This is a genomic window from Cohnella sp. SGD-V74 (genome assembly GCF_003001675.1).
Lineage (GTDB): Bacteria > Bacillota > Bacilli > Paenibacillales > Paenibacillaceae > Cohnella.
The window spans coordinates 288,358-346,028 of sequence record NZ_PVYW01000002.1 but is presented as its reverse complement, the minus strand read 5'-3'; the positions used below and the strand labels follow the sequence as shown (position 1 = coordinate 346,028).

Annotated in this window: 39 protein-coding genes (2 of these 39 only partly in view); 30 read left to right on the top strand and 9 right to left on the bottom strand. The window is 59.9% G+C overall.

Annotated features, from left to right (window positions below):
- Positions 1 to 747, top strand: partial view of an MFS transporter gene (locus B0G52_RS04045; protein WP_233162351.1) — the 3' portion only. The gene continues 513 nt to the left of window position 1, outside the view; 747 of the gene's 1,260 nt are visible here — the last part of the coding sequence; the start codon falls outside the window, past its left edge; its stop codon occupies positions 745 to 747.
- A 316-nt stretch (positions 748 to 1,063) separates the two neighbouring features.
- The gene (locus B0G52_RS04040) at positions 1,064 to 1,696 is read left to right on the top strand and encodes a BsuPI-related putative proteinase inhibitor (RefSeq protein WP_094042230.1); all 633 of its coding nucleotides are present in this window, start codon (positions 1,064 to 1,066) and stop codon (positions 1,694 to 1,696) included.
- Here B0G52_RS04040 and B0G52_RS04035 read toward each other — a convergent pair.
- From B0G52_RS04035 to B0G52_RS04025, 3 genes are read right to left on the bottom strand one after another with little or no spacing between them, the layout of a single operon-like run.
- Positions 1,693 to 2,094, bottom strand: a complete 402-nt coding sequence (locus B0G52_RS04035) for a hypothetical protein (protein WP_094042229.1) — start codon at positions 2,092 to 2,094, stop codon at positions 1,693 to 1,695. The two genes, B0G52_RS04040 and B0G52_RS04035, sit on opposite strands and share 4 nt — an antisense overlap.
- Before the next feature lie 9 nt (positions 2,095 to 2,103).
- Positions 2,104 to 3,438: an ABC transporter permease gene (locus B0G52_RS04030; protein ID WP_094042228.1), complete on the bottom strand. Its 1,335-nt coding sequence runs from the start codon at positions 3,436 to 3,438 to the stop codon at positions 2,104 to 2,106.
- On the bottom strand, positions 3,425 to 4,141 hold the full coding sequence (locus B0G52_RS04025; RefSeq protein ID WP_094042227.1) for an ABC transporter ATP-binding protein: 717 nt from the start codon (positions 4,139 to 4,141) through the stop codon (positions 3,425 to 3,427). Before B0G52_RS04025 ends, B0G52_RS04030 begins: the two co-directional genes overlap by 14 nt.
- 332 nt (positions 4,142 to 4,473) lie before the next feature.
- On the opposite strand from B0G52_RS04025, the gene B0G52_RS04020 reads away from it, so the two are divergent.
- Positions 4,474 to 5,247, top strand: a complete 774-nt coding sequence (locus tag B0G52_RS04020) for a hypothetical protein (RefSeq protein ID WP_094042226.1) — start codon at positions 4,474 to 4,476, stop codon at positions 5,245 to 5,247.
- A 73-nt stretch (positions 5,248 to 5,320) separates the two neighbouring features.
- Here the strand turns inward: B0G52_RS04020 and B0G52_RS04015 are convergent, their stop codons facing one another.
- The 3 genes from B0G52_RS04015 to B0G52_RS04005 all read right to left on the bottom strand — a co-directional run bounded on the left by B0G52_RS04015 (position 5,321) and on the right by B0G52_RS04005 (position 7,592).
- Positions 5,321 to 6,187: a VOC family protein gene (locus B0G52_RS04015; RefSeq protein ID WP_094042225.1), complete on the bottom strand. Its 867-nt coding sequence runs from the start codon at positions 6,185 to 6,187 to the stop codon at positions 5,321 to 5,323.
- A gap of 74 nt (positions 6,188 to 6,261) precedes the next feature.
- A complete protein-coding gene (locus B0G52_RS04010; protein ID WP_094042224.1) occupies positions 6,262 to 6,447 on the bottom strand; it encodes a hypothetical protein in 186 nt (61 codons plus the stop codon).
- Positions 6,444 to 7,592: a DUF4062 domain-containing protein gene (locus B0G52_RS04005; protein WP_094042223.1), complete on the bottom strand. Its 1,149-nt coding sequence runs from the start codon at positions 7,590 to 7,592 to the stop codon at positions 6,444 to 6,446. Before B0G52_RS04005 ends, B0G52_RS04010 begins: the two co-directional genes overlap by 4 nt.
- A 151-nt stretch (positions 7,593 to 7,743) precedes the next feature.
- On the opposite strand from B0G52_RS04005, the gene B0G52_RS04000 reads away from it, so the two are divergent.
- The 3 genes from B0G52_RS04000 to B0G52_RS03990 all read left to right on the top strand — a co-directional run bounded on the left by B0G52_RS04000 (position 7,744) and on the right by B0G52_RS03990 (position 9,797).
- Entirely contained in the window at positions 7,744 to 8,670 is a 927-nt protein-coding gene (locus B0G52_RS04000; RefSeq protein ID WP_094042222.1) for a S66 peptidase family protein, read from the top strand.
- A gap of 93 nt (positions 8,671 to 8,763) precedes the next feature.
- The gene (locus tag B0G52_RS03995; protein WP_094042221.1) at positions 8,764 to 9,339 is read left to right on the top strand and encodes a beta-class carbonic anhydrase; all 576 of its coding nucleotides are present in this window, start codon (positions 8,764 to 8,766) and stop codon (positions 9,337 to 9,339) included.
- A gap of 98 nt (positions 9,340 to 9,437) precedes the next feature.
- Positions 9,438 to 9,797: a response regulator gene (locus B0G52_RS03990; RefSeq protein ID WP_094042220.1), complete on the top strand. Its 360-nt coding sequence runs from the start codon at positions 9,438 to 9,440 to the stop codon at positions 9,795 to 9,797.
- Between the two features lie 40 nt (positions 9,798 to 9,837).
- On the opposite strand, the gene B0G52_RS03985 is transcribed toward B0G52_RS03990, so the two are convergent.
- Entirely contained in the window at positions 9,838 to 10,707 is an 870-nt protein-coding gene (locus B0G52_RS03985; protein ID WP_158223573.1) for an AraC family transcriptional regulator, read from the bottom strand.
- Positions 10,708 to 10,831: 124 nt separating this feature from the next.
- On the opposite strand from B0G52_RS03985, the gene B0G52_RS03980 reads away from it, so the two are divergent.
- The 8 genes from B0G52_RS03980 to B0G52_RS03945 all read left to right on the top strand — a co-directional run bounded on the left by B0G52_RS03980 (position 10,832) and on the right by B0G52_RS03945 (position 25,994).
- Positions 10,832 to 13,501, top strand: coding sequence for an alpha-L-rhamnosidase (locus tag B0G52_RS03980; RefSeq protein ID WP_094042218.1), 2,670 nt, complete (start codon positions 10,832 to 10,834; stop codon positions 13,499 to 13,501).
- Positions 13,502 to 13,703: 202 nt separating this feature from the next.
- Entirely contained in the window at positions 13,704 to 14,570 is an 867-nt protein-coding gene (locus tag B0G52_RS03975; protein WP_233162349.1) for an NAD-dependent epimerase/dehydratase family protein, read from the top strand.
- A gap of 85 nt (positions 14,571 to 14,655) precedes the next feature.
- On the top strand, positions 14,656 to 16,293 hold the full coding sequence (locus B0G52_RS03970; protein WP_094042216.1) for a response regulator transcription factor: 1,638 nt from the start codon (positions 14,656 to 14,658) through the stop codon (positions 16,291 to 16,293).
- Positions 16,286 to 18,094 carry a cache domain-containing sensor histidine kinase gene (locus tag B0G52_RS03965; RefSeq protein ID WP_094042215.1) on the top strand — a complete coding sequence of 603 codons (1,809 nt, stop codon included), beginning with the start codon at positions 16,286 to 16,288 and terminating at the stop codon, positions 18,092 to 18,094. The genes B0G52_RS03970 and B0G52_RS03965 overlap by 8 nt, the downstream gene beginning before the upstream one ends.
- Before the next feature lie 688 nt (positions 18,095 to 18,782).
- Positions 18,783 to 20,879: a carbohydrate-binding protein gene (locus B0G52_RS03960; protein WP_094042214.1), complete on the top strand. Its 2,097-nt coding sequence runs from the start codon at positions 18,783 to 18,785 to the stop codon at positions 20,877 to 20,879.
- Positions 20,880 to 21,232: 353 nt separating this feature from the next.
- Entirely contained in the window at positions 21,233 to 21,850 is a 618-nt protein-coding gene (locus B0G52_RS03955) for a carbohydrate-binding protein (protein WP_158223572.1), read from the top strand.
- Positions 21,851 to 21,940: 90 nt separating this feature from the next.
- Positions 21,941 to 22,789 carry a class B sortase gene (gene srtB, locus B0G52_RS03950; RefSeq protein WP_094042212.1) on the top strand — a complete coding sequence of 283 codons (849 nt, stop codon included), beginning with the start codon at positions 21,941 to 21,943 and terminating at the stop codon, positions 22,787 to 22,789.
- A 40-nt stretch (positions 22,790 to 22,829) separates the two neighbouring features.
- Entirely contained in the window at positions 22,830 to 25,994 is a 3,165-nt protein-coding gene (locus B0G52_RS03945; RefSeq protein ID WP_094042211.1) for a ThuA domain-containing protein, read from the top strand.
- 483 nt (positions 25,995 to 26,477) lie between these two features.
- On the opposite strand, the gene B0G52_RS03940 is transcribed toward B0G52_RS03945, so the two are convergent.
- Complete coding sequence (locus tag B0G52_RS03940) at positions 26,478 to 29,120, bottom strand: glycoside hydrolase family 3 N-terminal domain-containing protein (RefSeq protein WP_094042210.1); 2,643 nt, start codon at positions 29,118 to 29,120, stop codon at positions 26,478 to 26,480.
- Between the two features lie 282 nt (positions 29,121 to 29,402).
- Complete coding sequence (locus tag B0G52_RS03935; RefSeq protein ID WP_094042209.1) at positions 29,403 to 30,257, bottom strand: helix-turn-helix transcriptional regulator; 855 nt, start codon at positions 30,255 to 30,257, stop codon at positions 29,403 to 29,405.
- A 222-nt stretch (positions 30,258 to 30,479) separates the two neighbouring features.
- Between B0G52_RS03935 and B0G52_RS03930 the strand changes: the two genes are divergently transcribed.
- The 16 genes from B0G52_RS03930 to B0G52_RS03855 form a co-directional block, all read left to right on the top strand.
- Positions 30,480 to 31,604, top strand: coding sequence for an ABC transporter ATP-binding protein (locus B0G52_RS03930; RefSeq protein WP_094042208.1), 1,125 nt, complete (start codon positions 30,480 to 30,482; stop codon positions 31,602 to 31,604).
- On the top strand, positions 31,601 to 34,567 hold the full coding sequence (locus B0G52_RS03925) for an extracellular solute-binding protein (protein ID WP_094042207.1): 2,967 nt from the start codon (positions 31,601 to 31,603) through the stop codon (positions 34,565 to 34,567). Before B0G52_RS03930 ends, B0G52_RS03925 begins: the two co-directional genes overlap by 4 nt.
- Entirely contained in the window at positions 34,564 to 35,538 is a 975-nt protein-coding gene (locus tag B0G52_RS03920) for a carbohydrate ABC transporter permease (RefSeq protein ID WP_198960589.1), read from the top strand. The genes B0G52_RS03925 and B0G52_RS03920 overlap by 4 nt, the downstream gene beginning before the upstream one ends.
- 4 nt (positions 35,539 to 35,542) lie before the next feature.
- Complete coding sequence (locus B0G52_RS03915; protein WP_094042206.1) at positions 35,543 to 36,400, top strand: carbohydrate ABC transporter permease; 858 nt, start codon at positions 35,543 to 35,545, stop codon at positions 36,398 to 36,400.
- Positions 36,401 to 36,426: 26 nt separating this feature from the next.
- On the top strand, positions 36,427 to 38,442 hold the full coding sequence (locus B0G52_RS03910) for a YIP1 family protein (RefSeq protein WP_094042205.1): 2,016 nt from the start codon (positions 36,427 to 36,429) through the stop codon (positions 38,440 to 38,442).
- Between the two features lie 109 nt (positions 38,443 to 38,551).
- Positions 38,552 to 40,663 (top strand): DUF5696 domain-containing protein, encoded by a 2,112-nt coding sequence (locus B0G52_RS03905; RefSeq protein WP_094042204.1) that lies wholly within the window; start codon positions 38,552 to 38,554, stop codon positions 40,661 to 40,663.
- A complete protein-coding gene (locus B0G52_RS03900; RefSeq protein WP_233162347.1) occupies positions 40,660 to 41,556 on the top strand; it encodes a carbohydrate ABC transporter permease in 897 nt (298 codons plus the stop codon). Before B0G52_RS03905 ends, B0G52_RS03900 begins: the two co-directional genes overlap by 4 nt.
- Positions 41,553 to 42,533, top strand: coding sequence for a carbohydrate ABC transporter permease (locus B0G52_RS03895; RefSeq protein WP_094042203.1), 981 nt, complete (start codon positions 41,553 to 41,555; stop codon positions 42,531 to 42,533). The genes B0G52_RS03900 and B0G52_RS03895 overlap by 4 nt, the downstream gene beginning before the upstream one ends.
- A gap of 140 nt (positions 42,534 to 42,673) precedes the next feature.
- The gene (locus tag B0G52_RS03890; RefSeq protein ID WP_094042202.1) at positions 42,674 to 44,071 is read left to right on the top strand and encodes an ABC transporter substrate-binding protein; all 1,398 of its coding nucleotides are present in this window, start codon (positions 42,674 to 42,676) and stop codon (positions 44,069 to 44,071) included.
- Between the two features lie 427 nt (positions 44,072 to 44,498).
- Positions 44,499 to 47,645, top strand: coding sequence for an alpha-mannosidase (locus B0G52_RS03885; RefSeq protein WP_158223571.1), 3,147 nt, complete (start codon positions 44,499 to 44,501; stop codon positions 47,643 to 47,645).
- Positions 47,642 to 50,518, top strand: coding sequence for a glycosyl hydrolase family 28-related protein (locus B0G52_RS03880; protein ID WP_094042200.1), 2,877 nt, complete (start codon positions 47,642 to 47,644; stop codon positions 50,516 to 50,518). Before B0G52_RS03885 ends, B0G52_RS03880 begins: the two co-directional genes overlap by 4 nt.
- A 15-nt stretch (positions 50,519 to 50,533) precedes the next feature.
- The gene (locus tag B0G52_RS03875; protein ID WP_094042199.1) at positions 50,534 to 52,864 is read left to right on the top strand and encodes a glycoside hydrolase family 95 protein; all 2,331 of its coding nucleotides are present in this window, start codon (positions 50,534 to 50,536) and stop codon (positions 52,862 to 52,864) included.
- 68 nt (positions 52,865 to 52,932) lie between these two features.
- Positions 52,933 to 54,450, top strand: a complete 1,518-nt coding sequence (locus B0G52_RS03870; RefSeq protein ID WP_233162345.1) for an extracellular solute-binding protein — start codon at positions 52,933 to 52,935, stop codon at positions 54,448 to 54,450.
- 267 nt (positions 54,451 to 54,717) lie between these two features.
- A complete protein-coding gene (locus B0G52_RS03865) occupies positions 54,718 to 55,689 on the top strand; it encodes an ABC transporter permease (protein WP_094042197.1) in 972 nt (323 codons plus the stop codon).
- 89 nt (positions 55,690 to 55,778) lie between these two features.
- Entirely contained in the window at positions 55,779 to 56,663 is an 885-nt protein-coding gene (locus B0G52_RS03860; RefSeq protein ID WP_233162343.1) for a carbohydrate ABC transporter permease, read from the top strand.
- Positions 56,664 to 56,715: 52 nt separating this feature from the next.
- Positions 56,716 to 57,671 carry the 5' portion of an extracellular solute-binding protein gene (locus B0G52_RS03855; RefSeq protein WP_094042196.1) on the top strand. Its footprint extends 607 nt past the window's final position, so 956 of the gene's 1,563 nt are visible here — the first part of the coding sequence; its start codon is at positions 56,716 to 56,718; its stop codon lies off the right edge, out of view.

Sequence of the window (57,671 nt, the reverse complement as noted above, 5' to 3'; positions counted from 1 at the left end):
CAGATTGGCGCGATGTGGGGGACGCTGTTTGCCGGCTTCGGGATCGCGGTGCTGCTCGGCCTGCTTCCCTGGTACAAGCGTAAGCTCGGCGAATGGGAGCGACAGCGGGCGGCCACGGCGGCGGCCCGCGCATCCGGATCGACCGTGACCGAGAAGGCGAGCCATCCGCGGGTCAAGTTCGCGATGGGCATGCTCGTCTTCCTCGTGTTCGCGCGCTCCTGGTATCATTCCGGCATCGGCAGCTTTTATCAATTTTACTTGAAGTTTGACTACGGGCTGACGACGCAGCAGGCGCAAATTCCCGTGTTCCTGTTCCTGGCCGCGGGCGTGCTCGGTACATTCTTCGGCGGCGTGCTGGCGGACAAGTTCGGCCTGAAGAACATGATCGTATTCTCGATCGCCGGCGCCTCTCCCCTTGCGCTGCTGCTGCCGCATCTGCCGTTGTTCTGGGTATACCCGCTCATCGCGCTGCTCGGCTTCGTCATCCTGTCGGGCTTCTCCGTCAGCGTCGTCTACGCGCAGTTCCTCATGCCGGCGAACGTAGGCATGGCTTCGGGTCTGACGACGGGCCTGGCCTTCGGTATGGGAGCGATCGGCGGAGTCGCTCTCGGCCAGGCGATCGACACGTTCGGCATCAACGATGTCATGTTCGCGATCAGCTTTTTCCCGCTTGTCGGCCTGTTCGCCCTGCTGCTGCCTTCGGATCGCCCGAAGAGAAGCGCGGGAGCAGCGTCCGGACAAAAATAAACCGTTACTCCTGGAAGAGAAGCCGTCTCCGCATCGCGGGGGCGGTTTTTGTAATCTAATGCCCCACAGGCTCGCCCAATATGCTCGTACCACGGGCTACCTCAAGAACTGGGTCCGGCGTTATACATAATCAGGATTTATGACACTATGAGATGGACTTGTCCGGGAGCCGTAGACGGCCGATCGGCGTTGGCATAGAATATGTCGAAAACGGATCAGGGGGATTGTGGGAGCGGCTAATGTGCAACATAGAGAGCACTGCTAACGTCACTACAATACAGGAAAGTTTTTCCGTACAGAATAGAGGTGATCCGAGATGAAAACAAGAATGGCTTGGCTGGCGGTCTCCTTCGCCGCGCTGCTGCTTATCGGAAGCTGCGTCGTGAAGAAGGCCGACGAACCGGTCGTCGGCGGGGAAGCCGCTCCGGCGATTGAGGCGGAAGCTTCCCTAAGCCGCGCCGTGGAGGCCTCCGAGGGGGAGCGGATCGGCAAGCAGGGAGAGAGGGCGCTGCCGCCGACCGCCAAGAAGCGTCCGACGTACGTCAAGGATCTGTTGCATACGAAGCTGGAAGCGAAGGCGGGGACAGAGAGCGTCAAGCTCGCTTTCTCGGTGAAGAACGTATCCGGGCGCGAGCTTGAGCTGACGTTCGGCTCCGGCATGCAATACGACTTCGCCGTGTACGACGGGCGGCATGACGAGGTGTACAGATGGTCGCTCGATAAAAGCTTTACGCAAGCGCTGATCGAGAAGAAGCTGAAGCGGGACGAAGCGCTCGAGTTCGAGGAAGAGTGGAGCCTTGCGGACAACTCCGGAGCGCCGGTTCCGGACGGAGACTACACGGTGCGGCTGATCATTCACGCTGCAGCAGATCTGCCGGGAGGACAGCTTCTCGCTCCCGGACAGTTGGAGGCCGAGGCGGACGTGACGATCAAGAAGGAGCAGAGCTAACTGCAGCTCTGCTCCACTTCTATCCGGCCGTCCGCCCGAAGCGTAACCTTGGCCGTGCCGGATAGGCTCTCCGTATACCCGCAGACGGTGGCTTCCTTCGGTTCGCCGCCGTCGAAGACGAACTTCTGGTAGACGCCGCCTTCCCCGGTCAGGCTGAGCTCGGGCCTGATCCTGGCGCTCTGCCCGGCTTCGATGCGCTGCCGGTAGAAGTGCTTCGAGCTGCCGGAGCTGGAGACGGCGCGGGTTTCGACTGCGACAAGATCGGCGCTTGTCTCGTTCACGACCGTGATTCTCAGCGGTCCGAAAGGTTCCATCCATTTGATTCCCCATAGAATGAACAGGACGAGCAGGGCTCCGATCGACAGATAGACGAGCATCAGGCGTCTAAGCAGTTTCATGGCGGTTCGTCACAGATCCCTTCTGAGCGCCCGCAGCACGTCGATCCGCGTAGCTCTGCGAGCCGGACGGGAGCCGGACAGCAGGGCGACGGCAAGCGAGATCAGGCTCGACAGCGCGGCTAGATAACCCGGAATGAAGGAGAAGCGGAAATCTTGCGGCACCTTCTCGTCCATGAAGCCTTCGATAATGAGCGGAAGACCGGCGTTCACGGCCATCGAGACGACGTACGCGACGGCCGTGCCGATGATCGCCCCGAGCAAGCCGATCAGGGCGCTCTCCAGCAGGAAGATTCGCCGGATGGCCGATGGATGGGCGCCGATCGCCTTCATAATGCCGATATCCTGCGCGCGTTCGGTGACGGCCATCGTCATCGTGTTGTAGATGCCGATGGAGGCGATCAGCACGGCGATCGTGCCGACAAATACGAGACCGATCTTCATGATGAGGAACACGAGATTGATCTGATCGAGCTCGTCCGCGACGGAGTGGACGAAGTAGCCTTGCTCGCGAATTTGCTCCGCGATTGCCTTCACATGTCGGGCGCCGTCCGCAATGACCTGGATCTCGCTATACTGGCGCGGATCTTGCAGCCCCGGCGGCTCGTAGCCTTCGGGGTTTTCCTTGTCCGGTGCGATGCGCTGCTCACCCCATTGCGTGCCGGTGAAGCTCTCGATATTCCCCATCGCCGCGTTGCCGATGTAAACCGAATTATCGATCTGCCATTCCCTCGAAGGCTTGGCGGCAATGCCGACGATCTTGACGGAGAACGACTTCTTCCGCTCGGTTCCGTCCGTCTCGAACTGGGAAGCTTCCATGCTCATCGTCTTGCCGAGCCACTCCCCGGCGGAGGGAGGCTCGTCGCCCGGCTTGAAGCCTTCAGCGGGAATTCGCGAATAATACCCGATGACGACTTCGTCATCCGCTTGCGGAAGCCGTCCCGCGCTGAGTCCGAAGCCCGCCGCGGTCTCGGCTTCGAAATCGACGTTGATGACTTTCCCGGGCATTACGGCAGCTCCGTCGACAGTAGAACGAATCGTCTGCCGGACGTTATTCCGGTACGTGACCGCCTTGACGCGATCGACGGAGCGCAAGTACGCGATGCCCTTCTCGTCGATCTGGCGGTCCACGCCGTCTTCCGAAGCGATGCCGTAGACGTCGATGGCGGTGACGAGCCGGTCTCCGACGACCTTGTCGACGATGCTCTTCTGCAAGCCGAATCCGACCGAAGCGAGCACGATCAGGAAGGCGCAGCCCATCGCCGTCGCGAGCACGGTCATGAACAGGCGCGTTTTGTTTTTCTTCATATTTTGCCGGACGAACCGGACTTGATCATTGAATTTCATAAGAATGGGCTTCTCCCTTCCGCGGAGCGTTCAACAAGTAGCCGTCCTTCAGCGCGATGGTGCGATGGGCCGTGGCGGCGACCTGTTCGTCGTGAGTGATGAGAACGAAGGTAATGCCGAGCTCCCGGTTAAGCTCCCGGATGAGAGCGAGCAGCTGCCGCTCGTTGTCGCTGTCGAGGCTTCCGGTAGGCTCGTCCGCGAGCACGATCGGCGGATTAAGCATGAGCGCTCTGGCGACGGACACACGCTGCTGCTGGCCGCCCGACAGCTCTCCGGGATAATGGCCGGCATATTCGGCGACGCCGACCTGATGAAGCAGCGCCATGACTCGTTTTTTGCGTTCCGCGACGTCGATTCCCTTAAGCACGAGCGGCAGCTCGGCGTTTTCGAACGCGGTCATGCTCGGGATGAGTTGGAAGCTCTGGAACATGAAGCCCAGATGGGCAAGCCGGAAGTCGGCCCAGTCCCCTTCGCTCAGTCCGGTCACGGCCTGCCCCGCCACGCGGATCGTCCCCGACGTCGGGTGAATGTAGCCGGACATTAAGTTCAGCAGCGTGGATTTACCGGAGCCGCTTCGTCCGACGATCGCGACGATTTCTCCTTTTTCGACGTGCAAGTCGATATCGTGCAGCACGGGCACGACCCGTTCCCGGCCCTTCTTGCCGATGACGAACCGGTGGCTGACTTGGATCATTTCTATCATGCGTTGTTCCTCCGCTCCTATCTCTGTCTATATAGGCTGGACCCGTGAACAGGAAGCTATTGCATTCCCTTTCTCCGTTTCAGCGGGTCCGTTCTTCGACGTATCTGTGATTTCGCTTATATAGTCGTTGCAACCTATATACATGATTGTATAGACGTAATCTTAATGATTCGGTAACAACACCTAAAGAAAATCTTAAGATTGGCTGACGGCCGTTCAACGAACTTTCAGCCCCTGCTAAGGTTCCCCTAAGGTTGGTTTCAGCCCTCGCTCAGGATTGGCGGCAATACTGGACGTGGCAAGACCAAATTTCCTGTCAAGGAGGACCACAGATGAGAAAATCGGTAAAGACGTTTGGCATCACGGCCGCTCTGGCGGTCATGATCCCGTTCTCCGCTTATGCGGCGACGGTATCGGGCGATACGTCCGCGTCTGGAGGGGCAAAGGCAGCGCCTATAGAAGAGAGCCACAGAGGCTTCGGAGCGGAGTTGTTCGGGAAAGGCGAGGTTGGCGAGGAAGTGCTGGAGCTGCTCAAGCTGGACAAGGAGACTTACCGGGAGAAATTAAAAGCAGGTTCGACGCTGGCGCAGATCGCGGAAGAGCAAGGAGTGAGCAGGGAGAGCTTGAAAGCCGCATTGACCGAGGCGCACGACAAGAAGCTGGAGGAGCGGAAGCAGAAGTTCGCGGACGGGCTGGACGCCTTGATCGACGCTCAGCCGCGGACTGGCGGGCACCATTCGGGCAAAGGCGCCGATCGGATCGCATCGGCGGATTTGACCGCAATCGCGGGAGCATTGGGGCTGACCGCGGACGAATTGAAGGCGCAGCTTAAGGAGGGCAAGACGATCGCGGACGTTGCCGCAGACAAGGGCGTGGACGTCCAGAAGCTCGTCGACGCGCAGAAGGCGGCGATTGAGAAGAGCGTTGCCGAAGCGCTGCAAGCCGGCGAGATCACGCAGGAGCAGGCGGACAAGAAGCTGGCGGAAGCGGGCGAGAGAGCGGAGCGGATCGTTGAAGGCGGCTTCCGGCACGGCGGCGGCGAGCGGGGACACGGCGCCGGGAAACCGGCCAAGCCGAACGCGGCTGCCGACAGCTCGGCGGAATAAGACGGGAGGACGGATATTCCGGCAATTCCGGATGTCCGTCTTCTTTTATGTCGCCAGCCTCCATCGATCATCGTCAACCGCCTACAGTCAAGCGAACCTCGATGCCGGAAGGGTCCTGTGTACGCACGAAGCCGTCTTTCCGCTCCGCTTGGAAGCCGGCGCGTTCCAGGTCGGCGGCGATGCGCTCCAGCTCGGCCGCGTCGGGAACGACAATCGTGTAGTAGGACAGGCCGGTTGCGTGGGCGGCAGCCAGGGGCGCGCCGACGCCGGCCCATACGTTGATGCCGATATGGTGGTGATAGCCGCCGGCAGAGATAAAGCAGGCGCGCATCGTCCGGGCGAGATCGGCGACGACGTCGAAGCCGATGACGTCGCAATAGAAAGCGCGCGATGCGGCGAGATCGCTCACGTGCAGATGGATGTGGCCCAGCGTTGTGCCCTCCGGAAGCCCGTTCCACGGCTTGTCGCCCGCGAGCTCCAGCAACCCGCGGATGTCGACCGGATCGGTAGCTATCACGTAGTTGCCGTCGGCGTCCTTCCGCCACTCGGAGCGGGGACGGTCGCAGTAGATTTCGATGCCGTTGTTGTCGGGATCGGAGATGTACAGCGCTTCGCTGACCAGATGATCGCCCTGTCCGATCGGGATGCCGGATTCGACCAACCGGCGGAGCGACAGTCCGAGCTGTTCACGGGTCGGCACGAGAATCGCGAAGTGGTACAGGCCGGCCGCCGACCTCTCCGGCGTGACGACGGCGTTCGGAATCTGTTCCAGAACGAGAAATTCGGCGCGGCCGTCGACTGTCAGCGAAGCGATGTTCCCGGCGCGGCCGAGCAGACGAAAGCCGACGACCTCCGTGTAGAAGCGGATGGAGCGATCGAGATCGCTGACTCTAAGCTGCAGCCGGCCAAGCGCGGTATCGGGGTGAATAGAACGGGTCATGGTCGTCATACCTCCGTTAAAAAACTGCCCGACAGGCATGCGAGGCCTGCGGGCAGTCGTTCAGAATGGTTTAATTATTGTCTCTGCGTCGCCTGGGCGAACCGCTCCTGAATCAAGGAGTTGCTTATTTTCCACGCGGACAGGTCCTCTTGCACGAGCTGCGTCGACGATTTCTTCGCAGGGGCGAACAGGAGCGCGTCTTTCGGCTGTTCTCCGACGGCCAGGCTGACTTTGCCGTTTTTGGATACGTAGACGTTCATGCCAGCAAACCTCCCAAAACCATTTTGACCAAGAAGACGAGATACGGGTTTTTATTCATTATAGCATCATTGACGCTTTCCTGATAAGTGACGTATTTGCGGTTGTCCCAATCCGGGCCGGCGGGGCAATGCAGCGTCAGAACGTGCTCGCCGTGCTTGAAGCAGCCGTAAAACATTGATTTACTCTGCGTGTAGTGGACGGTGTCCTTGTTCATCTGGTAAGTCAGCGCCACGTAGGAGCCTTTGTCGTCCAGCCGGAACGAGCGGTTCCACGCGACGTCTCCCCATTTTGCGACGAATCGCATTTTTTCGCCTTCCCGCGCGTACAGCGTCGCCCCGATGCAGGACTCGTACGTTCCGACCGTCTCCGATACGTACGGGCCGTACCGGTGCTCGATTCGCCCGCCCGTCATTCGGCTTGCGACCGCGCCCAGAACCGCCTCGTAATCGGGTCCGTCCGCCTTGGGCTGCAGCGAGGCCAGCTCGGGCAGCAGGCGGAAGGCTTCGTCCGATTGCGCGAGTCTGCGGCCGTTCTCGATGATCGAGTTCCTGAGCGGCAGCAGCATGGACCCGCGCCGCAGCAGATCGCTGAAGTAGGTTGGCCAATCGATCCGGACGCCGAGCGAGAGGTCGTCCATATAGACGTTGCGGACGGACAGATCGTGAAGCAGAAACCAGACGTAAGGGTCGACGTGCGACGGAACGCCCGGGTGGTGCCGAAGCGCGGCCAGCACTTCGTCGGTCGAAGGAGGCCTTCCGGATTCGGTCATGTATTGCTCCAGAAAGTCGTCGATCCATTTCCGCACCGTGCCGAAGAACGCGGCTTTGACGCTCGTGTCCGCGAACACGAGAATCGTCTTGCCCTTGTCGTACGCCTGGATGAACTCCATATGAGTCACCGTGCGCTGCGCTTCCTTGTAGTAAGTGCCGCCGCGGCTGCCGACGAACAGCAGGAAGATGTCGGCCTCCCCGACCGCGTCAAGACACTTGGAGACCGGGTCCGCGTAGGCCGGCCACGGGCCGAGATTTTCCTCCCACATGACCGGTTCGTGCCCGAGCTGCCGCAGTTCGTCGAACGCCTCCTTGCGCAGCCGCTTCAGCCCGTCCTCGTTGACCGAGCTGATGAAAATTTTCGCTTTGGCCAATTCGTTATCCCGCCCCCTGTCGCAACCGACTTTCTTCCATTATAACCCATAGGACGAGCCGCGGCATCGCGAATTTCGCTAGGCTATCCCGGCCCCGGAGCACATACATATAGCATTAGCGAAAACAAACGGGAGGGAGCGATCGTACGGGATGGCGATCAAACCATTGGCTTTGCGGCGGGGGGACACGGTCGGAATCGTCACGCTGGGCAGTCCGCTCGCGCCGGCGACGATCGACGCCCGGATCGCCTACCTGCGGACGCTCGGCCTGAACGTCGTCGTCGGACGGCACGTCTACGACGAGAACGGCTTTCTGGCGGGAACCGCCCGCGATAGAGCGGAGGATCTGATGAGCATGTTCGCCGATCCGGACGTGCGGCTCATTTTGCCGTCCCGCGGAGGCGTGGGAGTAGAAGGGATACTGCCCTATCTGGATTTCGGATTCATCCGGCGGCATCCGAAAATCGTCAGCGGCTACAGCGACATTACCGTTCTGCTCAACGCGCTGGCGCAGCTGTCCGGCATCGTGACGCTGCACAGCTTGCTGCTGATCGATTTCAGACCGGATACTCCGCCTTACAATATCGAACAGTTTTTCACGGCGACGTCCTCGACCGGGGTGCCGCGGCCGCTGAACAATCCTCCGGGCGCGCCGCTTGTTCCCAGAGTGCCGGGCAACGTCAGCGGGCCGATCGTCGGAGGCAACTTGACTTCTCTGACGGGGACGCTCGGAACGCCTTACGAGATCGATACCCGGGGCAAAATCCTGCTGCTGGAGGAGGTTCACGAGCCGGTGAACACGGTGTTTCGATACTTGGAGCAGCTGCGGCTCGCAGGTAAATTCCGGGATTGCCGGGGCATCGTCATGGGAGAGTGCACCGGCTGCCAGGACGCATACGGCAAAACTTACGAAGACGTCATAGAAGAGTTTATCGTTCCGCTGGGCAAGCCGCTCGTCACGAATTTGGCATCCGGCCACGGCACGTACAAGGCGGCCGTCCCGATCGGCGCGTTCGTTAATCTGAACGCGAGCGAAGGGACGCTGACATGGCTGGAGCCGGCGGTGACGTATTCATAATCCTTTGCATTTTTGCGCGAATCGAAATAAACTTAAGAGACAACATTGGTCTTGTCTCTTTTTTTTGTGCATCTAGGAAAGGGGAAATAACACATGTCATTTGTCAGCGATATTTTGGATTTTAATCAAGAATTCGTCGATCAGCGCAAGTACGAGAAATATTTGACGGACAAGTTCCCGGAGAAGAAGGTCGCCATTCTGACCTGTATGGATACGCGGCTCGTCGAGCTGCTGCCCAAGGCGCTTAATCTGCGCAACGGAGACGCCAAGTTCATCAAGAACGCCGGCGCGGTGCTGACGCAGCCGTTCGGGAGCGCCATGCGGAGCATTCTGATCGCCATCCACGAGATGGGTGCCAAGGAAGTGCTCGTCATCGGGCATCACGGCTGCGGCATGACCCAGCTCGACTCGGGAGCGCTCGTGAAGAAGTTTAAGCAGAATGGCATATCCGAAGTCGTGCTGGACACGCTCGAAAATTCGGGCATCCGGATGGAGCGTTTCCTCAAGGGCTTCGACAAGCCTGAGGACGGCGTCAAGCACAGCGTCCAAATGATCCGCAAGCATCCGCTCGTGCCCGATTTCGTACCGGTCCACGGCTTCCTGATCCATCCGGATACGGGCAAGCTGGAGTGGCTGATCGACGGTTACGCGGAAGCCAAACCTCGCTAAAACGGCGCGAAAATCCCGATAAGCCGCTTGTTCAGAATTTGTTGAGAGCCGTCGAGTATGATAGAGATATAGGCTCTACGCTCGGGAGGTTGAACAAGATGGCGAAAATTATGGTCGTCGACGATGCCGCGTTTTTGCGGGCTATGCTGAAGGACATTTTGGTGAAGGCCGGCCACGAGGTCGTATCCGAGGCGGCGAACGGCCTCGAGGCGGTCGATAAATACAGGTCGCTGCGGCCCGATCTCGTGACGATGGACATAACGATGCCCGTCATGGAAGGCGTCGAAGCGGTGAAGGAAATCCGCAAGATCGATCCGTCCGCCAATATCGTCATGTGCTCCGCGATGGGTCAGAAAAATTTGATCATCGAAGCGATTCAAAGCGGGGCCAAAGATTTCATCGTCAAGCCGTTCCAGTCGAACCGGGTTCTCGAAGCGGTCTCGAAAGCGATCGGATAAAGCAGGACCGCTCTGCCTCAGGCAATGGAGCGGTCTTTTTTTATGCCTTGACGGCCCCTCTCCTGTATTCGCTGGGTGTCGCGCCGACGATTCGCTTGAAGACCGAGAGGAAGGAAGCGGTATCCCTGTAGCCGACCGTCTCGGCGATTGAGCCGATCTTCAGCGCCGTGCTGCGGAGCAGCTCGCAGCTTTTCTGAATGCGCAAAGCCTGCAAATAGCTGTTGAACGATTGCTCCGTATGCTGCCGGAACAGGCGCTGCAGATGCCGTTCGCTCCAGCGGCTGATCTCGGCCAGGCTCCGCAGCGACAACGGCTCGGCAAGATGCTGCTCCATGTAGGACAGCAGATGGTCGAATTGCGTGAATTTGCGGACGGAAGCGGACGGCGCGTCATGCTTCAATCTCTGCACGACGATGAACAATTGGATGAGAAGGGTGTCCAGATAATCGGAAGAAGCGCCCCGAGGCATGGAGAACTCCCGGTGCATCGCCAGCATCAGCCGCTCGATCGTATCGTCCGTGTCGGAGAGGTAGAAATAAGGCGAGGCTCCGTCTCTCAATTCGCCGATGAACCGCGCCAGCCTCGGGTCTGTGACGAAGGCGGCGAGCCTACCCAGCAGCGCGGGCGAAAATACGCAGTTATAGACGGTCAGAGGGTGCTTGGCGACATCCGCGGAAGCGGGGCGGAAGACGTGAGGAGTGCCGATCGGGATGCAGAAGAGCTGTCCCCTGTGAATCGGGTGGACCTGCCCGCCGACATGGTGAAATCCGGTGCCTTCCGCTATGAAGGCGAACTCGATGAAGTCGTGGTCGTGCACCGGCACTTCGAAATCTTCAGAGGCGCGGTTGACGTAGACGAGCCGATTGTGATGGAAGAAGTAATCGCCCTTTAAGGTATGGATCGGGTTCACCAAAGCACCTCCTTAAAATGTCCGTATTCCCCTATTTAAATGTCCGTAATACCCGGATACTTTTTGTAGAAACCATTATATCATAGAGGCAATTCGGCAGTAAGAGAGGGGAGCCTGGTTATTTATGCTGCAGGTTATCGAATTGCGTTGCGAGTATAAGCGAAATCCGCTCGGTCTGGACGTCAAGAGGCCGCGCATCAGTTGGAAGCTGTCTTCGGAGGAGAGAGCGGTCGTACAGAGCGCTTACGAGATCGAGATTGCGGCCGATCCGGATTTCTCGGCGGCGGAATGGAGCTCGGGCAAGGTGCAGTCGGACCAGTCGCTGCACGTCGAGCTCACCGGTTTGGAAGTCGTTTCGCGCAAGCGCTATCATTACCGCGTCCGGGTATGGGCAGCCTCGGGAGAAGCTTCGGAATGGTCGGAGCCGGCCTGGTTCGAGACGGGCGTCCTGGACAAGAGCGAATGGAGCGCGCAATGGATCGGCGTGGATAAGCCGGAAGAGCAGTGGAAGAACCGTCCCGACACGTACGTGGAGAGAAGTCCGCTGCTTCGCAGAAGCTTCGAGGTCGGCCAAGGCGTGAAGAGGGCGCGGATCTACGCCACCGCCCTCGGCCTGTACGAGTTGGAGCTGAACGGCGCTCGGGTCGGCGAAGATTATTTCACGCCCGGCTGGACGAGCTACAAGCACCGGATTCAAGTGCAAGCGTACGACGTGACGACGATGCTCGGCGAAGGCGAGAACGCGATCGGCGCGATGCTGGGCAACGGCTGGTACAAGGGGCCGCTGGCGTGGAACGACCACTATTGCCTATACGGCAACCGGCAGGCGCTGTTTCTGCAAATGCACATCGAGTATGAAGACGGTACGGAGCAGACGGTCGTCTCCGACGAAAGCTGGCGTACGACGGCCAGCCAGATTCTGATGTCCGAGATCTACCACGGGGAGACGTACGACGCGAGATTGGAAATTCCGGGATGGAGCAAGCCCGGCTACGACGACGGGAAGTGGGAAGCGGTCGCGATCGTCGAGCAGTCGAACGACCCGCTGCTCATGCAGGAGAACGACCCGGTGCGCAAGTTCGAGGAGATCAAGCCGATCGAGCTGATCAAGACGCCGCTCGGCGAGACCGTTCTTGACCTTGGGCAGAACATGGTCGGCTGGCTGAAGTTTACGGTGAGAGGCGAAGCAGGCGCCGAGGTTGTCGTACACCATGCGGAGGTGCTGGACAAGGACGGCAATTTCTACACGGACAATCTGCGGGCGGCCAAGCAGGAAATCCGCTATACGCTGAAAGGCGGGGAAGCGGAGACGTACGAGCCGAGATTCTCGTTCCAAGGATTCCGCTACGTTCGGCTGACCGGTTTTCCCGAGCCGATCCAACTGGAGGACTTCACCGGAGTCGTGCTGCACACCGACATGGCCCCGACGGGAAGCTTCTCCTGCTCGGACCCGCTCGTCAATCAGCTGCAGCACAATATCGAGTGGGGACTGAAGGGCAATTTCCTCGACGTGCCCACCGATTGTCCTCAGCGCGACGAACGGCTCGGCTGGACGGGCGACGCCCAGATGTTCATCCGTACGGCCGCGCACTTGCGCAACATCGCTCCGTTCTTCACGAAGTGGAGCCGGGATTTGGCCGCGGACCAGCGCGAGGACGGAGGCGTTCCGTTCGTTATTCCGAACGTCCTGGACGAGAACTCCCATTCTTCCTCCGCATGGGGAGACGCGGCGGTCATTTGTCCTTGGACGATCTATCTTTGCTATGGAGATAAAAGAATTTTGGAGGAGCAGTACGAGAGCATGGCGGGGTGGGTCGAGTACATCCGCAAGCAGGGAGACGACGAGCATCTGTGGAATACGGGCTTCCACTTCGGCGATTGGCTCGGACTCGATTCCAAGCCGGACACCTATATCGGCGCGACCGACCGCGACTATATCGCTACGGCTTTCTATGCCTATTCGACCTCCTTGCTGCAGAAGATCGCCGAGACGCTCGGCAAGCGCGAGGACGCGGATAAGTACGCCGGGCTGTACGAGCGGATCGTCTCCGCATTCCATCGGGAGTTCGTCAGCCCGAACGGCCGGCTGACCGTGCCGACCCAGACGGCGCAAGTGCTTGGGCTCATGTTCGGCATTCTCGATGAGCAGGCCAAGAAGCGGGCGGAGAAGAAGTTGCTCGAGCTGCTGGAGGAGAGCAAGCACCATCTGACGACAGGCTTCGTCGGCACGCCGTACCTCAACCACGTGCTGACCGACAGCGGTCACAACGACGCGGCCTACAAGCTGTTGTTCCAGCAGGACTACCCATCCTGGCTGTATCAGGTGACGAAGGGCGCGACGACGATCTGGGAGCACTGGGACGGCATCAAGGAGGACGGCTCGTTCTGGAGCAAGGACATGAACTCGTTTAACCATTACGCCTATGGGGCGATCGGCGACTGGCTGTACCGCCGGGTCGCGGGCATCGACACCGACGAGCAGGCCGCGGGCTACAAGAAGATTCATGTCCGTCCGCAGCCGGGCGAGGGACTGGACTGGGCGGAAGCCCGTCTGGAAACGATGTACGGAGAAGTGCGCAGCTGCTGGAAGCGTACGGATAACGGGGGCATGGAGCTCGAGGCGACGATTCCGGCGAATACGACGGCGGAAATCAAGCTGCCGAACGCCAAGCTGGAGACGGCGAAAGAGAACGGCTCCAAGCTCGACGCCGCGGCGGGCATCGCATCCGTGCGGCAGGAGGAGGACGGAGTGACGCTGACGGTCGGCTCCGGACAGTACAGCTTCAGCTGGTAAGCGGAATGAATAGGGAAGAGACATGCAGCTGCCCAAAGCCGCCCTGCGGCAGGGGAGGAGGCATGTCTCTTTCTCGTTCCGGACGAGGTATTCCCGTCCCCCTCCGTCCGTCCGGGCAAGCCGCCAAGATCGCACCGCAAATGTATAATATCGCCTCCTTGCCCGCCCGAACGGGCGGGCGTTATGATTAGAGCACTTAAACATGAGTTGGGGAAGGCGGGAGCATATGCGGACGATCGCGGTGACGGGCGGGAGCGGGAAGCTTGGGACGCATGTCGTGGAATTGCTGAAGAAGGAAGGGTACAAGATCAGATCGTTGGACGCCAAACGTGCGGACCGGTTGGGAGGCGAACAGCTTGCCGTCGATTTGTCCGACTTCGGACAAGTGGCGGGGGCGCTCGGCGGGGTCGACGCGATCGTTCACCTGGCCGCGATCCCTGCGCCTCTGGGACACACGAACAGCTATATTTTCTCCAACAACGTTCTTTCAACCTACAATGTGCTGGAAGCCGCTTCGCTGCTCGGCATTCGGAAAGTCGTCACCGGATCGAGCGAGTCGGCTTACGGCTTCGCCTGGGCGCCGCAGCCGTTCCCGCCGGAATATTTTCCGGTCGACGAGAACCATCCGCTGCTGCCGCAGGAGTGCTACGGGCTGTCCAAAGCCGTCGGCGAGCAGACGGCGGCGATGTTCGCGCGGCGCGGGGGGATGAGCGTGTTCGCTCTGCGCTATTCGATGATCGTGGCGGAGAAGGAATATGCCGGATTAAAGACGGGCGAACCGGAAAGGTACTACCGCTCTCTGTGGAGCTACATCGATATTCGGGATGCGGCGCGGGCGACTCTGGCGGCGCTCGTCTCCGAGCGCACGGGATTTTACGCGCTGAACATCACGAGCGACGATACGCTGAGCGATCGGCCTACCGACCGGCTGCTCTCCGAATTTTATCCCGAAGCGGAGAGAAGAGTCGAATTCCGAGGCAGGGAGGCCGCCGCAAGCAACGCGCTGGCGAAGCAGGCGCTGGACTGGAAGCCTGAACATTCGTGGACGGAGTTTAAGGATTCCCTGTAAAGTTTGCGATTGCCCCCGTGCAAGTTTAAACGGCGTTCGGTTATGATGGGAGATAACGACATTCGCTGGCGGAAGGGTGAACGATATGTTGCGGGCGCTGATCGTGGACGACGAATTCGAAATCCGGGAAGGATTGCGCAAGCGCATTCCTTGGCACATCTACGGAGTGGAGGAAGTATATGCGGCCGACGACGGGGATTCGGCGCTTGAGCTTGCTCTGAGCCTCAGGCCCGATCTGATCGTCACGGATATCAAGATGAGCCGGATGTCCGGGCTGGAATTTCTCGACTCGCTCGGCCGGGCGGCGGATCATTGCTGGAAAGCCGTCGTTATCAGCGGATACGACGACTTCGAGCTGGTCAAGCAGGCGATGCAGCTCGGGGCGATCGATTATATTTTGAAGCCGATCAATACGGACGAACTGGGCCGCATCGTGTACAAGGCGGCCGAGCTGATCGCGCGCGACAAGCGCGAGCGGCACAACCAGTCGCAACTGCTCAGCCAGATGCAGCTGGCCGAGCCCAAGCTGAGGGAGGAGCTGCTGAGGGAACTCGTCGAGCGCGAATACGATCCTTATCGCGAATCGAGAATTTTTCACCGGCTGCAGACGCTGAAGCTGGATTGGATGACGCAGCAGCCTCTTCTGCTGATGATCGTCGAAGCCGACGATCTCAAGGCGATCGAGAATCGCCGGACGTTCGTGAACGAGAAGGAACTGGTGCTGTTCGGCATCGGCAACGTCGTCAACCATACGATCGCCGAGGAGTTCCCCCATCCCTACGCCGTTTTCAGCGATTCCGGCTCGCGCTGCGTCGCGGTGTTTTCCTGTCGGCAGCAGGGGCATGACCAGGCGGTCCGGACGCTCGCGCAAACTTGCTTAAGAAGAATAAACGAGTACGTGAAGGTTCAGGCCAGCATCGGCGTCAATCCGGCGCCCAGGGAGCTGGCGCACGTTCACGAGTTGTTCCTGGAAGCGGGAGAGCTGCTGGAGATGAAGGCGGTATACGGCGGAAACCGGATATTCGCCGAGCACGGCTACGATTTCGGAGGAGACCGGATGGAGCTGTCCCTCGCGGAGGCCGGAGAGGTGCTCGATCTCGTCCGATACGGCTCGGACGAAGAGATCTCCGCGGCGCTGGGCGGCTTCGTCGACATGGTTCAGAGCTGGGGAATCTCGCAGCTTAAAGATATTCAGCAGCACATCTTCAAATGGCTGATGGACTTGTTCAGGAAAGCGGCGGCGGCCGGATGGGCGGAGCGGAGCTGGGAGAGAAACCCGATCTTCGTCTGGGAGCATCTGGAGCAGTTCGACCATCTGGAGTCGCTGCAAGGGGCCGTTGAGCGGTATTTGCTGGACATGGCCGCGGACTTCCGCCGCCAGGCGGCTTCCCCCAGCCAGATTGTGCTGCAGGCGGAGAAAATGATCGGCAAGCGTTATTCGGACAATCTGAGCCTGCAGGTGGTGGCCGACGAGGTGCACGTGACGCCGGTCTGGCTGAGCAAGCTGTTCAAGAAGGAAAAGAAGATGACGTTCCTGGAATATTTGACCGAAGTCAGAGTGCAGAAAGCCAAGGAGATGCTGGGCGACGTCAGGTTCAAAATCTATCAAATCTCCTACGAGGTAGGCTACAAGGACCCGGTCCATTTCACGAAGCTGTTCAAAAAGCACGTCGGATGCACGCCGAAGGAATTCCGCAGGCAGAGGGGAATCGCGGATGATTAAGGCTTCCTTGAAGCTGGCCTCTTCTTTTCGCAACAAAATGATTCTGATCTTCTTCGCGATCACGATCGTTCCTTTTATCGTGTTCGCTTATTACGCGTATCTGAAATCGATCGAAGGCATCCAGAACGCGAACGCAACGTTCTCCATGAGTTATCTGCAGCAGGCGAAGGCGAATTTCGAAACGTATCTCACGCAGGTCAACGACCGGATCAACGATTTGATCGGCAACAGGTCGCTGCAGACCTGGCTGGAGCACGAGCCCCGCAGCCAGGAAGAGGAGGAGGCGTTCGCGGTCAACATGCTGGCGCTCGTCTACCAGCACAAGCCCCAGATCGACGCCCTCAGGGTGAGGGTATACCCGTTGAAGCCGTCGCTGTACCCGAACTATATGAATACGATGGGCGTGTCCACGCAAGTCGAGCAGGAGAGCTGGTTCAAGGCGTCGAGCGGCAGCGTCGTGCCGACGTGGCATCTTTTCATGCCGGAGAAGGGGTTGTACGGAAGGCCGCTGCTGACCTACGTGAAGAGATTTACCGGGCTGTACGACACGACGCCGAGAGGCTTGATCGCGACTGATCTGGCGGAGGACCATCTGCGGCGCTTCTTCTCCCCGTCCAAGCGGATGGAGGGGCAGAAGTTTCTGATCGTCGGCCGGGATGGAACCGTTCTGTTCGACTCGAACGACAACGAATGGACGGGCCAGCCCGTCCCTTCCAAGCGGTTCATGGAAATCCGGGAGAACGCTTCCGAAGGCGCGGAAACGCTCGACATGGACGGAGAGAGAAAGCTCATTACATACGCGAAAATGAACAGCGAGCCTTGGACGGTCGTCAGCCTGACGCCCCTGCACGCCCTGACGCATCCGATCAAAACGATGAACAAGCTGCTTATCGTCTTTCTGGCGATCTATTTGATCTGCTCGGTGGGCGTCGTCATCTATATTACGATGAACTTCACGCAGCCGGTCGTGAAGCTGGTCAGGTTGATGCGGAAGCTGGAAAAAGGCGAATTCGACCACAAGGGGCCGACGTCCTCCCGCGAGGACGAGATCGGCTGGCTGTACCGGGGCTTCGAGAGCATGACGCGTAAGATCGAAGCTCTGATCGAGCAGACGACCTTGTCGGAGAGAAAGAAGAAGGAACTGGAGCTCCAGGTGCTGAGCCATCAGATCAATCCTCATTTTCTGTACAATACGCTGGAATCGATCCGCTGGAAGGCGGAAAATCACGGCAGAAGCGACATCGGAGAGATGGTGTCGGCGCTCGGGAACCTGCTTCGGTTGAGCCTGAATCAGGGCAAGGATATTACGACGGTCGGCCGCGAGGTCGATCAGGTGAAAGCCTACGTCCAGATCGAGCAGGCCCGCATGGGAATGCCGCTGCGGGTGCTGTATTTCTTCGATGAGGAGATGCTTTCCCTTCCGTTCACGAGACTGCTTCTGCAGCCTCTCGTCGAGAACGCGATCCATCACAGCATTCGCGACAACTTCGAGAAGGGCAAGGTTATTCTGTCGGGATACGTGGAGGAGAACGACATCGTCATTCAGATTACCGACAACGGACGGGGAATTCCGGAGTCGGTGCTGCGGCAGTTGGACTCGGAGGAAGCGGACGGCAAGGGCGGGCGTCGCCAGGGAGTCGGGCTGCGCAACGTCAACGAGAGGCTTAAGCTCTACTTCGGCAACGGCTATAAGCTGACGATCGACACCGGAGCGGGCATGGGCACGAAAATCACGCTCCGCCACCCCGTTCTGGAGAACGAAGGGCCGGAGGAGGCGGGCGGCATTCAGAACTCGAACTGAGCGAAGAGAGGGGGACAGGCGCTGCGGCAGCTTGTCCCCTTCTTCGGCCGGGGATACTCGACAAAATCGGTTATCTCCCTCGCCAAAAGCTCCAATCGGCTCACGATACTCGACAAAATCGGTTATCTCCCTCGCCAAAAGCTCCAATCGGCTCACGATACTCGACAAAATCGGTTATCTCCCTCGCGAAAAGCTCCAATCGGCTCACGATACTCGACAAAATCGGTTATCTCCCTCGCCAAAAGCTCCAATCGGCTCACGATACTCGACAAAATCGGTTATCTCCCTCGCGAAAAGTCCCAATTGGCCCACGATACTCGACAAAATCGGTTATCTCTCTCCCCCGTCAGAAACTCCCCGTTTGCCCCCTTTAGAGAGCCAATAATCGAAAATGGGATAGAAATCCCTATGCAAATGCCAAGATTGCCTTATTTTGGAGTAGGGAAGTCTGGTTTACGCTGGAGGCAAGATCGCGCAAGGAAAAAATGAAAGCCCTTACAATCGGCGGTCGGGAAGGAGGATTCGCATTTGGCATCGGATTCGGATTGGCTTGACCTGGCTTAGGATTCACATTGGCATTTAGCTTCGCATTCGTGTTCGCATTCGGGCGAGAGGAGGTGCATTCGTACCGCGCAGCAGCAGGAGAAGAGAGAACGACGATTCATTCCAATAAGGAGGGTATTTATTCATGCGAGCACAACGATTCCCGTTCGGTTTCAAGCCTTTGGCGCTATTCGCGCTGATCGCCGCTTTGTTGGTCGGACCGCTCTCGCTCGCGCCTTCGACGGCGTCCGCCGCGTCGGCTTTCGCGCAGACGTCCGCTTCGGGCTTCAGCAGTCAATCGGGCATTCAGCTCGAGAATTCGAGCGAAGGCGGCCAGAACGTCGCGTTCATCGACAACGGCGATTACATCGCTTTCGCAGGCATGGATTTCGGAGCGGGGGCGACGTCTTTCCAGGCGCGGGTAGCCAGCAACGCGTCGGGCGGCAGCATCGAACTGCGACTGGGCAGCCAGAACGGAACGCTGATCGGCACGTGCGCGGTTCCGGGAACGGGAGGCTGGCAAAATTGGACGACGGTTACCTGCCCGGTTAACGGCAATCCGAGCGGCACGCATACGCTGTACTTGAAGTTCACGGGAGGCGCCGGCAATCTTTTCAACGTGCTGTGGTTCAAATTCGGAGGAGGGCTGTCCGCGTTCACCCGCATCGAAGCGGAAAGCTTCAGCAGTCAGTCGGGTATCCAGGTCGAGGCATCGAGCGAGGGAGGTCAGAATGTCGGGTTCATCGACAACGGAGATTACCTTTCGTTCGCGGGAGTCGATTTCGGCAGCGGTGCGGCCTCCTTCCGGGCACGGGTGGCCAGCAATGCGTCGGGCGGCAGCATCGAACTGCGACTGGGCAGCCAGAACGGAACGTTGATCGGCACGTGCGCGGTTCCGGGAACGGGAGGCTGGCAGAACTGGACGACGGTTACCTGCCCGGTTAACGGAAACCCAAGCGGCACTCATACGCTGTTCCTGAAATTTACCGGAGGGGCAGGCAACTTGTTTAACCTCAACTGGTTCCAATTCGACGTTGCCGGGCCGCAGACGGGCGGAGACGTGGAAGGAAAGCTGTTCGCGGGTTATCAGGGCTGGTTTAACGCCGCGGGGGACGGCTCTCCGAACGGTGGCTGGATCCATTGGTCGAAAAACAGCAGCGCCCCGACGGCCAACGTTAACGTCAACTTCGAGCTGTATCCGGACATCCGCGAGTACTCGAAGTTGTATCAGACGAACTTGGCCAATTTCGGCAACGGCACGCAGGCCAAGCTGTTTTCGTCCTATGACCAGGAGACCGTCGACAAGCATTTCGAATGGATGCAATCCTACAATATCGACGGAGCCGCGCTGCAGCGCTTCGGCGCCGACGAGAGCGACGTTCCGAACAATTGGAAGACGAATCGCGACAGCGTCGCGGTCAAGGTGAAGAACGCCGCGGAGACGTATAACCGCAAGTTCTACGTCATGTACGACATCACGGACATGAATCCGTCGAACTGGGCGAATGCGGTTAAGCACGACTGGACGACCAATATCGTCGGAGGCATGCAGCTGACCAACTCTTCGGCATACGCCAGACAGGACGGCAAAATCGTCGTCTGCATCTGGGGCATCGGCTTCACCGATCGACCGGGCACGGCGTCCGAGCACGCGAATTTGATCGCCTGGTTCAAAGACCGGGGCGTCTACGTCATCGGAGGCGTGCCGACCTATTGGCGTACAGGGAACAACGACTCCAAATCCGGCTTCATGAGCGTATACGAATCTCTCGACATGCTGTCGCCATGGTTCGTCGGCCGGTTCGGCCGCAACGGTCTCGCCGACGCCGACCATTTTATGAACAACCAATGGGGGCCCGACTTCCAATACACGCAGCAGCGGGGCATCGCCTACCAGCCGGTCCTCTGGCCGGGATCCGCATGGTCGAACATGACGGGCGGTCCTCGCAACGAGAACCCGCGGCTGCACGGAGATTTCATGTGGAGGCAGGCGTATAACATGAAGTCGCTCGGCATCGATACCGGCTACGTGGCCATGTTCGACGAATACGACGAAGGAACGGCCATTGCCAAAATCGCCGAAAACAGCTCGATGATTCCGACCAACCAATACTTCCTGACGCTGGATGCGGACGGAGTCGCCGTATCGTCGGATTTCTACCTTCGCCTTGCCGGGGACATCAACCGGATGTTCAAAGGCCAGATTCCGGCAACGGTTAATCATCCGACCAGCCATCAGTAACCGCTCAAGATCCAGGGGCGACTTCCCGAAGCCGGGGAGGTCGCTCCTTTTTTGGCGGGCTTTATCGCCATTCGGCCGCAACAAGCCATCCCGATACAGGAAAGTTTAATTTTGCCTCATATGACAATCGTCACAGAAATTATAAGATAGCCTGGAAAATCAAATCTGTCGGCGCTTGCCGGTTCGAAACGATGTAAGCACTTACAGGGCGCGTCGGGCGAAGGGGGCTGAACCGGGGAGGGAGCGGCGGAACTCCCGGGATCGGAAAGCGGGGCATGAGGGAAGCTTCGCAGGAAGGCAAAGGCAAGGTGCAAGGCAAGGAGGAAAAACATTATCCAAGGGAGAGTTCGTCCATGAAGAAAAGTTTTGCGGTTCTGACTCTGACTGTCGCGCTGTTCGTCACCAGCGCAAGCCTCGCATTCGCTGCCATCGATCCGTACGGCGTCATCGCGCCGAGCGCCAACTCCGAGCTTAACAGCGATTCCGGCAAATTTTCGGACGGCAACGGTCCCCGGATCGAAGACAACGAGAACAAGAACATCGGATACATCGTTCCCGGCAATTACGCCAAGTACGCCGAAGTCAACTTCGGAACGGGAGGCGCCGCCAAGGTGAAAGTCGAGGTCGCGACTCCCAACGCGGGAGGCTCTGTCGTTTTCGCGATCGACGATCCGAAGGGAGCCCCGTTTGCGACCGTCCAGTACGAGCCGACGGGAGACTGGCAGAAGTACCAGTGGTTCGAAGCTCCGGTGTCCGGACTGACGGGCACGCATGACCTGTACGTTATCTTCACCGACGGCGATCTTAACGTCCGCGGCATTCAATTCGAGGCCGCTGCCGGAGGCTCCGGAGCCGCTGCGGAAGCGAATCCGCAGACGGGAGACGCCGGTGTCCTGCCGTACGCGCTGCTGGCGGCGGCATCGGCGGCGGTGCTGCTGCTGACCGGGAAGAAGCTCGTTAGACGGACGTAAAACGAAGATTCGAATTCGCTTGAAGAAGGAGTCCCGAAGCGCTCGCTCGCCCGAGGCGGAGGGGCTCCTTTTTCGGAACGAGAGGGAGTCATGGCGATTGTGCGCAAGCCTTCTTTGCGGGAAACGGCGGCGGCTGTCGCCGCGCTGGCGTTCCTGTTCTCCGTCTGGAAGATCGGAGCTTACGCGCTGGACGGGTACGAGAACAAGAAAACTTACGGAGAGATTCGGAGCGTGTACTATGGCCCTTCGGCGGGGGCGTCTCCCTTTTCGCCGCCGCTCCCGGACGATCCGGTTTTGCATTCCGCTCCCGCGGAGCAGCGTCTCGTCAATCCGAAATTCGAGCCGCTGCTCGAACGGAACGGGGACGTCGTCGGATGGGTGCGGATAGAAGGGACGAGGATCGACTACCCCGTCGTGCAAGCGGCGGACAACGAGTATTATTTGCATCGCGGCGTCGACGGAGAGCGCAACGCGGCGGGCAGCATTTTCATGGATTACCGTAATGACGCCGGAGGGAAGGACAGACATCTCATTCTGTACGGACACGATATGAAAAACAAGACGATGTTCGCCAACCTGCTCGAATACGAGAGCAGATGGAACTTCGAGAACAAGGCGACCATCGAGTTCGATACGCTGTACGCCGACGGGAGATGGGCGATTTTCTCCGCGTACACGACGACGTCCTCGTTCGACTATATCCGCACGGAGTTCGCCTCGGACGAGGACTTCGAGCAATTTCTCGCTGCGATTCAAGCCAATTCGCTGCACGCTTCGGACATCGAAGTGTCCGCGGAGGACACGATCCTGACGCTGTCGACCTGCTCTTCCGCCTTCGAGGACGCCAGGTTTGTCGTGCACGCCAAGCTTTTGCCGCCGGAGGAGGGCAGTACCTTCGAGCCGCCGGCCGAAGCAATCCAGGGGGAAGGACGAAAGTAGCCGTGGACCTGATATAAAACGGAAAGTAAGGGGGAGAGGGATGAGGAAAATCGGAAATAAAGCGACCGGAGACGGCTGGCGCCAGGGGCTTAAAGGCAGAATCGCTTTCCTCGTTTGCACGCTCGCGATCGCCGCGATCGCCCTGATCGTATATGGCCTATCGTCCGGCGGCGAGCAGACATCGACAAAGCCGGGCGGGGGCGATTCGTCCGCCGAACCGGAAGCTCCATACAAGGTGCTCGTGTTCAGCAAGACCGGAGGCTTTCGCCACGACTCCATTCCGGCCGGGATCGAAGCGCTTCGCAAGCTGGGTGCGGCCAACGGCTTCGAGGCGGACGCGACGGAGGACTCGTCGCGCTTCAGCCCGGAAGGGCTGAAGCCTTATTCGGCTGTTGTGTTCCTGAACACGACGGGGGAGATATTAAGCGAAAGCGAGCAGGCCGCTTTCCAGGCGTACATCCAAGCCGGGGGAGGATACGTCGGCATCCATTCCGCTTCGGATACGCTGCACGCGTGGCCGTGGTACATGAATCTCGTGGGCGGCATGTTCACGGATCATCCGGCGATCGCGAAGGGTGCCGTTAGGGTGGCGGACAAGGCGCATCCTTCGACCGCGGAGCTTCCGACAATCTGGACGAAGACCGAGGAGTGGTACAACTTCCTCGCCAATCCCCGGGGCGAGGTACACGTGCTGGCTACCGTGGACGAGGAGTCGTACGAGGGCGGTACGATGGGCGCCGATCATCCTGTATCCTGGTGCCGCGAATTTGACGGAGGACGCTCCTGGTATACGGGCCTGGGCCATGCGGCGGAAAGCTATACGCAAGATGAACATTTTCTCCGGCATGTGCTGGGGGGCATTCAATGGGCGGCGGGGAAAAAGGACGGCGACTGTTCCGCGACCTTGTACGACGACCGAAATTATCAGAAACAGGAACTGGCAAGCGCTCTGGACGCTCCGCTCGCGCTCGACTTTGCGCCTGACGGCCGTCTGATCTTCATCGAGATCGGCGGCGCGGTCAAAATCTACGATCCGTCCACGGGCGCGACGTCAGCGGCAGGCAAGCTCGGCGTCGTGAGCGGCAACGAGCAGGGACTGTTGGGACTCGCGCTGGATCCGGAGTTTGCCTCCAACGGCTGGATCTATTTGTTCTATTCTCCGGTCGGCGAGACGAGCGAAGATCGCCTGTCCCGATTTACGATGAAGGGCGGCGTTCTGGATTTGGCTTCGGAGAAGGCCATGCTGTCCGTACCGACGCAACGCGTCGAGTGCTGCCACCACGGCGGCAATCTGGAGTTCGGCGGCGACGGCTACCTGTATGTCGCTACCGGGGACAATGTGAACCCGTTTGCCTCGGACGGCTTCAGTCCGACGGACGAAGGCAGGCATCGGACCGCCTGGGACGCGCAGGGAACGTCCGGCAATACGAACGATCTGCGGGGGAAAATCCTGCGGATCAAGCCCGAGAAGGACGGGACGTATTCGATTCCCGAAGGGAATCTGTTCCCGGAGGGCGGGGGAGAGGGACGACCGGAGATTTACGTCATGGGGGTCCGCAATCCTTACCGGATGACGATCAGCCCATTCGACAACGCATTGTATTGGGGCGACGTCGGTCCGGATGCCGGAGCGGATAAGCCGCTTCGCGGTCCGAAAGGGTACGACGAATTTAATAAGGCGACGACAGCGGGAAATTTCGGCTGGCCGTATTGCATCGCCGACAATAAACCTTATCGGGACTACGACTTTCTGTTCGGGGGCTTCGGCCCGGCGTTCGACTGCGCCGGCTCGATCAACGACTCGCCGAACAACACGGGAGCGCGGAAACTGCCTCCGGCGCAAGGAGCGTTCATCTACTATCCTTACGGGCCGAGCGAGGAGTTCCCGCAGATGACCGACGGAACGGGTCGAACGGCCGCCGTCGGCTCGATGTACAAGTACGATCCCGGCAACCCGAACGAATTCAAGCTGCCGGCGTACTTGAACGGGTCGCTCATCCTGTTCGACTTCTCGCGCCAATGGTTCAAGGAAGCCAAGTTCGACGATTCCGGCAGTCTGATGACGATCAATCCGTTCCTGACCCATCTCGTCTTCGATCATCCGATCTACGCCAAAGTCGGCCCCGATGGCGAACTGTACGTCATCGAATTCGGCACCGGCGGTCCCGATGGGAAAATCTCGAAGATCTCCTACAGCGGAGCGGCAGGCAATCAGGCGCCTCTCGCTTCGGCGAAGGCCAGCGCGACGAACGGGCTAGCGCCGCTGGCGGTAACGTTCAGCTCGGAGGGGACGAAGGATACCGAAGGCGACGCGATCACGTACGCGTGGGATTTTGACGGGGACGGCAAGACGGATTCGGTGGAAGCGACCGCCGGCTTCACGTACGAGACGAACGGCAATTACAACGCGAAGTTCACGGCGACGGACAGCGAGGGCAACGCCTCGTCGGTCGTCATTCCGGTGACGGTCGGCAACCGCGCTCCCGTCGTGACGATCCGTGCGCCGGCGGCGAGAGGGTTTTTCTCCTGGGGCGACGAGATCCGCTACGAGGTAACGGTGACCGACGCAGAAGACGGGGAGATCGACTGCTCCAAGGTGCAGGTCACTCCCGCTCTCGGCCACGACGAGCACAACCACCCGAGTCCGACGCTGAACGGCTGCTCGGGAACGTTCCGAACGATGGAGAGCGATACGAACGTTGAGAACACGTTCCTTTATTTGACGGCGAGCTATACGGACGCCGGAACGGAAGAAGCGAACGCGCTGACAGGCACGTCGACGATTACGCTGCTGTCCTCGGACAGACAGGCCGAATATTTCGACGAGTCTAGCGGAGGCAAGCTGCAGACCGAGAACACCGAGGATACGGGAGGCGGCCGCAACCTCGGGTTTATCGAGAACGGTAGCTGGATCGCTTACAAGGCAATAAATCTCGTCAACATGACCGGAATCCGCGCTCGCGTCTCCTCCGCAGGAGCGGGAGGCACGATCGAGATGCGCGCAGACTCGGAGACGGGGCCGCTGCTCGCGACGTTGGGCGTTCCAAAGACCGGGGACTGGCAGAAGTGGGTCGACGTGGAGAGTGGGCTGACGTCTGTTCCGGCCGGCGAGCGCGATATTTACTTCGTATTCAGGGGCGGCGACGGCTATCTGTTCAACGTCAACAAGTTCGATTTTCTCGGCTCGGGAATCGCGGTGCCCTGAGCGTCGCGGCTCCTTCGTGGGCCCGCCTCACGAGGGCCAAGAAAGTGCCTTGAGCGTCACCGGCTTTTCTCGGACCCGCGTCGTGAGGGCCAAAAAAGTGCCCTGAGCGTCACTGGCTCTTCTCGGACCCGCGTCGTGAGGGCCAAAAAAGTGCCTTGAGCGTCGCGGCCTCTACGGGTGCCCGCGTCGCGAGGGCCAAGAAAGTGCCCTGAGCGTCACTGGCTCTTCTCGGACCCGCGTCGTGAGGGCCAAAAAAGTGCCTTGAGCGTCGCGGCCTCTACGGGTGCCCGCCTCACGAGGGCCAAGAAAGTGCCTTGAGCGTCACCGGCTCTTCGCGAGCCCGCGACACGAGGGCGAAGAAAGTGCCTTGAACGTCGCCGCTCTTTCGCGGAGCCGCCCTCCCTGCTGGCCAAAGGGTCATAGCGGCGAGAGTCGGCAACAAACAAGCCTGCAGCGGCGATTCGCTGCAGGCTTGTTCTTGCATCAGACGACCACGAAGTCGGCGGTCAGAGCGATCCGGTCCGAGCCGGGGCCGACGAGAACCGTGAACACGCCCGGCTCGACGACCCACACCATATCCTTGTTCAGCAGGCGAAGCTCCCTCGGTCCGAGCGTGAACGACACTTCGCGCTTCTCGCCCGGCTCCAGGCGGATTCTGCGGAATGCCTTCAGCTCCCGATCCGGCGTGGCGACCGAACTGACGACGTCGCGCAAGTACAGCTGCACGACTTCGTCTCCGGCCCGGTCGCCCGTATTCGCCACCTCGACCGTGACGGTCAGCTCGCCGTCCGGAGAGAGGCGTTCCCGGTCAAGGCGGATGCCGGCGTACTCGAACGTCGTATAGCTAAGCCCGTGACCGAACGCGTAGAGCGGACGGTTGTCGCCTTCCACGTAGTGGATCTGACCGCCGCGCTTGCGGCAGTAGTAGACGGGAATCTGCCCCAGCGAACGGGGGAAGGAGATCGGCAGCCGGCCCGACGGGTTGCAGTCGCCGAACAATATTTCCGCGATCGCTTCTCCTCCGGCTTCTCCCGGGTACCAGGCTTCGAGAATTGCCGGGATGTTCGCGTCCTCCCACGCCATCGTAATCGGCCGCCCGTTCTGCAGGACGAGCACGACCGGGGTGCCGGTGGCGTGAACCGCCTTCAGCAGCTCGAGCTGCCGGCCGGGCAAGTCGAGGGAGGAACGGTCGACGCCTTCCCCGCACGTTCTCCGCGAATCGCCGAGCGCCACGACGGCGACGTCGGCTTGTCGGGCCGCTTCGCAAGCTTCCTCGATGCCTTCGGCTCCGTTGCTCCAGCCGAGCATCACGGACACTCCGCTCGCGTCCTTGCGATATTCCACGATCACGTCGTATTCCCGCCCGGCTTTCAGCTCCGCGGGCACGCTCCGGCTCGCGTTCTTGCCCTCGCCCCAGCCGTCGACGAGCAGCTTGCCGTCCAGCCACAGCCGCATGCTGTCCTGGCTGTCCGTGCCGATGTAGCCGGAGAAGTCCTGGGCCGGCGCGAGCTTGCCTGTCCACCGAACGGAGAAGCGGTGCGAATCGATGCTCTGGTCCGGCTTGGTGATGACCCAGTTGAAATTGATGTACGGATCGATTCGCGCAAGGACGGGCTCTCCAGCGAGATCGGGGTTGTTGAAGTATTCGCCGAGCAGCCCCGGGCGGCCGCGGCCGTCGGAGAAGCTTCCGATCGGGATCGGCTCCAGTTCGTCTTCCAGCACGCCCGCTCCTCTGACATAATCGACGACCGTGCCCGGCGAGACGAGCTTGCGGATGCCGGCGAGCACCGTCGTCGGCTCGAAGCCTTCGATGTGCGGCGTGTAGTCGCCCAAGCGGGCCGTATCGGCGCTCGGCCCGATAACGGCGATCCGCGCGACGTCTTTGCGCAGCGGCAGCAGTCCGCCTTCGTTCTTCAACAGCACCGTGCTTTCCCTTGCCGTCTGGAGAGCGATTGCGGCGTGCCGCGGATGACGAACCGCGCTCTTGTACAGATTCGGGTCGATGTACGGATTCTCGAACAGGCCGAGCATGAATTTGACTTTCAGCACGCGGGAGACGGCAAGATCGACAACGGATGGCGCGAGCTCTCCGCTCTCTGCCATGTCTACGATCTCGTCCTGGTACAGCTCATGCGGGAAGTCGTAATACTGCATGTCCGTTCCCGCCTCGATCGCCTGACGAATCGCCTCGCGATCGGAACCGGCCGTATAGTGGGCGCTCTTCAGCCGGGAGATGGCGCCGAGGTCCGAGCGGACAAAGCCCGGCATGTTCCACCGCTCCCGAAGAACGTCCGTCAGCAGACTGCGGTCGGAAGCGCACGGCACGCCGTCGATCGTATTGTAGGAGCACATGGCGTTGACGGCGCCGCCTTCGACGTATGCGGCCTCGAAGACGGGAAGATGCACCGTCTCAAGCTCGCGTATGCCGATCGTGACGGGGGACTGGTTCAGCCCGCTCTCCGGGATGCCGTGTACGGCGAAATGCTTCGGTTCGGCGACGATGCTGTCGTTCGCGGCCAGGCTGTCGCCCTGCAAGCCCTGCACCATGGCGACGGCCATTCGGCTCGCGAGCAGCGTGTCCTCGCCGAACGTCTCCTCGACGCGCCCCCAGCGGGGTTCGCGGGCCAAGTCGAGCACGGGGCCGAAGCTCTCGTGTATGCCGAAGCTGCGCGTCTCCGCGGCGATGCCCCGGCCGATCTCGCGCACGAGCTCCGGATTCCACGTGGACGCCATCGCGATGGCGTGCGGAAAGACGGTGCAGCCGGGCCGAAGCAGCCCGTGCAGCGCCTCCTCGCTGAACAGGATCGGAATGCCGAGGCGGGTTTGCTCGACGGCGTAACGCTGCAACTGGTTGTTGATTTTGGCCGTTCCGTACAGGTCGTGAATGCAGCCGATCCCGTCTTCCCCGATAATCTCCATCACTTTGTCCCACTGGATTTTCGCGTCGGCGGCCATGACGGTATCCATCGCCGGGTGCGCCGCGGTCATGAACGAGACGCCGAAATACTGGTCGAGCTGGCGTACTTTCTCCCTAAGCGTCATGCGGCCGAGCAGGTCGGCGACGCGTTCCTCTAACGGGGCTCCGGCATCGCGGTACACGGGCGCGGTTACGGTGTTATCGCTCATTGCAGCTCCTCCTGTAAACGTTTTATTTTCGACGATACAGAATGGACAAGTTTCACCCTATTATTACCTGTATCGTCCCCGCAAAGCTTCCCCAGCGTCAAATGACCCCGAAGGCGTTTTTGCTTGACGAGTCAGAAAGTATAAAATTCGCTATCCTTATCTGAATCGTCTCCGACAAAACGCATTCATCGTCCAAATGACGCTGGAGGCGTTTTTGCTTGGATTGATTCCAATATAGAAAAAACCCCCCGACATTTCCCGTCAGGGGTTGCGATAAGGTCGTCATTTTTTGTGGCGGAAGGAAGATGGGGCGCGTCCGTGGATTTTTTTGAACACTCGGTTAAACGTCTCGATGCTGTTGAAGCCGGCCCGGTACGCGACGCCGGTGACGGAGTCGTCCCCGTCCGCCAGCAGCCGCTTGGCGACGTTGGCGCGGAACGCGTTGACGTAATCGACGAAGGTGGAGCCGGTCGCCTCTTTGAAGAAGCGGGAGAAATAAGTCGGACTGAACCCGGCGATGTCCGCCGCGCTGCCGAGCGAGAGATCCCCCGCATACTCGGTTTCGATATATTTCAGCACCTTGTTCAGCCTGTCGAGCTGTTCGAGCCGCTTCGTTCTCTCCTGGGCGGAATAGGGCTCCATCGGAAGCCGCCGGACGACGAGCGCGGCGATCTCGCTGATTCTCGCCTTGAGGACAAGCTCGTGGCCGATCTTCCGACTCCGCCATTCCTCGTGAATCGTTGAGAAGTGCCGTTTGAACGCTTCCCTGAGCGCCGCATCCTCCCCGTCAAGATCTCTGCCTGCGTTCGCGCGAAGGTGCGGCGTCAAGATGCGCTGGCCGAAAATCAGGTCCGAGAACGCGTCGAACGCCGTTATGCCGAGCTGAAGAATAATTTTGTGACAGCCCTGGGGATTGGCTTCGTAATGATGAAGCTCGCAGGAGCCTACGAACAGCACGTCCCCCGCCTCCAGGGCGTAGAGCTCGTCGTTGATGCCAATGCGCATTCGCCCTTCGAGCACGTATACGATCTCCAGCTCCTGATGCCAATGGACGGGAAAGCCGTTTTCCATCGAACTGACGATGATTCTGTGGGGCTGGCTCGTGTTCAAGGAAATTTTCTCGTGCCAAGGATGCATGGGCGATCCCCCGGATAAAAGAAGTAGAATCGTTTCTTCTATTCTAGCTTTCCGTCCCCCGCGCTACAAGGGAAGAGACGTTTTTGCGCCCGGGCGGACGGGTTGGGCAGGAGGACAATTCTAGACTGTAAAAGCCAAGTTTCACTCCTGTTTTGCCCGAGTGGGGTTACGTTACCATGAACTAAAGCAAAGCAGAATCCGTACACGCGAGGGGTGAAATGGGTGGGAAGCATCAAGTTTAATCACGTTTACAAGAATTACAGGGGAGAATCGCGCCCGGCCGTCAACGACTTCCACCTGACGATCGAAGAGGGAGAATTCCTGGTGCTCGTAGGCCCGTCCGGCTGCGGCAAATCCACGACTCTGCGCATGCTCGCGGGGTTGGAGGAGATCAGCAGCGGGGAACTGTATATCGACGATAAATTCGTGAACTACGTGTCTCCGAAAGACCGGGACATCGCCATGGTATTCCAGAATTACGCCCTGTACCCCAACCTGTCGGTCTATGAAAACATCGCGCTCGGCCTGAAGCTGCGCAAGACGGCCAAGTTCGATATCGAGCTGAGGGTGAACCGGGTGGCGAAGGTGCTGGAAATCTCCCATCTGCTCGATCGCAAGCCGAGTCAGCTCTCCGGCGGGCAGAAGCAGCGCGTCGCCCTCGGACGCGCCATCGCCCGCGAGCCGCAAGTGTTCCTGATGGACGAACCGCTGTCGAATCTGGACGCCAAGCTGCGGGCGCAGACGCGAGCGGAACTGATCAAGCTGCAGGCCGACTTGAAAAGAACGACCGTGTACGTGACGCACGACCAGGTCGAAGCGATGACGATGGGCACGCGGATCGTCGTCATGAAGGACGGCGTCATCCAGCAGGTCGCGGCGCCCAGAGAGCTGTACGACAAGCCGGCCAACCTGTTCGTGGCGGGATTTATCGGCTCTCCGCAGATGAACTTCATCGAAGGCGTCGTCACTCTGGAAGAGGGACGTTACTATTTTACGAACAAAAGATTAAAGCTGCTGCTTCCGCGCGAATACGACGTCCAATTCGAACGGCTGACGAGATCGGTGCGCAACGTCATTATGGGCGTGCGGCCCGAGCACGTGCTGCTTAAGCCGGGGGAAGCGGACGGGGAAGAATATGTCGCCGGCGTCGTACAGATGACCGAGGTGACGGGCGCGGACAGCTACGTCTACGCGGCGATCGGCGATTACAAAGTGATCGCCCGCACGGAGCCCGAAATCTCGTACCGCAAGGACGACGTTCCTGCAATCGGTTTCAACAAGGGCAAGCTGCATTTCTTCGACGTGACGACGGGAGAGTCGCTGGCAGCCGGAGGAACGGAAGCATGAGGATGAAGAACATTAAGCTTCCCCGCGCCGCCCTGCGCATCGCCATCCGCCTCGTGCTCACCGCGGCCGTGCTGTTCGGCGGTTACCGCTGGATCGAAGGCGGGGAGACAGAAATACGCGCCTCCGACGTCGGCGTCGCCGATTTGCTGGCTTACGAGGAACAAGGCGAGAAGCCGCCTTACGCTTTGCTGATGCAGGAAGCCGGGACTTCGGCCGGCCAGGAAAGCGAAGGGCCGCCGATCGTGATCGATCCCGCGGACTACGGGGCCTCGGGTCCCGAAGCCCGACTGGAGACGGTCGCGGGCGCGGAAGGGACGGAGCTGCACTGGCTGAACGAGGAGGGCTGGGCGGAGTGGACGTTCGATGCGCCCGCCGCGGGCTGGTACGAGTTGCTGTTCGAATACAAGCCGCTGGAAGGCGGCAAAGGGTCGATCGTTCGAGGCGTGCAGATCGACGGCGCCTACCCGTTCGCGGAGTCGGAGAGGATCGAGCTGCAGCGGAACTGGAAGGACGCCAAATATCCGTACGACCGCAACGAGATCGGCATGCAGATTCGTCCGCAGCAGGACGAACTCGTCGGCTGGTCGGTCAAGGCGGCTTCCGACTTCTCGGTTTCTTCTGAACCGCTGCTGTATCGTCTGGAGCAAGGCAAGCATACGATTCGCCTCGTCGGCCACAAGGAGCCGATTGCCTTGAAATCGCTGACGCTCCGGCCGAAGAAGCCGCTGCCGACCTACGCGGAATACGCGGCGGGCAAGCCCGCCCCGACCGAAGAGGCGGCCTGGTACGGAGTGAAGGAAGCGGAAAACTTCGAACGGAAGTCCGCGCTGTCGATCCAGACCGACCATTGGAACGAGCCGTACGTCTCCCCTCTGCCGAAAGGACATATCACCTATAACGTTCTCGGAGGGCAAAGGTGGAGGCTGCCGGGAGAATGGGTGGAATGGGAGCTGCAAGTGCCCAAGGACGGCTGGTACGAGATCGATCTGAAAGTCTACCAAAACTATCGCAACGGCTTTAAGGCGTACCGGACGATCGAGATCGACGGCGAAGTTCCGTTTCGGGAGCTGCTCCGGTATCCGCTCGAATTCAACCGCGAGTTCACGATCGAGACGATCGTCGATCCGGAAGGCAAGCCTTACCAGTTTTATCTCACCGAGGGTTCCCACAAGCTGCGAATGACGGCCGACTCGTCGCCGCTGCTGCCGGTCCGGCTCGCCTTGACGAGCGTGCTGCAGGATTTGTCGGCGTTCGACCGCGATGTGCGGCGCATTACAGGCAACTACAGCGTCAAGGCGTACGACGCGAACATGGACGAGAAGCGCACGTGGGACATGAAGAAGTTCGATCCGGACGTCGAGCCGAAGCTGGACGCCTTCATCCGGCGGTTGGCGGATATCCGCGATTACTTGAACGGCTTGAACGGCAAAAACTCGGATATTTCCGAGGCGCTGCTCAACTCGATCGATTTGCTGGAAGCGATGCGGGCGGACGTGGACATCGTTCCGAACAAGATCAACGATTTCTCCACGATCCAGAGCAATATCGGCACATGGATGACGACGCTCACGCAGCAGCCCCTTCTGCTCGATTTTATCGTCGTTCGCACGCCGGAGGCGGATCCCGGGTTCAAGGAGCCGACGGAGCTGTCCCGCATTCCGTACTCGATCGTCGATTTCAGCAGATCCTTCGTGATGGACTACGACATGCGCAAGCATAACCGGGAGGAAGCGTTGACGATCTGGGTGCAGCGCGGACGCGATTACGCGGACCTGCTGCGCGAGATGATCGCCCAGGACTTCACGCCGAAGACGGGCATCGAGGTGAACGTCAACCTGATGCCGAACCCGAACATGCTCATTCTCGGCAACGCGGCGGGAGAGGTGCCGGACGTCGCGCTCGGCGTCGGCGAAGCGACGCCCGCGGATTACGCGATGCGGGACGCGGTGGAGGATCTGTCCGGCTATCCCGGATTCGAGGAAGTGTTCGACCGGTTCATTCCCGGCGTGCGCCGCGCGATGAACTACGACGGCGGAGTGTACGGCCTGCCGGAGGTTCAGAACTTCCAGGTGCTGTTCTATCGCACGGATATTTTCGACAGCTTGAATCTGAAGGCGCCGCAGACGTGGGACGACGTCTTCGACATTCTGCCGACGCTTCAGGAGAACGGCATGACGATGAACTACCCGAAGGCGGATTTCGCAACGATGTTTTTCCAGCAAGGCGCGGAGCTTTATTCCGAAGACGGCCTTACGGGCGTTCTGACGAGCGACGAAGGGATCAAGGCGTTCAAGCGGTGGACGGAGCTGTACGACAAGTACAATCTTCCGATCGATATCCCGGCGTTCTTCCAGCACTTCCGCGACGGGGACATTCCGATCGGCATCGCCGATTTCAATACGTACGTGCAATTGCTCGTCGCCGCTCCGGAAATTACCGGGCATTGGAAGATCGCGCCTCTGCCGGGCGTCAGACAGCCGGACGGAGAGATCGCCAGATGGTCGCCGCAAGGCTTGTCGGCCGGCATGATCATGAAGAAGAGCAGCAAGAAGGACGAAGCGTGGGAGTTCCTGAAGTGGTGGACCTCCGCGGAAGTGCAGGCCAAGTACGCCAGCGATATGGAGTCGTTCTACGGCATCGAATTCCGCTGGAACACGGCGAATGTCGAAGCGATGAAATCGTTGTCCTGGCCGAGCGACGACTTGAAGGCGCTCCGCGAGCAGGCGAAATGGGCGAAAAACATGCCTTATGTCCCCGGTTATTACTTCTTGAACCGGGAGCTGGAATTCGCCTGGAACGCCACCGTGATGGACCGCATCCCGGCGCAGGAATCGCTGGAGAAGGCGCAGCTGAGCTTGCAGCGGGAGATGAACCGGAGGCAGAAGGATTTCGGAATCGCCCCGGGCTCTAATCTGCATGTGCCTCAGGTCACGCAACCTTACGAATGGGAGGAACCCCAATGAACAATACGGAGCTGACTCCCGGAATAACGAAGCTTAGGAGGCCGCCTTCCGTGGGCGCCAAGCTTCGGCAGTTTTTCGCCGAGATCAAGCGGGACGCGTTCGTCTATGTTTTCCTGGCGCCGTTCCTCATTTGTTTCCTTATTTTCATCGTCATTCCCGTCTGCATGGCCGCTCTGCTCGGCTTCACGTCGTACGACGGCTTCGGCTCGCTTCGTTTCATCGGCTTTAGCAACTACATCACGCTGTTCACTCAGGACGTTATTTTCTTGACCAAAGCGCTGCCGAACACGTTCCTGTTCGCCTTGATCGTCGGTCCGGGCGGATACTTGCTGAGTTTTCTGTTCGCATGGCTGATCCAGCAGCTGCCGCTCAAGATCCGCGACTATTACACGCTCGCGTTCTACGCGCCGTCGATGGCCGGGGCGGTCGCCCTGTCCGTCGTCTGGATCGCGCTCTTCAGCGGCGACCGCACCGGTTACTTGAACCAGTTTCTGCTCAGCTTCGGCTTCATTGAAAACCCGATCATCTGGCTGCAGAAGCCGGAGTACCTGATGAAGGTCATGATCATCGTATCGCTGTGGATGAGCTTCAGCGTCGGCTTCCTGGCGATGCTTGCCGGGCTGCAGACCGTTAACCGCGAGCTGTACGAAGCCGGCCGGATCGACGGCATTTCCAACCGGCTGCAGGAAGTGTTCTACATTACGCTCCCGTCCATGAAGCCGCAGATGCTGTTCAGCGCGGTCATGACGATCGTAGGCACGCTGAAAGCGGGGAGCATCTCGACCCAACTGACGGGGGTGGCCGTGACGCCGCAATACGCGGGGCATCTGGTTATCAACCATATCGACGACTACGCGTTTATCCGCTTCGAGCTGGGCTACGCGTCGGCGATCTCGGTCATGCTGCTTCTCGTCAGCTACTTCGCGATGAGATTCGCCTACCGGCTGTTCGGTTCGAAGGAGGAGCTGTAAAACGATGATTCGCAAACTTCGCCGAGTAACGCCGTTCCAGGTCGTGCTGGTGACCGCCTTCACGGCGCTGGCCGCATTCATGTCGATTCCGATCATCTTTATCCTGAACCATGCGTTTAAGCCGCAGAGCGAGCTGTTCCTGTTTCCTCCCCGGATCTTCGTGCAGGATCCGTCTTTCCGGAACTTCGAAATTCTGCTGCTACACGCATCCAACGCGGCGGTTCCGTTTACCCGGTACCTGTTCAACAGCATCGTCGTCGTCGGCTTAACGCTGGTCGGAGTCATCGTTGTCAGCACGATGGCCGCCTACGTCATCGCCAAGTACCGGTTTCACTTCAAGGGGCTGATCATGGGGATGATCACGCTGAGCCTGATGTTCGCGCCGGAGACGGTCAGCATCCCGCGATATTTGATCATCAGCGGCCTTCATATCAACGACACGTATTTCGGACATATTTTGCCCGCTCTCGCGTCGCCGGTCGCCGTGTTCATGCTCATCGGGTTCATCTCGCAAATTCCGAACGAGCTGCTCGAAGCCGCGAAGATCGACGGGGCCAGCCAGCTTGGCATCTTTACGAAAATGGTGCTCCCGCTGTCGATACCGGCCATAGCGACGATCTCGATCCTGACGTTCCAAGGCGCATGGGGAGACGTCGAACCGTCCACGCTCTTCATGCAGAGCGAAACGATGAGAACGCTGGCGTTCTACGTTAATAGTTTGATCAGCGGCCTCCAGAACAGCGTTGCCGGCCAGAACATGGCCGCCGCCGCCGGGTTGTTGATGTTCATCCCGAACTTGATCATCTTCCTGCTCTTCCAGAAGAGAGTCATGGAAACGATGGTCCATTCCGGAATCAAGTGACACTTCAGCAAAGGAAGTCGGAACCGATGAAAAGATGGCTTGTTTTCCTGCTCCTGGCGGCGATCGCGGTACTGGCGCTGCCGCCCGAAGCGAATGCTCGGCTCCCGTATCAGACGACTTATTACGATAGCAATCAATCCTATTGGTATGGGATTCAGGCGATCTACAAGCCTGAGGGCGCCTACGGAGGACAATTCGACGAGCCCGTCGACCTGTTCGTCGCGAGCGACGACAAGATTTACGTCGCGGACAAGGGCAACGACAGAATTTACGTGCTCGGCAACGACGGGGGAGCGCTCGCCGAGATCGGGGACGAGGAGGGGCCGGGAGCCCTCAGTTCCCCGGAAGGCGTGTTCGTCACGGCGGATGGCGAAGTCTACGTCGCCGATTCAGGCAACGAGAGAATCGCCGTGTTCGGAGCGGACGGCAAGTTCAGCCGCGAATTCAAGAAGCCGGATTCCCCGGTTATGTCGAAGGAGCACTTCGTTCCGACGAAAGTCGTTGTCGATCGTCGCGGAGTGATGTACGTCAACACGAACGCGTCGTATCAAGGCTTGGTTCGGCTTAGTCCGAACGGAGAGTTCATGGGCTACTTCGGCGCGAACAAGGCGCAGCAGACGCTGCTGAACTGGGTGAAGAAGCTCATCTTGAACAAAGAGCAATTGAAAAAAGAAGTTCCGGGGCTGCCCAAGCCGATCCAGAATATCACGATCGATCCGGACGGCTTCGTCTACACCGCGACCGGGGGGAGCTTCGGCGCCTCGGCGATCCGCAAGCTGAACGCCGGCGGCGTGGACGCGTTCAAAGGCAAGACGTTCCAGCATAGTCACGGCATCCAGGACGTCGCGATCGACTTGAACGGCTTCCTGTACAACATCGATCTCGACTTCGGCCGGGTCACGATCTTCGACCGGACCGGAGACCCATTGTTTGCGTTCGGCTTCACCGACGTCAACACGCAGCAATACGGGGTATTCGGCTTCCCGACCAGCATCGGCGTCGATACGAAGATGAACGTCTGGGTAACGGATAGCCGCACGAAGACGATCCACAAGTTCAGGCGCACGGAATTCGGCGACGACGTTCTGAAAGCGCTCGTCCTGTACGACGAAGGCCGTTACGAAGAGAGCAAGCCTTACTGGGAACGGGTATACGCCCGCAACGAGATGTACAACAACCTGTACATCGGCCTCGGCAAAGTGTACCTGGAAGAGAAGAAAAACGAGCTGGCGCTTGACTTCATGAAGGAAGCCTACGATACGAAAGGCTATTCCAAGGCATTCTGGGAGCTTCGTCTCGATTGGCTGCAGAAGCATTTCCTCGGCCTGATTCTCGGACTGATAGCCGTCTACCTGCTGTTCAGGGCGATTCCGATCGCATACCGGAAAATTCTGGCCTGGAAACCGCCGAGCGAAGCTTACAAGAAGACGCTCGACGACATCCGCAATCTCGGCCGGGTCATGATCCATCCGTACGACGCCTTCTACCGGATGAAGGAAGCGAAGGTCTCGCCTTGGCTCATTATCTCGATTCTGGCCGCCGTCGTTCTCGTGAAGATCGCCTCCATCTATTGGAGCGGCTTCCTGATCAATCCGATCAATCTGGCTTATGTCGATCTGTGGGCTTCGCTTCGCCTGTTCGTTCTGCCGTGGATCACCTGGATTATCGCGAACTATCTCGTATGCAGCGTCAAGGACGGGGAAGGCAAATTCCGGGAGGTCATTCAGGGCAGCACATACGCGCTCGCGCCCTATCTGATCTGCTCGATTCCGCTGATCATTCTTTCGAACGTGATCACGCTTGAGGAAAGCGCCATTTTTAATGCGATCTCCGCCGTGATGTACATCTGGATGGCCGTTCTGTTCTTCGTAATGACGCAGGTCATCCACAATTTCGAGTTTCTCGAGTCGCTCAAGAACATCGCAATCACGGTCTTCGCGATCGGCACGATCTGGCTGTTCGGCTTTATCGTCTTCGGCCTCTCGTACAACCTGTACGACTTTTTCAATCAGCTTTACAACGAGGTGATCTTCTATCGTTAACTTCATCCAAAACCTGTCCCTTCGGGTAAAGCTTATCGTCGTCGCCGGGCTGGTGGTCGTCGCCGCGTTCCTCTTCTTCTTCCTGAGGGAAGGAGAGACGCCTCTCGACGTGGCGCTGGCTCGGGCAGGCATCCCCGAACCGGTTAACGAGCGCGCCTCGTTGTACTCAGACGAAGAATGGAAGCCGACCGCGGGAGCGGACGGCTACGCCCTGGCGGTCGAGAACGACGCGTACGCGCTGTACGTTCGGCCGGACAATACGCAGATCGCCTTGGCCGACAAGAAAACCGGCTATCGCTGGACCAGCAATCCGACGCAGGAGCAAATCGCCGAGGAGACGGTCAAAGGACAGCTGCTGACGAACCTGCAGTCGCCGTTCGTACTTACGTACGTTACGACCGAAGGCAAGGACCAGACGAACCGCAAGGCGGTAGACGCCCTGGACAAGAACCTGAAGGCGAAGCTGTCTCGCTCCGCGAACGGTTTGCAGGTTACTTATGCGCACGCGGAACTGGGCTTGACGTTCTCGCTGGAATACGAGTTGACCGAAGAGGGATTCAAGGCGCGAATACCGACAAACGGCATCAAGGAAGAAGGCAAATTCGTCATCTTCTCCCTCGACGTGCTCCCTTTCTTCGGGGCGGCCAAGATCGGAGAAGACGGATATTTATTCGTTCCCGACGGACCGGGAGGCTTGATCCGTTTCAAGGGAGATCGCGCGAACATTTCCAAAGGCTACATCCACCAAGTGTACGGACTCGAACCGACGAACATGATCAACTTCCAGCGTTCCGGCGAGCGCCGCGAAAATATTTCATATCCGGTCTTCGGCGTGAAGCGCGGGGATCAGGCGTTCGTGGCCATGATCAGCAAAGGCGGGGACTCGTCGAACATCGCAGCGATGCCTCCGGGCATCAAATCTTCGTTCTACAACGTGTTCGCCAATCAAATCTACCGCGAGGATTACTTGTTCATGAGAAGCCGAGAATCGACGCCGGTCAAGGCCGTACAGAAGAAGCGGCTCGAGACAGACAGAGAGATCGAATACCGCTTCCTGAACGGAGACAAGGCCGATTATGTCGGAATGGCCGACGCCTACCGCGATTACTTGTCGGACAACGGCAAGCTGGGGGAGCCGCTTGAACCGGTCAAGAACATTCCGCTCTATCTGAAAGTGATGGGAGGAACGTTCAATGAAGCTTTCGGAAGGGTGCAGTATTTCCCGGCGACGACGTTCGATCAGGCAACCGATATGGTCAAGGGGCTGCAGGAGCGCGGAGTCGACAACATAGAGGTCATTTACTATGGATGGCAGAATATGGGCGGCTACCGGCTCGACGATCGATTCCCGATCGAGAAGAAGCTCGGAGGCACGGCCGGCGCCAAAGCGTTTATCGACGAGATGAAGAAGAGAGACATCGGCGTTCAGTTCTATGACGATTTCGTTTGGCTGAATACGGCCAACACGGGCCTCTCTCCGAAATCCAGCGGCATTCGCGGAGTCGACGGTACCGTATCTGTGTTCGAAGGCTGGTTTTTGAGCAAGCCGGCGCGGACGGTCGATATGGCTTACCAGGCAGTCCAGAAATTGAAGGATATCGGCGTGTCGGGCATACTCTACGACTGGATCGGAGAGATGGTGTTTCACGACTACGATCCGACGGCGATAGCGACGCGGGGAGATACGGTCCAAATCTACTCGGGGCTGCTGGACTACACGCGCAAGACGCTGGGTTGGTCCGGCGTTTACCGAGGCAATGATTATACTCTCGCCAACATCGATTACATCATGCAAATGCAATACGAATCCAGCTTCGACTTCATGATCGACGAGACTGTGCCCTTCTATCCGATCGTCGTACACGGTTACATCCCGTATTCGTTCAATGACGGGAACCTGCGCAACGACGTCGAGGCCGAATTCCTGAAAGCGATCGAATACGGCGCGATGCCGTCCTTCTATCTGACGCACGAAGAGTCTCGCAAATTGCGGGACGGCGGCATGTACTTCCTGTTCAACAGCCAATATGAGAAATGGGCGGACAGGATCGGAGTCGAGTACAAGCAGTTCGACCAATTGGCGCACGTGTTCTCGCAACGGATCGTCGATCACGAGAAGCTGGCCGAGCAACGATTCGCGACGACTTACGAAGACGGAACGCGCGTCGTCGTCGATTACGGCAACCTGACGTTCGCCGTCGAGAAAGGAGCGGGCATGTGAAGCCATCCAACGAAATATCGCGCCAAAGACGCCTCTTCCACTCGAAACGGTACGGCATCGGCCTGCTGTTCATGCTTCCTTGGCTGATCGGGTTTTGCGTATTCGTCGCCGTCCCGATCGGCTGGTCGATTTTCATGTCGCTGCACAAGGTGTCCGTCGTTCCAGGCGGATTCAAGTACGAACGGTTCGGGCTGAAAAATTTCAAGGACGCTTTCGTCGTCGACAACGTGTTTCCGATCGAGCTGATCACCTACTTCCAGCAGATGCTGCTTATGGTGCCGATCATCGTGATCTTCGCGCTGCTGATCTCGCTCATGCTGAATCAGCGCTTCCCCGGAAGATTTATCTTCCGCGCAATTTTCTTCCTGCCCGTCATCTTCGCGACCGGTCAGGTGCTCTCGGAGCTGTTCGCCCAGGGAGCGGGAGAGATCCCGTTCCTGGAGCAGTACAATCTGCAGCCGATGGTCGAGAAATACGTCGGCCTGCAGTTCGCGACGACGGTCATGGACGTGCTCGGCCGGGTCGTTCTGATTCTATGGTACTCCGGCGTGCAGATTCTCATCTTCATCGCCGGCTTCCAGACGATCTCGCCGTCGGTCTACGAGGCTGTCCGCATCGACGGGGCTTCCCCGTGGGACAGCTTTTGGAAAATCACGCTGCCGGCATCCGTGCCTTTCATCAGCCTGAACGTGCTCTACACGATCATCGATCTGTTCACGTTCCCGCTGAATCCGGTGCTCCAGCACATTCGGGCCAACATGTTCAAGATCGATACGGGATACGGCTACGCCAGCGCGCTCGCCTGGATCTACTTCGGCTTCGTGTTCGCGCTCATCGCCGTCGTGCTGTGGCTGTTCGGGCGCAGCATGAAGTCAAGGGGGAAACGCTCATGAACGCGACTCGCGTCATTATCCGCAAGTTCGGAGGGCAGGCCAAGGCGATCTTCTGGAGCCGGTCCGTCCAGAGAATCAAGGTATTCGTGCTGGGACGCAGCGTCTCCGACGGGCTGCTGGCCAAGCTGATCCTGTACCTGCTGCTCTCCATCGTCGCTTATTTGTACGTGCAGCCGATTTTGTACATGATCAGCACCGCGCTCAAGCCTTTGAGCGACCTGCTCGATCCGACGGTCAAGTGGATTCCCCGGGTCGTCACCTGGGAGAACTTCCAGACCGCGGTCAAAGGCATCAAATATCCGGAAGCGCTTCAGAACACCGCGATCATCGCGATCTCCTGCTCCGTCGTGCAGGTGCTGATCTGCGCGATGACCGGCTACGCGCTCGCCAAGCTGGCCGTGCCGTTCAAAGGGCTGATCACGGCGCTCGTCATCCTGACGTTCCTGATTCCGCCGCAGATCATCATCATTCCGCTGTACGTCATCTACAGCAAGCTGAGTTTGCTGAACACGCTGTTCGTGTTCCTGATCCCGGCGATTTTCGGCCAGGGGCTGAAGAGCGCGCTGTTCATCCTGATTTTTCGCCAGTTTTTCAAGTCGCAGCCGCTCAGCCTCGAAGAGGCGGCGAAGCTCGACGGCGCGTCGACGGCGCGGCTGTTCTTCGGCATCATGCTGCCGCTTGCCCGCTCGGCCTGCCTGGTCGTGTTCCTGTTCTCGTTCATCTGGTATTGGAACATGTACTACGAGCCGTCCTGGTTTCTCACGGACAACTTCACGCCGCTCTCGATCCGTCTGGATCGCCTGGAGGACGTGCTGAATCCGTCGCTGCTCGGCCAGCGGAACACGATCGACAATCCGGCGACGGAAAGCTCGAAGATGGCGGCCGCATTCCTGATCATACTGCCTCCGATTCTCGTGTTCATGTTTCTGCAGCGCTGGTTCGTCACCGGAATCGAGAGAACGGGAATCGTGGAATAAGCTTTCGGACGACTTCGGGGAGGTGATGCCGGCAAAGCCCGGTTGTCGGAAAAGGATAGGCCGGAACATCGCGCAAGGCTCCGGGACTTCAGGTGCCGGAAGGAATCCGCATTCATTATCCAATAAGGGGAGGCAATACGGTGAAAAACAAACGTTCTTTCATGTGGGTTGTCAGTCTGGTTTTGGCGGCTATGATGATTTTGTCCGCTTGCAGCGGGGGCAACAACGGAGGCAGCGCCTCGCCGAGCCCGTCGGCGTCTTCGGCGCCGCCGGCTTCGGAATCCGCTTCGGCTCCGGCTTCGGAGTCGGCGGAAGCTTCAGGAGGGTTCTGTACGGAAGGCAGCGAACCGATCACGCTCAAATTCATCTCCTGGAAAGACACGTACACCCCGCTGTACGAGCTGTTTCATCAGAAATATCCTTGCCTTACGATCGAGCAAATCCCGGTCAACAGCCAGCCGATCATGGAGATCATCGCCAGTCTCGAAGCCGCGGGCACTCCGGCGGACGTGACGGAGATCGACTCCGATCTGGTCGCCTTCGACCAGAACGGCCTGGTGGAGGACCTGACGCCTTATATCGAGAAAGACTTGACGCTGCAAGGCGTGACGCTGCCGAAGGGCTTCTTCGACACGATGACCCTGAAGGACAAGAAGCTGGCCGTGCCGATGGTCGACGTGCCGATGTGGATTCTGGTCAACAAGGATCTGCTCGCGAAGAACGGTCTGGAAATGCCGCCTAACGACTGGACTTACGACGACTTCCGCGAGTACGCGAAGAAGATGACGAATCCGGATGCGGGCGAATACGGACTGACGACGCAAGCCGAGTGGCAAATGCGCGTCTTGAGCACGAAAGCGATCGCGGACGGCCACGCGGCCAACCTGCAGTACATGAACGAAGACTTGACGCAATCCGTCATGCATACGCCGGGCGTTCTCGACGACGTAAAATGGCTGAAGGAATTCGTCACGAAGGACGGCTCGCTGCTGAGCAACGCCGAAGCGACCGCGCAAGGCGACGTAACCCGCGAGTTCATCAACGGCAAGACGGGCTTCGCGATCGGCGGAGACTGGGTGCTGCCGAAGCTGAAGGAAAGCGCGCAATTCGAATGGGACGTCCTGCCGTTCCCGAAAGGCAAAGTCAGCCAGCCGGGTTATACGATCTACGGTCCGCTCTCGCTGCTGTCCGGATCGAAGAACAAGGAAGCGGCGTTCCTGTGGCTGAGCTTCCAGTTCACGAAGGAAGCGCAAAAGTGGAAGATCGATCAGGGCGCCAACGCCTCGGTCCTCGATCCCGAGCTCGACGCGTATTACGAGGAGACGCCGATGTGGCAGGGCAAAAACTTCGCAGCGGTGCAGATCGCCAAGCAGAACGCGGTCATCCAGCCGGGCGTCACGATTCCGGGCTGGAACGAGTACAACTGGAACAACATCATGAACGACATCATCTTCGGCGACCGCGACATCAACGAGATCATTCCGGAGACGGAAGCGTGGAACAAGAAGACGCTGGAGCTTAGGGAAGCGTTGAAATAACGGAACGATCCAAGCAACGCGGCGGAGATTGGGAGAGCGTTAAAGTAACGGAAGCATCCGGGAGAGTCGGGCGGCCATGACGGGCCGTCCGGCTCTCTTTTTTCTTCCGGGAGCCGATCCGGGGACGGTTCAGCCGGGCGATCCGATCGCGGCCGGACCTTCGAGGAGGATAAAAATGCACTCCATAGTTTAGGATCGTCTCATTGTTCGGCCCATAGGCGAGGGATAAGATGGATGTGCGCGGAACGGGCGGGCCGCGGCAAGGCGGTCCCGCCCTCCGCCCAGCTTGGCCGCAGATGCCGCTTTTATTAACTATACGCTCGGCGGAGCAAGCGATATAAGTTGAACCATCCCTTTCGGAATGCAATGGACTTCCCTTCGTTGGTTCAACTTGTATCGCAGCGCCCGTCCGGAGGAGGACAAACCAATGATCCATAGAAATCATGTGCAGAAGACGCTGTCCAAAGTTCGCGCGCTGGAGGAGCAGTACGCTCCCCTTATTTTCGAGAAGGTCGGCGAAGTTCCGGTCGTCTATTTCGAGACGGAGGAGCATCTCTACGAGGTTCCGTCCCGAGAGGCGGGCTGGGAGCCCGCCAAGGAAGGGCTTGTCTGGGGCAAGCCGTGGGGCTCCGCCTGGTTCAAGGGCGAATTCGTCGTGCCGGAGACGCTGCACGGACAGGCGATCTATATCCGGGCGAACGCCGACGGCGTGGAGACGTTCTTCTGGGTGAACGGCAAGCCGCAAGGCATCTACACGCATCCGAAGGAAGCCGCCAATCGCGGCAATCATCATACGCTGCTGCTGACCTCTTCCGCGCGGGCGGGAGAGCGGTTCGAGCTCGCTTTCGAAGGCTATGCGGGCCACCCCTGCATCGGCACGCAGCCCTATCAGCTCTACGAATCCAGCGACGGGGGAACGCTTCGCTTCGAACGGGTATTCCGCTCGATCGACGTCATGGCGCGCAGGGACGACGTGAAGGATTTCGTCTTCGATCTGAAGACGATGAACCAGCTCGTCTCGGCAGGGCCGGTGAACGCTTTCCGCAAGGGCAAGCTGACGAACGCGCTGCTGGAGGCGTTCGCCGTGCTGGAGCAGTCGCCGGGCGAAGTCGGAGAAGCCGAGTGGCGTCCGGCGCTCGCGGAAGCGCGCGAGATCATGAAGCCGCTACTCGCCGAGCGGAACGGAGGGCAAGGACCGAAGGCCGGTCTGATCGGCCATTCGCATATGGACACGGCCTGGCTGTGGACGCGGGACGAGACGATCCGCAAGTGCGCCCGCACCTATGCCAACGCGCTGAGCCTTATGGAGCAGTATCCCGAGTATACGTTCGTGCAGAGCTCCGCCTTCCATGCGGAGCTGATGCGGCGTCATTATCCGGATATTTTCGAAGGCATCAAAAAGCGCGTCGCCGAAGGGCGATGGGAACCGAACGGGGGCGTGTGGATCGAGTGCGACTGCAACCTCGTGAACGGGGAGTCGCTCGTGCGCCAATTCGTCAAAGGGCAGCGCTACACGAGGGAGCATTTCGGCTATACGTCGGATACGTTCTGGCTGCCGGACACGTTCGGGTACAGCGCGGCCATTCCGCAAATTATGGCCGGGACGGGCATCCGCTATTTTCTGACGACGAAGCTGTCGTGGAACGATACGAACCTGTTCCCTTACGACACGTTCAAGTGGCGCGGGCTGGACGGGACCGAGGTACTGACGCACTTCAATACGATCCATTGCTGGCCCGACGCCGAGACGCTGATCCACCGGGTTTACGAGAGCGGCAACAACGGCATTCAGCATAAGCAGGTCAACGATCGCAGGCTTGTTTCCTACGGATTCGGTGACGGCGGCGGAGGCCCGCAGTACGAGATGCTGGAGATGGCGAGGCGGGTCGGCGATCTGGACGGCGTCCCGCAGGCGGAGCATACGACGGTCAGCCGGTTCATGCAGGAGCTGGAAGCTGCGTCCGTGAACGTACCGCTTCACGTCGGCGAGCTGTATTTCGAAGGCCATCGAGGCACGCTCACGCAGATGCACGAGATTAAGCGGAACAACCGCAAGGCGGAAATCGCGCTGCGCGATTTGGAGTTCGCGGAGACGGTTCGTTGGGCGGCCAGAGGGAAAACGCCTTCGGCGCGCACGGCCGAGCTGTACGAGCTGCTGCTGATCAACCAGTTCCACGACATTCTGCCGGGCACTTCGATTCCGGAAGTGCACGACCGGGCCGTGCGCGAGGTCTCGGAAGTGATCGCGGAAGCCGGACGACGGACGGCGGAGCTTCTGGCGGAGACCGCCGCTGACGATCCAAATGCCGTCACCGTCTGGAATACGCTGAGCTGGGACAGAGTCGGGACGGTTGCGCTCGAGGCCGGCTCCGGCTTCGCCGTATCGGCAGGGGCGAGAACGCAGCGGGTACGCGACGTCTTCGGCAGCGACAAGCTGCTCGTCGGGGACGTCCTGGTTCCCGCTCTTGGAGCCGCGACGATCGATCTGGCGGGAGCCGGTTCGGGAGAGCCGACCGCTTCTCCGTTCCGCTGCGCCGGGCGTACGCTGGAGACGCCGTTCGCCAGCGTTGTTTTCGACGAGCACGGGTACATGGAGTCGTTCGTGGACAAAGCTTCTGGCCGAGAGCTGAGAGGGCGCGGGCACCCGCTGAACGCGTTCCTGTTCGGGGAGGATTTGCCCGGAGCGTGGGACAACTGGGATATCGACCGCGACGTCTTCGGCAAGCTGCGGCTGCAGACCGGCCTGGAGAGCCGCGCGATCGCGGCGGACGGCCCGCTGCAGCTGCGCATCCGCAGCGTCTACCGCATCGGCAGGAAGTCGTCGATCCGGCAGGATATCGTCTTCCATGCCGATACGCCGCGGGTCGACTTCGAGACCGAGATCGACTGGCACGAGAAGCACCGCCTGCTGAAGGTCGGCTTCGAGGTCGACGTCCATGCGGCGTCCGCCCGGCACGAGACGCAGTTCGGCTATGTGGAACGCCCAACGCATGCCAATACGCCTTACGATCAAGGCATGTTCGAGGTTTGCGCGCACAAGTGGACCGATCTGTCCGAGACCCGGTTCGGCGTCGCGCTGCTGAATGACGGCAAATACGGCATTTCCGTCATGGGCTCGGACGCCAGGCTGACGCTTCACAAAGGCGGAACGCATCCCGATCCGCGCGGCGACGAAGGCGTTCACCGGATCGTCTATTCCTTGCTTCCGCACGGCGGCTTCGGCGCGGAATCGGTTATCCGGCCGGCTTACGAATTAAACGCGCCGCTGGTCGCCGTACCCGGACGGGACGACGGCTCGACTGTCGGTGGAGGCTCGTTCGCGAGCGTCGACGCGCCGAACGTCGTCATCGAGACGATTAAGCCGGCGGAAGACGGGGACGGTTACGTGCTGCGGCTGTATGAGGCGGAACGTTCCGGCGTGAGGAACGCCGTACTGCGGTTCGGCAAAGCTCCGTCGAGAGTCGTCCGCACGAACTTGCTGGAGGAGGAAATCGGGGAAGTTCCGCTGGCAGGAGCGGAAGTATCCCTCGACTTCCGGGCGTTCGAAATCGCAACGCTGAAAGTGTACCCATGAGCGCTCAGCGGAGGGCGTTAGCGCAAGCGTCGTTGGCGCTTATCCTGGCGGCGGTCGTCGTTCTCGGAGCTCTCTCGTCGCCGGGAACGGCTTTCGCCGAAGATCCGCAGCCGAATTGGGAGCTGATCGAACCGAAGTACCCGTCCGCGGATACGTTCGTGGCGGCTTACGACGTCACCGAATACGGCGCGAAGGGGGACGGTGCTGCCGACGCGACGCCCGTCTTCCAGCAGCTGCTCGATTCGCTTGGCCGGCTGGGCGGCGGGACGCTGTTCGTGCCGGAGGGCAAGTACGCGATTCGCGGCAACCTGTACGTCCCGAAAGGCGTGTCGCTCCGCGGGGAATGGAAGAAGCCGGTCAAAGGCGAGCCGATCCAGGGAACGATACTGATGGCTTACGCCGGACGGGGGGACGAGGAAGCGCCGCCGCTGCTGACGCTGGAATCGTCCTCGACCGTGCGCGACGTGGCGATCTGGTATCCGGAGCAGACGCCGGACAATATCGTTCCCTATCCTCCGGCGATCGTGTTCGGCAAACCGAACGTCTTCGGCAACGAGTTCAACAACGCGAAGAACGTCACGCTGGTGAATGCGTATTCGGGAATCGTCTTCTCCCGGGTGAACGGCGGAACGGGGCCGGTCGTCTCGGACGTGTACGGGACGCCGCTCTCCAGAGGCGTCGAAATCGACCATATCGTCGACGTCGGACGAATCGAGCGAATCGATTTCTCTCCCGCCTATTGGGCCGGATCGGGCCTCGAGCTGTCGCCTGCGCCGGGAAGCGCGTACGCGGACTGGATTCGGGAGCGCGGCACCGGCATCGTCATGCGCAGAAATGATTGGTCGTATACGAGCTTCGTGACGATCGAGGGCTACAATATCGGCTTTCACGCGGCTCCTTCCATTGCGAGTCCCGGCGCGATCCCGAACGGCCATAACTACGGGCTGAACTTGATCGGCTGCCGGACCGGCATCTTCTTCGAGGGCGTGAGCGGGGAAGGCATCATGTTCACCCGCGTCCGCATAACGGGCGCGGAGAACGGCATTACGGTTGGACCGGGCACCGCGGGGGCCATTCAGGCTTACGGCGTGGAGATCGATGCGGCGAAAGATGCCATCTCGGTCGACCCGACGTCGAAGACGAGACTTCTGCTCCGGGAAAGCATCGTGAAGAGCGGGAAAGTCGCGATCGGCGGAGGCACGTTCTCCGCTTCCGACAGCGACTTCGACAACGCCGCTCCCCAGATCGCTGTCGGGGAGGAGGCCCGCAGCCTGCTGACGGCCAATCGCTTCAAGGAAGAAGCCGGCATCGACAACCGCTCCAAGTACATTTCGGTCATCGACCACGAGCCGCTCGCCGCGGAGAAGCTGCCCGCCTTTCCGGAGATCGCGGCGGAAATCCGTCTGCCGGCGAGGATGGCGCTGTACGTCGCCACCGACGCTCCGTTCGGGGCCGCTAACGACGGGCAGACGGACGCAACCGCGGCGATCCAGGCCGCGCTGGACCGCGCCGGGGCGGACGGAGGGGGCGTCGTGTTCCTGCCGCCGGGCAAGTACAAGGCGCTCGGAAGGCTTGTCGTTCCGAGCGGCGTGGAGCTGAAGGGCGCGGTCGACAGTCACACCGTGCCGACCGGCAAAGGCAGCGTCCTGGAGACGTATGCGGGCAGAGGCGAGCCGGACGGGGAGCCGTTCCTGAAGCTGGTGTCCGGCTCCGGCGTCAGGGGCATCACGTTTAATTATCCCGAGCAGACGGCCGATCAATTGCCGAATATCGCGGCCTATCCGTATTTGATTCAGGCGGCCGGAAGCGGCGTCTACATCGTAAACGTCGCCATGAGAGCCGCCTACAACGGCATCGACCTGTTTACGCACCGGACCGACGGACATTATCTCGATTTCGTCACCGGCCACGTTTTCAGGTCCGGCGTCAAAGTCGGCGGAGGCGCGCAGGGCGGCAAAATCTACAATTTGCAGTTTAATCCGATCAATTACGCCGCGGGGCGCGAATCGAAATTCGGCGGCTGGCCGAACTCGCCCGCAGGAGACAACAAGGCGGTCTACGACTACGGCTACGAAAATCTCGATTTCCTGACGCTCGGCCATGTGGAGGGCGAGCTGCTGTACAACAACTTCCATTACGGCTCTGCCAGAGGCGTCGTTCTGATCGGCGAGAACGGTCAAGGGCCTTCGGGTCTGAGTCTGGGACTCGGCGTCGACGGGGCGCAAAAGGCTATGGTGTTCGAAGGGATCGGGAAAAACGGCTTGCCGTTCATCAATTCGCAGATCGTGTCCATCGGCGGCGGAGAGAAGACGCGTTATGTGGAGACGTCGGCTTCGTTCGCGGGGGAGGCGGTATTTTACAGCGCGGACTTCTGGGGAAATCCGGCTTACGCGCTCGAGCTTGCCGGCGGGACGCTGGCGCTGAGGTTGGCGCATGCCGGCAACGCCGGGCAGAAGGGCTTCTCCCTGCTGAGAGGAGGAACACTGCTCCTGGATCAGGCGAGCATCGGCTCGACCCGGGCGCTCGTCAACGCCGATCGCGCGCCGAGTCTGTTCGCGAGAGCCTCCATCACCGACATGGGCGGGGTCAACCTGCGGCAGGCCGGGGAATGGAAGCATAATCTCGGCAACATCGTGATTGCGGCGCCCTCGAAGCCGGCAGAGGCGAGCGCTTCAGCTTCCCCGAGCCCGAGCGGCACTTCGGAGGTGGCTCCGGCAGCTTCCGGTGACCCGGCGGCACGGGAAGAAGGCGGGAATGCGGGCGGGGCTTGGATTGCCGCGATTGTGGTGGCGACGGCGGCCGCAATCGGAGTTATACTATATTTAACTAGAGCGAAAAAGAGAAAAGCCGCATCCCGTTCGGATTCGGACTAAGAGAGGCTGACGCATATGACTGCCAATCGCGGCAAGAACGATCGGACGATCCGGGACGACGATCCGCTGCGCCTCCGTTACCTTCAACCGGCTACCGTATGGGAGGAAGCGCTTCCCGTCGGCAACGGGCGGCTCGGAGCCATGGTGTTCGGTCGGACCGGCAGCGAGCGAATCGCGCTCAACGAAGACAGCGTATGGTACGGGGGCCCGCGCGACCGCAACAATCCGGACGCGCGGGAGCGCCTGGAGGAAGTTCGCGGACTGCTCAGGCAGGGCAGGCCGAGGGAAGCCGAGGAGCTGGCGATGCTGGCGCTGGCGGGCGTGCCGGAATCCCAGAGGCATTACGAGCCCCTGGGAGACTTGCATTTGCACTTCGCGGGCGCTTCATCCGATATCGGAGATTACTCGCGCGAGCTGAGTCTGAAAGACGGCATCGCGACGATCCGGTACGAAGCCGGAGGCATACGTTACTGTCGGGAGGTATTCGTCAGCTATCCGGATCAGGCGCTGGTCGTGCGTCTGACGGCCGACGCCCCCGGAGCTTTGTCGCTGCAGGCGCGGCTGACGCGAGGCCCGAACAACCGGCATTTCGACGAGATTCGGAAGCTGGACGACGCGGCGATCGTCATGCGCGGGCAAACCGGAGGCGGCGGGCCGCGCTTCAGAACCGTCGTCCGCGCCTTGACGGAAGGAGGCAAGCTCTCTGTCGTCGGCGAGCGAATCGTCGTGGAGGGGGCGGACGCGGCGACGTTCGTCGTCGCGGCGGCAACATCGTTCCGGTTCGACGATCCGGAAGCGGAGGCCGTCCGCGCGGCGCGGGAAGCGTCCGAGCGCGGCTGCGTGTCGCTTCGGGAGCGGCATGCCGTGGACGTAAGCGCCTTGATGGAGCGGGTCCGCTTACGGCTGCCCTCCTCGCCGGAGCGGGAAGCGCTTCCGACCGACGAGAGGCTGAAGCTCGTCCGGGAAGGGCAGGAGGATTGCGGCCTCGCGGCTCTGTACTACCAATTCGGCCGCTATTTGCTGCTGTCGTGCAGCAGGCCGGGATCGCTGCCCGCCACGCTGCAGGGCATCTGGAATGAGAGCATGCAGCCTCCGTGGGACAGCAAGTACACGATCAACATCAATACGCAGATGAACTATTGGCCGGCGGAGACGGGCAATCTCGCGGAATGCCACGAGCCGCTGTTCGATCTGCTCGAGCGCATGCGCGAGACGGGAAGGGTCACCGCGCGGAAGATGTACGGCTGCGGCGGCTTCGTGGCCCATCACAACACGGATCTATGGGCGGACACCGCCCCGCAGGACCTCTATCGTCCGGCGACGATCTGGCCGATGGGGGCGGCGTGGCTGAGCCTCCACCTGTGGGAGCATTATCTTTTCTCCAAGGATAAGCCGTTTCTGGAGAGAGCTTACCCGACGCTTAAGGACGCGGCCGAGTTTTTCGTCGGCTTCCTGACGGAGGCGACGGACGGCTCGCTCGTCACGAACCCTTCCGTCTCGCCCGAAAATACGTACGTGCTGCCGAACGGAAATGCCGGGACGATGTGCCTGGGGCCTTCCATGGACAGCCAAATTCTGTACGAGCTGTTTACGGCATGCCTCGCGGCTTCGGAAGCGCTGGGGCGGGACGTCGATTTCGCGCGTTCGCTGCTGCGGCTCAGGGAGCGGCTGCCGGAGCCGAAGGTCGGGCGCCACGGCGAGCTGCTCGAGTGGCTGGAGGAATACGAGGAGGCGGAGCCGGGGCATCGCCACATCTCGCATCTGTTCGCGCTGCATCCCGGCGCGAGATTCACCGTTCGCGGCACGCCGCAGTGGACGGCCGCGGCGCGGACGACGCTGGAGCGCCGTCTGGCGCACGGAGGCGGACACACCGGCTGGAGCCGCGCATGGATCGCGAACCTGTGGGCGAGACTGGAGGACGGGGAGAAGGCGTGGGAGAACGTGAGATTGCTTCTCTCCCACTCCACGCTGCCGAATTTGTTCGATAATCATCCGCCTTTTCAGATCGACGGCAATTTCGGCGGAGCCGCGGGAATTGCGGAAATGCTTGCGCAGAGCCACGCGGGAGAAATCCGGCTGCTGCCGGCGCTGCCTGCGGCATGGGCGGACGGAGAAGTGTTCGGACTTCGGGCGCGAGGCGGCTATGAGCTTGATCTGCGCTGGTCGGACGGCCGACTGGACGAAGCCGCGATCCGCGCCGGAATGGACGGGCGCTGCGTGCTGAACGCGGGCGTGCCCGTACGCGTCTCCTGCGGGGGACGCGACATCGACCTGGACGAGTGCGGCGGAGGAGCGATCGCTTGGGACGTGTCGGCGGGAAGCGAATATGCCGTTCGGAAGGAATAAACGGGACGTGAATGAAACTGCAGGTGTAACGCATCATCGACGATTATGACCCAAGGGGAGAATGTCGCGTGCCTAATTTCAGCTTACGTCGCTTGACCGTTCTGCTGACGGCCGTTGTTCTGCTCGGCGCGCTTCTGGGCGCGTGCAGCGGCGGCGGGGACCGGGAAGATCCGCTCGCGGCGGACGGGGAAGAAGTGACGCTGAAGTTTATTTTCGGCGGGGAGAAGAAGGCGGCCACGGACGAAGTGTGGGCGAAGGTCAGCGAACACGTGAAGGCCAAAGGGCTGAACGTGAAGTTCGATATCCGGTTCGTTCCGTTCAAGGAGTTCAAGACGAAAATCCAGGCGATGGCCGCCGCGGGAGACCGCTGGGATCTGAATTTCGACTCCAACTGGCTGTCCTACAAGGAGATGGCGTCCAGAGGCTCCTACATGGCGCTGAACGAGCTGCTGCCGGAATACGCTCCGGACCTGTACGCCAAGTATCTGGAGCAGGGGACGCTGTCCTCGGCTACCCGCAACGGAAGCATCATCGGACTGCCGTGGACGATGAAGATGAACGAGCGGCCGTACGTCGGGTGGCGTTCGGATCTGGCCGAGGCGGCGGGCATCCATCGCGAGTCGGACGAGGTGCAAACCGTCGAGGATCTCGACGAGCTGCTGCACGAATTGAAGAAGGCCTATCCGCACGCCAACGTAACCCGGACGCCTCCTCTGGCTCTGTACCTGCTCCGCGAGGAGTGGATCGATCTGGCTTTTCACGGCTTGGGCTTTTACTTGAACGATCCGAATCGTACCGTGCAGGCGATCGAGCAGCAGCCGTTCTACCTCGAATCGGCCAGGATGAGCAAGAAGTGGAACGACGCCAAAATTTTGAGCCTGGACGCCCCCATCGACAACGAGAGCGGAGCGGAGCAATGGCGCAACGGCAAAATTTTGTCCACGGTCACCTCGCACGAATGGGCCTACGCCGACCCCGGCTTCGTCGATCCGGCGTTCCGTCAGCAAATGTCGCTGCTGTACCCGGACAAGAGATTTCCTAACCGTACCGCTTTGGCGAACGTGCTCGCGATCAACCGTAATTCCGACCATCCCGAGCTCGTGCTGAGATTTCTCGACATGCTGGAGACGGATCGGGAACTGTACGATCTCGTCCAGTACGGCATCAAGGGCAAGACGTATGTCCTGAACGGGGAATCCGCCCAATTTCCCGAAGGGATGCAATACACGACGAGCAATTATTTGGAATGGGAGAGCGGATGGGCGTTCTGGAAACCCCAATTCCTGCGGCCGACGCCGGTTTATCCGGAAGGCTTCTGGGTCAAGGAGGCGGAATTCGCCAGTCTGCCGATTAACATCAAGTCTCCGACGGACGGCTTGTTCATCTCTGACGAGAGCATTAAAGACGAGCTCGCCGCGAGGGACGAACTGGCGAACAACCTTGGCAAACCGATCGAATTCGGCAAAGCCGGGGACCCCGAGCTGGAGACGGCACGCTACGCCCGGCTGCAGAGAGAGGACGGCAAGCTGGACGTCATCGTCGCGGAAGTCCAGCGGCAGGTCGACGAGCATATCGTCGGCAAATAAGCTTGATCGGCTCCGCCATGCGGCGTATTCTTCCTAGAATCGAATAGTTCCCCTGAAAGGACCTCGTTCTTCGCCTTGCGGCGAAAAATCGGGGTCCTTTCGCGCGCCATCGAGGCGTTTTCCAAACGATCATTCTTCCCGAAATGGGCTTCCGCGCAAGTCGACGAAACAAGCCAAATCCGCACATCAAAGTTTAAGTTTGACTCATGGATGGTCGAAATCCCCGGAGCTATGATTAAAGCATCCCAACGAGAAGGGGCAATATTCATGAAAATTCGGACCGAGACCGGGGGGACGGGAACGCGGGCTCCTGCGCGCCTATACGGCGTCTACCGGGAGCTCGTTCGCAATCGCACGCTGCTGCTGATGTTTCTGCCGGTCGCGACGCTGCTGCTGCTGTTCAACTATTTGCCGCTGGCGGGACTGGTCATTGCGTTCAAAAACTTCGACTTCCAAGACGGGATTCTCGGGAGCGCGTGGGCGCAGCCGATCCTGAACAACTTCGACTACCTGCTGTCCTCGGATTCGGCCTACCGCGCGATGCGGAACACAATTCTGCTCAACGCGCTGTTCATCGTCGTTGGGCTCGCGTTCGAAGTCGGGCTGGCGCTGATGCTTAACGAGCTTCGGAACAAATATTTCAAGCGGATTACGCAATCGGTTACGTTTCTGCCTTTCTTCATCTCGTGGATCGTCGTCGGCGTGTTCGCCTTTAATCTGTTGAACTACGAGAGCGGCGCCATCAACCGTTTCCTGGAATGGATGGGCTTCTCCAGAATCGACTTCTACAGCGAAGCGGGGCTGTGGCCGGCCATTCTGGCCATCGCGGTGCGCTGGAAGGTGACCGGCTACGGCACGATCATCTATCTGGCCGCTCTGACGAACGTCGACAATTCGTACTACGAGGCGGCCGCCATCGACGGAGCGTCGCGCTGGCAGCAAACCCGCTACATCAGCATTCCGATGCTGAAGCCGACGATTATGATTTTGACGCTGCTGGCGGTCGGCCGGATCATGAACGCGGACTTCGGGATGTTCTACGCGATGGTCGGAGACGCCGCGCTGCTCTTCCCGACGACCGACGTCATCGACACGTTCGTCTATCGCAGCCTTCGCAAGTCCGGCGACATCGGCATGGCTTCGGCGGCGGGCTTCACGCAGTCGATCGTGGCATTCGTGCTCGTGCTCGGAAGCAATTACATCGCCCGCAAGGTCGACAGGGATTCCGCCATTTTCTAGAGCGCTTTAAGCCGCCGTTCGGGGATCGACCCGTTCCGCGCGGATCGCCGATATCCGCAATCCAGCTTCGCAGACCGGAGGAGAGAAAAGTGCCGTCCAAAAAATTTTCGCTGGGCCAGACGGTCATCGTCGCCCTCGTCTCGCTGTTCAGCCTGAGCTGCCTGTTTCCGTTCGTCATGGTCATCGCGGGCTCCGTCAGCTCCGAATCCGACATCGTGCAGCACGGCTACTCGATCATCCCTCGAAGCGTCAGCTTCGACTCGTACCGCATCTTGCTGCTCGGCTCCAACCGGATCGTCGACGCCTACGTCGTCAGCGCGATCGTCACGGTGGCGGGCACGGTGCTGTCGCTGCTCGTGACGAGCATGGGCGCTTACGCAATGGCCAGGAGATCGTTCCGCTACCGCAACGCATTGTCGATCTATGCGATCATCACCATTTTGTTCAACGGCGGTCTCGTTCCCTGGTACATCATCTGCGTCAGATATCTCGAATTGAAGGATACGATGTGGGCGATGATTTTGCCTCCGCTGGCTAACGCCTTCAATATGTTTCTGATCCGCAACTTCATGATGTCGATGCCGGACGATCTGCACGAGTCGGCCAAGATCGACGGTGCCGGCGAATTCCGAATCTACGCGCAGCTAGTCGTCCCTCTCGCCAAGCCGGTGCTGGCGACGATCGGCCTGTTCGTCTCGCTGAGCTACTGGAACGATTGGTTCCTCGGCCTGATGTTCATCGACAAGCAGGAGCTTCAGCCTCTGCAGCTGCTGCTGCGGACGCTCGTATCCAACATCGAGTTCCTCCGAACGTCGAACAACGCGATGGATATTCAGCGGATCGCCAGCCAATTGCCTTCGCAATCGCTCAAAATGGCGCTGACCGTCGTGACGATCGGACCGATTATTTTCCTCTATCCGTTCCTGCAGCGTTATTTCGTCAAGGGGCTGATGGTGGGTGCGGTAAAAGGATGACAATGCCAGCTTCGGCTGTATTGTATATAACCAATGATGGGGAGAGGATTGCATGGCACAATCGAAACTTAAGCCGACGCTGCTCGCGGCGCTGATCCTGATGCTGGCTTTCGCGCTGGCGGCATGCAGCGGCAAGAACGGCGGCGACGCATCGCCTGCGGCTTCCTCCGGCGCCTCGTCGCCGGCAGCTTCATCCGGCGGCGCGCCGGCCGAAGACGAGGTCACGCTGAAGTTTTACTTCGGCGGCGACAAGAAAGCGGCCACGGACGAGGTGTGGGAGAAAATCAGCCAATACGTCAAGGCCAAAGGCCTGAACGTCAAGTTCGACATCAATTTTATCCCGTTCGGCGATTTCAAGGACAAGATGCTGGTCATGGCGGCATCGGGGGACAAATGGGATCTGAACTTCGACGGGGACTGGCTGTCGTACAAGCTGATGGCGGCCAAAGGCTCCTACATGGCGCTGAACGACCTGCTGCCGCAGCACGCGCCGAACCTGGCCAAGAAATACGAGGAGCAGGGAACGCTGGAGGCGGCTACCGTGAACGGACAAATCGTCGGCCTTCCCTGGACGATGAAGATGAACCAGCGGTATTACGTCGGGTGGCGGCAGGATTTGGCGGAGAAGGCGGGCATTATTCGCGAGCCGGATTCCGTCAAGACGATCGAGGACATCGACCAGTTCCTGCATGAGCTGAGAGAGGCGTATCCGAACGAGAAGCTGTCCCGCACTCCGTCGCAAGCGATGTACATGACGAGAGACGAATGGGTCGATCTCGGCTTCCACCAGCTCGGCTTCTACTTGAACGATCCGGAGGTCAAAATCCAGCCGGTCGAGCAGCAGCCTTTCTACCGGGAAGCGTCCCAAATGACCAAGAAGTGGTACGACGACCGGATTATCAACCGCGACGCGATGTACGACAAGGAAGGCGCGGAGGATCAATGGCGCAACGGCAAGCTGCTGTTCACGATGACGTCGCATGAATGGGCGTTCGCCAACCCCGGCTT

Bases quoted from the DNA above. Each gene is read 5' to 3' on its own strand.
- B0G52_RS04040 (WP_094042230.1), top strand. From the start codon at position 1,064: ATGAAAACAAGAATGGCTTGGCTGGCGGTCTCCTTCGCCGCGCTGCTG.
- B0G52_RS04035 (WP_094042229.1), bottom strand. From the start codon at position 2,094: ATGAAACTGCTTAGACGCCTGATGCTCGTCTATCTGTCGATCGGAGCC.
- B0G52_RS04030 (WP_094042228.1), bottom strand. From the start codon at position 3,438: ATGAAATTCAATGATCAAGTCCGGTTCGTCCGGCAAAATATGAAGAAA.
- B0G52_RS04025 (WP_094042227.1), bottom strand. From the start codon at position 4,141: ATGATAGAAATGATCCAAGTCAGCCACCGGTTCGTCATCGGCAAGAAG.
- B0G52_RS04020 (WP_094042226.1), top strand. From the start codon at position 4,474: ATGAGAAAATCGGTAAAGACGTTTGGCATCACGGCCGCTCTGGCGGTC.
- B0G52_RS04015 (WP_094042225.1), bottom strand. From the start codon at position 6,187: ATGACCCGTTCTATTCACCCCGATACCGCGCTTGGCCGGCTGCAGCTT.
- B0G52_RS04010 (WP_094042224.1), bottom strand. From the start codon at position 6,447: ATGAACGTCTACGTATCCAAAAACGGCAAAGTCAGCCTGGCCGTCGGA.
- B0G52_RS04000 (WP_094042222.1), top strand. From the start codon at position 7,744: ATGGCGATCAAACCATTGGCTTTGCGGCGGGGGGACACGGTCGGAATC.
- B0G52_RS03995 (WP_094042221.1), top strand. From the start codon at position 8,764: ATGTCATTTGTCAGCGATATTTTGGATTTTAATCAAGAATTCGTCGAT.
- B0G52_RS03990 (WP_094042220.1), top strand. From the start codon at position 9,438: ATGGCGAAAATTATGGTCGTCGACGATGCCGCGTTTTTGCGGGCTATG.
- B0G52_RS03980 (WP_094042218.1), top strand. From the start codon at position 10,832: ATGCTGCAGGTTATCGAATTGCGTTGCGAGTATAAGCGAAATCCGCTC.
- B0G52_RS03975 (WP_233162349.1), top strand. From the start codon at position 13,704: ATGAGTTGGGGAAGGCGGGAGCATATGCGGACGATCGCGGTGACGGGC.
- B0G52_RS03970 (WP_094042216.1), top strand. From the start codon at position 14,656: ATGTTGCGGGCGCTGATCGTGGACGACGAATTCGAAATCCGGGAAGGA.
- B0G52_RS03965 (WP_094042215.1), top strand. From the start codon at position 16,286: ATGATTAAGGCTTCCTTGAAGCTGGCCTCTTCTTTTCGCAACAAAATG.
- B0G52_RS03960 (WP_094042214.1), top strand. From the start codon at position 18,783: ATGCGAGCACAACGATTCCCGTTCGGTTTCAAGCCTTTGGCGCTATTC.
- B0G52_RS03955 (WP_158223572.1), top strand. From the start codon at position 21,233: ATGAAGAAAAGTTTTGCGGTTCTGACTCTGACTGTCGCGCTGTTCGTC.
- srtB (WP_094042212.1), top strand. From the start codon at position 21,941: ATGGCGATTGTGCGCAAGCCTTCTTTGCGGGAAACGGCGGCGGCTGTC.
- B0G52_RS03945 (WP_094042211.1), top strand. From the start codon at position 22,830: ATGAGGAAAATCGGAAATAAAGCGACCGGAGACGGCTGGCGCCAGGGG.
- B0G52_RS03940 (WP_094042210.1), bottom strand. From the start codon at position 29,120: ATGAGCGATAACACCGTAACCGCGCCCGTGTACCGCGATGCCGGAGCC.
- B0G52_RS03935 (WP_094042209.1), bottom strand. From the start codon at position 30,257: ATGCATCCTTGGCACGAGAAAATTTCCTTGAACACGAGCCAGCCCCAC.
- B0G52_RS03925 (WP_094042207.1), top strand. From the start codon at position 31,601: ATGAGGATGAAGAACATTAAGCTTCCCCGCGCCGCCCTGCGCATCGCC.
- B0G52_RS03920 (WP_198960589.1), top strand. From the start codon at position 34,564: ATGAACAATACGGAGCTGACTCCCGGAATAACGAAGCTTAGGAGGCCG.
- B0G52_RS03915 (WP_094042206.1), top strand. From the start codon at position 35,543: ATGATTCGCAAACTTCGCCGAGTAACGCCGTTCCAGGTCGTGCTGGTG.
- B0G52_RS03910 (WP_094042205.1), top strand. From the start codon at position 36,427: ATGAAAAGATGGCTTGTTTTCCTGCTCCTGGCGGCGATCGCGGTACTG.
- B0G52_RS03895 (WP_094042203.1), top strand. From the start codon at position 41,553: ATGAACGCGACTCGCGTCATTATCCGCAAGTTCGGAGGGCAGGCCAAG.
- B0G52_RS03885 (WP_158223571.1), top strand. From the start codon at position 44,499: ATGATCCATAGAAATCATGTGCAGAAGACGCTGTCCAAAGTTCGCGCG.
- B0G52_RS03880 (WP_094042200.1), top strand. From the start codon at position 47,642: ATGAGCGCTCAGCGGAGGGCGTTAGCGCAAGCGTCGTTGGCGCTTATC.
- B0G52_RS03875 (WP_094042199.1), top strand. From the start codon at position 50,534: ATGACTGCCAATCGCGGCAAGAACGATCGGACGATCCGGGACGACGAT.
- B0G52_RS03865 (WP_094042197.1), top strand. From the start codon at position 54,718: ATGAAAATTCGGACCGAGACCGGGGGGACGGGAACGCGGGCTCCTGCG.